Raw genomic sequence first — 54790 nt, 5'->3', positions numbered from 1 at the left:
TGATCAGAACTTCAGGCTCGCGCGCACGCCATAACGGCGGCGGTCGCCCGTGATGCCAAGGTCGGAGGCGGGCAGCCCCGCGAGCGCCAGCGTCGTCTTTTCGATGTAGCTTTCGAAATATTCGGTGTTGAAGATATTGTTCGCGAACAGCGCGACCTCGACCGGACCGGTGCGATAGGCGATCGACGCATTGGTCAGCCAATAGCTGTCGAGGAAGGTCGGCGTCGTCGGGTTGAGCGTCGCGGCGAGGCGCTTGCCCTTGCCGACCAGCCCCGCGCTCAGCGTCACGTCGCTGTCGCCGCCGGTTTCGATGCGATAGTCGCTCGAGAAACTCGCGGTCCAGTCGGGCTGGAAGGTCAGCCGGTCGGACGAGAGCGTCCGCCCCGTGACGGTGCGATAGGCGCTGTCGTCGGTGATCCGCGCATGCATCCAGGTAAAGGCGCCGCGCAGCGTCCACGCCTGCACCGGCCGCACCATCGCTTCGAGTTCGACGCCATAGCTTTCGACGTCGCCGGTGTTGAGGTCGACGGTGACCAGCCCGCCGCCAACCGCCGGGGCGATCGAGTTGAGGCCGATATAGTCCTTGTAATCGCTATAGAAAATCGAGCCCGACAGGCTGAGGCCCGGCGTCGCATATTTGACCCCGCCCTCATAGGTCCAGGCCGAGTCTCCGTTGTACACGCGCACCGCGGCGGGCGCAGTCGGGGCGTTGAAGCCGCCGCCACGATAGCCGCGCGCGACCGAGACATAGGTCATCAGGTCGGGGGTCCATTTGCGCGTGATGCTGAGCTTGGGTTGCCACTCGTCCGAGCTGAGCTTCGCGCTGGTCAGCCCGCCGTTGACCGAGCCGCGCGAGGTGCGATCTTCATGATCGTAGCGCAGCCCCAGAGCGACTTCCCAGTCGAGATTGGGCTTCCAGAAGACCGTGCCGAATGCCGCATAAGTGTCGCCGACATTCTTCGCGGCGGTGTTGCGGACGATGCTGATCGGCCCCAGCACCGGATGAACGATGTTGATCGTGTCCTGCCCACGCGCGCGAACCATTTCGTTGCTGTAAAAGACGCCGAACAGCGTCGAGAACTGGTCCGACCATTCACTGTCGAGACGCGATTCGAGCGTCAGCGTGCGTAGGCTGTCGCGCGCGATCGTGCGCACCGTGTCGGTCGGACCGAAATCGCCCTCGCCGTCGGGGGTGAAGCCGTTGCGCATGTCATAGGCGCCGATCACGCTGAGCCGCGATCCGCCGCCCAGGTCGGCCTCGGCGCGCGCATTGACGCCGCGATATTTGAAACGCACCTCGTTCAGCGTGTTGAACTGGACGTCGCGGCGATAATCGGTCGGTCCGCTGACGCGCGAATAGGGCACGTTCACGCCGTCGACGCTGTCATAATAGCCCTTGATCGTCAGCGCGAAGCCGTCCGACGGGGTGACGCGCAGCGTCGCGTTGATGCTGTCGGTGTTGAGCGGGTTGGCGTCGCCGCCGATGACCGTGTTGGTCAGGAACCCGTCCTGCTGGCGGTGCGACGCCGCGACGCGCAGCGCGACCTTGTCGGTGACGATCGGCCCCGACACCGACCCCGCGACCATCCAGCTATTGTCGGGACCGGCGTAGCTCGCATTGGCGCGCGCTTCGAAATCATTGCCCGGCTGGCGCGTGATGACGTTGATCGCGCCGCCCATCGTGTTCTTGCCATAGAGCGTGCCCTGCGGCCCGCGCAGCACCTCGATCCGCTCGACGTCGTTCAGCGGATTGTTGAGATAGGCGGTGTTCGGCTGGTAGATGCCGTCGATGAACAGGCCGACGCCGGGCTGGACCGACTGGACCAGGGTCACGCCGACGCCGCGGATCGAGACGAAAGCGCGCCCCGTTCCGTCGCTGTTGATGTTGAGGCCGGGCGACAGCACCGCGGCCTCGCGCACCGAATTGAAGCCGCGCGAAACCAGCGTGTCGCCGGTGATCGCGGTGACCGCGATCGGCACGTCGCTCAGCGTCTCGTCGCGCTTGCGCGCGGTGACGACGATGATGCCGTCATCCTCGCCCTCGGCGGTCGCCGCGGCGGGCGTATCCTGCGCATGGACGGGCGCCGCGGCCAGCATGGTGGCGAGCGCGAGCGACGAGGCAATGGCGAAACGGAACTTTGTCATCAGGCACCTTCCCAAAAGAGGCGGTCAGCGCCGCCCTGCGGGAACCTATCTGACAGCTTTCGGACCTATATGAAAGGTCGGCGACTATGCCGATCGGCAGAGCGATTTTGCCGGGAGCAAAACCTCCGTCATTGCGAGGAGCCGAAGGCGACGCGGCAATCCAGAGCCTGCGGTAACCGCCCTGGATTGCTTCGCTTCGCCCGCAATGACGCGGCTATTGGCTACCAACAACTATACCCGCCATCGGCCAGCACGATGCTCCCCGTCATCAAACTCGCCATGTCCGACGCGAGGAAAAGGATCACCGCCGCCACTTCCTCGGGCTCGCCGAGCCGCGCCTGCGGGGTGCCGTCGATCCAGCGCTTGTACATCTCGCCCTCTTTGTCGGCGAAGGCGTTGAGCGGCGTCGCGATATAGGTCGGCGCGACCGCGTTGACCCGCACCCCCCGGTCCGCCCATTCGGCGGCGAGGCTTCGGGTCAGCTGGTGAACCGCGGCTTTCGACGCATTATAATAGCTTTGCGGCTGCGGGCGGTTGACGATGAAGCCCGACATCGACCCGACATTGACGATGCTCCCCTGCCCCGCCGCGAGCATATGCCGCCCGAAGGCGCGCGCGCACCAGAAGCTGCCGTTGAGATTGACGTCGAGCACGTTCAGCCAATGCTCGTCGGCGACATCCTCGGCCGCCGTCTCGCTGCGCGCGATGCCGGCATTGTTGACGAGGATGTCGATGCGACCCTCGCGCGCCAGCATCGCATCGGCGGCGGCGGTGACCGCCGCGCTGTCGGTGACGTCGAGTTGCTCGGCCTGCACCGCATAGCCCTTCGCGCCGAGATCGGTCACCCCGCGCTCGAGTGCCGCCGCATCGCGGTCGGCGATCGTCACCCTGGCGCCCGCTTCGGCAAGCGCCTCGGCGGCGCAATAACCGATCCCCTGCGCCCCGCCCGTGACGAAGGCGGTGCGCCCGTCGAGGCGCAATTTGTCGAGATACATAACGCTTACTCCGGAACGAACGCGGCGGCGGGCATCACCGGCTCATGCACCGCCTCGCCGCGCTCGAGCTTATACACCTGCCGGTCGGCACCGAACTCGGCCCAGGGCAGCGATCCATCGCGCGCGAACCCGACCCAGATATCATGCACCCGCTCGGCCAGATCCTGCGGCGGCGCCTCGCCGGCCAAGCCCTTGGGGCCGGTCGCGGTCGCCAGCGTCTTGAACACGAAGGGCAGCTCGATGCCGTGGCACGCGCCAAGCTCGCCGTCGCATGCGGGCGAGCGCCAGTCGAACTCGTACATCCACGTCTTGCCTTGGTGCGCGGCGGCATATTGGCGCGCCGGCCAGCGGAAGACGAGATCGTTCATCGCGTCGGTCAGCGCCTGCCCCGGCCGCACGCCCTTCTGCTTATAGCCGTATGCGAGCAGCGCGCCTCTGGCGTCGGGCATCGAACGGCCGAGCAGCCAGCGTGCGAACAGCCCGCCGATCTTCGCCTTCACGCCCGTCGGCACGAAATAAAGGTTCATCTCCTCGGCGTTGCTGCCGATCAGCACCTCGACCTCGCGCCCGGCGCCTCGGCGCAGCGCATCATGCGGTTTTTCGGGCAAAATATCGTCGCCATAGACGGGGATGAAGCGGCTGATCCCGTAGACCGGCTCGCGCCCGCCCGCATCGCGCAGGTCGATCGCCCAAGGCTTGCCAAGCTTCGCGATCGCCTTCTCGGCCATCTCGTTGGAAAGGCTGCGAAATCCGTCCGCATCGGGCACGATACGCGACACCTTCGCCAACTTCCGCACCAACCGCTGCGCCACCGCAATGTCGCGCACCATCGCCCCATGCCCGCTCTCGACGATCGCCCTTCGGAACAGCCCCTTCGCCGCGGGCGAGGTGACGAGGCTCGCGATCGCCATCGCCCCCGCGCTCTCGCCGAAGACGGTGACATTCGCCGGATCGCCGCCGAACGCCGCGATATTGCGCTGGACCCACGCCAGCGCGAACAGCATGTCGCGCAATCCCAAATTGGTCGGCACCCCCGGCACCGGCAGGAAGCCGTCGATCCCCAGCCGATAGTTGATCGCGACGCACACCACGCCCGACCGCGCGAACTCGGCCCCGTCGCTAACCGGTGCATCCTTGCTGCCCACCACGAAGCCGCCGCCGTGGATGAAGACCATCACCGGCGCGCGCCTCGCGTCTTTCGGCGCCCAGACATTGGCGCGCAGATAATCGCCGTCGCCGCCATCCGATTCGCTGCCGACCAGCGGCGCGATGTCGATCGCCGGAAAATCGCGGATCGCATGCGGCGCGGTCGGCCCCGGATCGATCGCGTCGCGCACGCCCTCCCACGGCTCCACCGGCTGCGGCAGCTCGAACCGCTGCGGCGGCGCGGCATAAGGGATGCCGAGATAGCGGACGATATCGCCATCAGCGGCGCCGCGCAGCCGGCCCGCCTCGGTGGCGACGATCGGATCGGTCGGAGTCTCTTCGGTCATGCCGTCAGGCTAGCATGCGCGCGCGGCGCCGCACCGCCCGATGCTGTGCCTTCCCCCGCTATGACTATGCCCGCGCGCTAGGCGCTCGCCGGCATTGCCGCCGCCGCGCTCGCGACCTCGCGCTCGGCCTGGGTGAAGCCATAGGCGGGAACGATCGCACCCTCGCTCGCGGTTACGCGCGGCAGGTCGGCGACCAGCCGCTGGCCGGCATCGGCTCCTGCGCCGATATACAGACCCGGCGACAGCGTCACCTCGGCGGCGGCAAAATGCCCTGCTCCGGCGCAGAGGGTCGTGCGCGTCGGGGCATCCCCGGCGACGAGCGGCAGCAGCGCCGGGCTGACCAGCGCCGGGTCGAGCGCGGCGAGGCTTTCGTCCGCCAGCACGCCTTCGGTCATCTGCGTCGCGGCGGTCGGCGCCAGCGCGTTGACGCGGATGCCATATTTCTCGCCCTCGATCGCCAGCGTCTGCATCAGCCCGACGAGCGCCATCTTCGCCGCGCCATAATTGGCCTGGCCGAAATTGCCCCACAGCCCCGACGAGGAGGTGGTCATGACGATGCGGCCATAGCGCTGCGCGCGCATCGCCTCCCACACCGCCTTGCAACAGATCGCCGCGCCGATCAGATGGACGTCGACCACCAGCCGGAAATCGTCGAGGCTCATCTTGGCGAAGCTCTTGTCACGCAGGATACCGGCATTGTTGACGAGGATGTCGATGCGGCCCCATTGGTCGACGACATGGCGCACCATCGCCTCGACCGCGGTTTCGTCGGTGACCGAGGCCGCAACCGCGATCGCAGTACCACCCGCCGCCTCGATCTCGCGCACCACCGCCTCGGCGGGTTCGAACGCGAGGTCGTTGACGACGACCGACGCGCCCTGACCAGCGAGGTAGAGCGCATGGGCACGACCGAGCCCACCGCCCGCGCCGGTCACAATCGCCACGCGACCGCCGAGCGGGTTTTCCGATCCCGATGTCGTCATGCTCGAAACTCCTTTATTCACTCTCTGACTAGTTAATGTATTGAGCAAACCGGAAACGGACGGAGGCGAAGCCCAGCCCGGCCTAGGCCGGCTTGCAGATCTGCAGAAAGCCCGCCGCCATGAACGAGGCCATACGCGCCTTGATCGCCTCGAAATCCTCGGATTTGCACACCCCGCCCGACAATTTGTCGATACGCCCGGTGCGCGCGAGGGTGACCATCAGCGCGCCGGTGACGAAATGATAGCCCCAGAAGATATCGCGCTCGGCGCAGTCGGGCAGCGCCTTTTTGAGTAGGTCGATCAGCCGCAGCACGACGGGATCGAAATGGCTGTCCATCAGGTCGGCGCCCCATTCGGGGGTGTTGGCGACGAGCGCGCCGAGCGCGCCGTAATTCTTCCATCCCTCACCGCCGTGGATATAGAGGTCGAGGTCGGTGTCGAGAAAGGCGTGGAGCGCACCCTCGACCGTCGGCTTGCCGGCCGCCGCCTTCTCGTAATCGTCGAGCGCCTGCATCCGCCGCTCGCTCGTCACCACCGCGCGCCGGGCGAATACCGCGTCGAACAGGCTCTTCTTGTCCTCGAAATAATAGTTGAGCAACGTGTGGTGGACGCCGACGCGCTTGGCGACATCCTTCAGCGTGACGCCGTGCAGACCATGCTTCGAGAACAGATATTCCGCCTCGTCGAGCATCTGCTCGATCGTCTCGGCGCGCTGTTCGGCCTTGGTCGACCGCCGACGCGTTTTAGGCTCGTCTGCCACTGCTACCACCGATCCCTGTTCCGCAGCGCCCCGCGCCGACGCCCGCTCAACCCGCTCCATGCTCGGTCCGCAAGCGAATCTTATCGATTTTTCCGGTCGGCGCCAGCGGCATGGCGGCGAGCCGCACCACCGCATCCGGAATCCACCAAGGCGCGACACGCCCCGCGAGCGGCGCAAGCAGCGCCGCATCGTCGATCTCCTCGCCGCCGCGCATCTCGACCAGCAGCACCGGGCGCTCGCCCCATTTGGCGTCCTGCCGGCCGATGACGGCGGCGAGCGACACCTGCGGCAGCGCGCCGACCACCGCCTCGATCTCGGCAGGGTTGATCCATTCGCCGCCCGACTTGATCAGGTCCTTGGCGCGGCCGGTGATGATGAGATTGCCCTTGGTGTCGATGCGCGCGAGGTCGCCGGTCGGGAACCAGCCCTCGGCATCGGTCGCGGGCGCCTCCTCGCCGAAATAGCGATCGACCACCGACGCGCCGCGCACATACAGATGCCCCTCGCCGCCGCGCTGTTCGGCGAGCGGCGTGCCGGCCGCGTCGGTGAGCCGCAGGTCGACGCCGATCGCCGGCCGCCCCGACACCGCCGCGCTCCGCAACGGATCGTCGGGCGGCGCGATGACGCCGAGCGGCGACAATTCGGTCATGCCCCAGCTCGTCTGCACCGCAACGCCGAGCCGCTTCTCGAGCCGTTCCATCAGCGCCGGCGCCATCGGCGCGCCGCCGACGATCAGGCGTTTGAGCGACGGCAATTCGCCGCCCGCGGCCTCGAGATGTTCGACGAGCCCGAGCCATACCGTCGGCACCCCGACCCCGATCGTCACGCCTTCCGCCGCGATCAGCCGCGCGAGGCTCGCGCCGTCGGCCTGCCGCCCCGGCAACACGAGCTTGCCGCCGACTGCGGGCAAAGCGAAGGGCAGGCCCCAGGCATTGGCATGGAACATCGGCACGACCGCGAGCACCGCGTCGCGGCTGGTAAAGGCCATGACGTCGGCCTGCAGGCTACGCATCGTGTGGAGAAAACTGCCGCGGTGCGTGTAGGTCACGCCCTTGGGTGCGCCGGTGGTGCCCGACGTGAAGCAGAGCCCGGCGGGAGCGGTCTCGGCGAAATCGCCCCAGACCGCGCCGCCGGGTGCGTCGGCGATAAGGCTTTCCAGCTCCACCACCGGCACGCCGCCGCCCTCGCTTGCCGCACCGTCGATCAGCAATATCCGCTCGATCGCCGGCGCACGCTCGGCGATCAGCTTGGCGAGCGGCAGCAGGTCGGCGCTCGCAACCAATAGCTTCGCGCCCGACTGCACCGCCATCGACGCGAGCTGCGGCCCGGTGAGGCGCGGGTTGAGCGTATGGCACACGGCGCCCATGCCCATCACCGCATACCACAGCTCGACATGCGCGGCGCTGTTCCACGCCAGCGTCGCGACGCGGTCGCCCTGCCCGATGCCGAAGCCGCCGAGCAGCGACGAGATCGCGAGGCTGCGCGTCCGCAGCGCCGTGTAGTTGACGCGCGCCACTCTGCCGTCGTCGCGCGCACTCACCACCTCGGCCTCGCCATGCCAGCGCGCGGCATGGTCGAGGAAGCGGTTCAGGGTCAGCGGATAATCCTGCATGCTGCCGTCGATCATGGACAATCGGCGCCCTTCGCGAGCACCGGCGAGAGGATGCCGGTGTTCCAGTTCCAGGCGACATTGCCCGCGGCGCGGCGGCGGCACATCGCTGCCTCGTGCAGCTTGTACATGCCCGGCATCAGCCGCGCGCCCGGGCGCGGCATATCGGCAAAGGCCAGAAAGGCAGCACCCTCGCCATAGGGTTTCCACGCCGCCTGCCCCGCCGCCTCGGGCTTGCCGGTCTTAGCAAAGGACACCCAATAATCGCCCATCGCGGTCGCGAAGCGCTTTTCGGCCACGGTGTCGGGGATTTTCGGCCAGTAAGGCGGCGTGTCGGTCGCGGTGCCGAACACATAAGGGATTTCGGCCGCATGAAAGCCGTGCAGCCCCGCCTCGCTCGCGGCCGGATAGCCATGGTCGAACAGGTAGAGATAGGCGTTCTGCCCGAGCCCCGTCTGCTTCACCGCCAGCCGCTCCGAGGTCCAGCCGTAGAGCGCATCGCGCGTCGTCGCGATCACCGCCTCGTTCAGGTCTTTCGCGGGATAGAGCTTGAGCCAGGCATCGGCGAGATCGCCATAGCGTTCGCGGATCGCGGCTTCATAGCCCCCCGCATTGGCAGGCGCGGGCGGCGCGAGCATGCGCAGCGAGCGGATTTCGCCGATATTGAAGCCCGCGATCATCGGCACGGGTGCCTGCTCGCCGCGGTCGAAACTGTCGACCAGCTGGCGCGGCAATATCTGGCCGTCGACGGTACCCCAGGGAAAATAGCCCGCCTTGAGCGCGCCGTCGTTGAGCGCGGCGGCATCCATCGCGCGCAGCGCCGCGAGATCGGCGGCGCCCAGCGCGGCGGCGACCTTCATGCCCATCGTCTCGGCGGGAACCTCACCATGCCGCGCCTCGCGCAGCGACGGGGTCGAGATCATATAGGCGCTCTGCGCGATCGCCTTGTGAAACAGTCCGCGCGCCTTGGGCGCGGTCATCAGATACATGACGCTCAATGCCCCTGCGGACTCGCCCGCGATGGTGACATTGCCGGCATCGCCGCCGAAGGCGCCGATATTGGCCTTCACCCACTCAAGCGCCGCAATCTGGTCGAGCAGCCCGTAATTGCCCGACACGCCGTCGGGCGATTCCTTGCTGAGTTCGGGATGCGCCAGATAGCCGAGCGCGCCGAGCCGGTAATTGATCGACACGATCACCGCCCCGCGCGCGGCGAGCTTCGCGCCATCGTACATGCCCTCATGGCTGTACCCGTTGGTCAGCGCGCCGCCATGGATCCACACGATCACCGGCGCGTCCTTGGCCGCCTCGGGCGCCCAGATGTTGAGCGTCAGACAATCCTCCGAAACCTTGGCAGGCGGGTTGGTATAGATGCCGATCGCGGTCGGCCGCGGCTGGATGCACGCGACGCCGAAGCTTTGCGCCTTGCGCACGCCCGGCCAGGCGGGGAGCGCCACCGGCGGCTTCCAGCGCAGCGGACCCACCGGTGCCTCGGCATAGGGAATGCCCTTGAACACGCGCAGTTTGCCGACGCTCTTGCCCTCGACCGTGCCCGCAGGCGCCTCGACCGTCGGCGCGGCCAATGCAGGCGTCGCCATGACCATCCCGGCCGCCAGTAGCGCGCTACCCATCGCCTTCATGCCAAAGCCTCCTGCCGGCGGAGCCGCGCCGCGAGCCACAGGAACAGCCCGATCGCGACGACGTAGAAAGGCGTCAGCGTGTAGAGCGCCGACTGCAGCCCATGCGCCGCGCCCTGCGCAGTGAACCAGTCGCTCGCGAAGCCGACCCATGTCGGCCCCAGCCCCAGCCCGATGAAATTCATGATCAGCAGCAGCAGCGCCCCCGCCAGGACGCGCTGGTTGGGCTTCACTTCCTCCTGCACCAGCGCGACCGACGCAGAGAGATAGAAATAGTTGAACACCATCACGACGGTCAGCAGCGCGAGCGCGAGCGGCCAGCCGGGTGCCCAGACGAAACCAATGTAGAAAGGCATCGCGACGACCAGCGACAGCGCCGGGGCGATCGCATAACCGGCGCGGGATTTGCGAACCATCTTGTCGATCACGCGCCCCGACACGATCATCCCGCCGCCCATGCCGATCAGCAGAACCAGCGCGTACCAGATCGCGACATCGCCCAGTTCCATACCCTTTTCGCGCATCAGGAACAGCACCGCGAAATTGCCGAGGCCGTATGTAACGAACTGCGTTGCGCCGCTGCCCAATGCCGCGAGCATCAGCACCGGATGCGACAGGAACATGCGCACCGTCTGCCAGAAATCGGCCTTTTCCACTGCCACCGGTCCCGCGACATCGGTCGCGCCGCGCGCCGGCTCGCGCACCGTCAGCCACACGATCAGCGCCGTGACGACGCCAATCAGGCCGACCGCGATAAAGGGGATGCGCCAGCCGAAATGCTCGGCGATCGCCGCTCCGAACGCGACCCCCGCCGCCGCGCCGATCGCCGGCCCTAGGTTGAAGATGCCGAGCGCCGCGGCGCGTTTGCCCGGCGGATAGGTGTCGGTGATGATCGCATAGGAGGGCGGTACGCCCCCCGCCTCGCCGAAGCCGACGACCATGCGCGCGATCGCGAGCTGGGTGTAATTGGCGGCCATGCCGCACGCCACCGTCGCACCGCTCCACACCGCGCAGGCGACCGACAGCACCCCGACGCGGCTCGTCCGGTCGGCGAACCAGCCGACCGGGATCGCGATGAAGCAATAGAACATCGCGAAATAGAGCCCGCTGATAAGCCCGAGCTGGCCGTCGCTGATCTGCAGCGCGTCCTGGATCGGCTTGGCCAGGATCGACAGCAGCTGCCGGTCGAGGAAGTTCAGCACATAGACGAAGCAGAGCATCCCGAGCACGAAGCCGGGCCGCGTGGCCGGCTGCGTGGCGGGAGGCGAGAGCGTGTCGGTCGCCACGGCTTAGAGGCTGTAGCCGAGGCGGATGCCGAAGGTGCGCGGCCGCATCGTGCCGAAGCGGCTCACCAGGAAGGCCTCCGGATGGATATAGGTGATCGAATGATCGTCGAAGAGATTTTCGACGTAAAGCTGCGCCGAGATATCGCCCTTCTTGAGCCCCAGGCTCATGTTGACGTTGCTGTACGCGTCGGTCTCGCCGAAGGTCGAGAGCGGCTGGTTCGGCCGTCCCGGCGTGTTCGGGAAACTGCTGTTATACCCGCCGATATGCTGCGCGTTGACCGCCAGCATCGCATCGACGTCGGACCCGATCTTGAAATTATAGCTCATATAGGCCGACCCCTGGATCCGCGGCGCCGACAGCCGGTGCCCGAGCACCGCGCCCGAAATCGCCGCCTCGGCGGCCGACAGCTTGGTGATCTTGCTGTCGTTATACGCGCCGTTGAAGCCGATCGTCACGCCCGTCGCGGGGATCACGCTGACCTCGAACTCGAAGCCCTTGCTGCGCGCCGCGCCGATATTGGTCGCGAACTGCACCGAGTCCGACACGCGGTTCGCCTGCGCCTGGATATTGCTCCAGTCGATCAGGTAGAAGGCGGTGTTGATCGACACGCGCCCGCCAAGCCAGCGACCCTTCGCACCGATCTCATAGCTCTTCAGGCTGTCCGACGTCGCGCCGAACGGAATGATGATGTCGTTCGGATCGACCAGGCTCGCGGCGCCGGCGCGCGCATTGACGATCGGCGCGCGGAAACCGGTCGAGAAGGTGGCGTAAGTGGTCAGGCTGTCGCTCGGCTTGAAGGTCGCGCTCGCCTTCCACGACGGCTTCGATCCCTTCGCCTTGATGCCCTCGACTGCGGCATAAGGGGTGAAAGTGTTGAAGTTCACCGGGATGCCGAGCAGCGCAAAATCATAATAGTTGAACCCGAACGCCGTCGCGAGATAACCCCCGGCCTCGGTGAAACTCTGCGCCGATGTCTCGCCGTAGCGCATCCCGCCGGTCAGCCAGAACTTGTCCGAAAAGCGATAGGTCAGCTCGCCGAACCCGGCGATCTCGTCGCTTTTCGAATGGGTGAAGATCTTTTGGAAATATTTGTCGGGCAGCCCCGTCAATCCCCGCGCCGCGAGGAAGGCGAGGTTCGAGCGATAGAAGAAATCGACGTCGCGGCGGCGGTTGAGGTAAAAGCCGCCGAGCACGAATTCGAACGGCCCGTCGAGCGTCGAGGCGAGGCGCGTTTCCTGCACGAACACCTTGTCATAGCCGTCGGCGTCGAGCCCGAAGGCGATCGGCGCACCCGGGAAGGAGCCCGGCGCAAACGTGCCCGCAAGGTCGACATAGAAGCGCTGGTCGAAATCCGAATAGGTCGAGGAACTGGTGAGCTTGGCGAAATCGAACTCATAATCGATCGTCGCATTGGCGATCGCCTGTTTGCCGGTGAAGCGGTCGGGCTCGTCCGAAACGCGCTTGTTGCGGCCCAGCGACGGAAGGGTCAGCGAGCTGTCCTTGGGATTGCTATACTCATAGCTGCCGAGCAGCTTGACCGACAACCGGTCGGTCGGTTTCCACATCAGGATCAGGCGGCCGCCATAATCGATCAGCGTGTTCGAATTCTTGATCCCAGTTCCGACATTGTCGAGATAGCCTTCCTCGTCGCGGTAGAAACCGACCGCGCGCACCGCCAGCCGGTCCTCGACCAGCGGGACGTTGACCATCGCATTATAGCGCTGGCGAAAGCTGTCCGATCCGGTCAGCCCGAAATCGACGAGCGCCGCGGTGTCGAAATCGTTGAGGTCGGGGCTCTTCTGCAAGATGCGCATCGCGCCCGACAGCGAGCCCGATCCGAAGAGCGTGCCCTGCGGCCCGCGCAGGAATTCGACGCGCTCGACGTCGAACAGGTTCGGATCGACCACGGTGGTATTACCGATCGTCGAGACCGGCAGCTCGTCGATATAGATGGCGACCGAGCTTTGCAGGTTGGCGTTGTAACCGTTGGTCGCGATGCCGCGCGCGGTGAAATTGTTGAAATTCGCGGTCGGCTTGTTGAGCACGACGCCCGGCGTCTCGCGCCCGATACCCTCGTAACCGACGATGCCCTTCTCGGTCAGCTCTTCCTGCGAATAGGCCGAGATGCTGAGCGGCACGTCCTGGATGCGCTCGGCGCGGCGCGTCGCGGTGACGATGATCGACCCGTCGTCGTCGGTTTCTTCGGCCTGCGGTGCGGTGGTTTCCGTTTCCTGCGCAGTCGCCGCAGCCGGAATGGTGAACAGCGCGCCCGCACAAACGGACGCCAAGAACATTGCCCTCATCACGCTCTCCCATATCGCGCCGATCGGATGTCGGCATCTGGGAGGTTTATGCCGGGGGTTCGCAAGCGAGTCAATATTCACTCTCACGAGTGTGAATATTATTCCGAAAACGCGTTTTCAGTGTGAAGTTAGGCAGAAATTGGGGGCGAAACGGGGTTACCGCGGCCGCGGCTCAGCGCCGCCCTGCTAGGCCGGGTGCCAAAATCGCAGCGATGATTCGGCGTCTAGTGGTCCGAAGCCCCCGCCGCGCCGATGCCGGTTTCGGCGCGGACGCGCTGCGCCGGATAGCCCGCCCGGTCGACCGTCGCCCTCCCGCTCTTGTCGGCAAACGACACCAGCCAGATCGTCAGGAAGGCCGCGGTCATCGAGAAGATCGTCGGCGAGCTGTACGGGAAGATTGGCTCGGCATGGCCCAGCACCGCGACCCAGATCGCCGGCGACAATATCGTCAGCACCAGCGCCAGCACCACCCCGACGAAACCGCCGACCACCACGCCGCGCGTCGTGCAGCCATCCCACAAAAGCGACATCACCAGCACCGGGAAATTGCCCGATGCGGCAAGCGCGAAAGCGAGGCTGACCATGAAGGCGACATTCTGTTTCTCGAAGGCGATGCCGAGCAGGATCGCGAGGATCGCGAGCACCGGCACGGTGTAGCGCGAGACCTTGAGTTCGTCGGCCGAATTGGCCGCGCCCTTCTTGACCACCGAAGCGTAAATGTCGTGCGACACCGCCGAGGCGCCCGACAGCGTCAGCCCCGCGACCACCGCGAGGATCGTCGCGAAAGCGACCGCGCTGACGATGCCGAGGAAGATGTCGCCGCCGATCGCCGAGGCGAGATGGATCGCGGCCATATTGCCCCCGCCCTTCAGCGTGCCATCGGGCATCAGATAATCGGGGTTCGATGCGACGAAAGTGATCGCACCGAAGCCGATGATGAAGGTCAGGATATAGAAATAGCCTATCCAGCCGGTCGCCCACAGCACCGACTTGCGCGCTTCCTTCGCGTCGGGGACGGTGAAGAAGCGCATCAATATGTGCGGCAGGCCCGCGGTCCCGAACATCAGCGCCATGCCGAAACTGATCGCCGACAGCGGGTCCTTGATGAAGCCGCCCGGCCCCATGATCGACAGGCCTTTGGCGGCCGCTTCTTCGGGCGCCGCGCCGCCCGCCGCCGCGATCCCGGTCTTGATCTCGACCGCCTTGGCGAACAGCGCCTCGGGCGAGAAGCCGAAGTTCCATAGCACCGCAAACGCCATAAAGCTGGCGCAGCCGAGCAGCATCACCGCCTTGATGATCTGGACCCAGGTCGTCGCGATCATCCCGCCGAACAGCACATAGCAGGTCATCAGCGCGCCGACGATCAGCACCGCATAGGTATAGGGCAGCCCGAACAGCAATTTGATCAGCTGCCCGGCGCCGACCATCTGCGCGATCAGATAGAAAAGTACCACCGCGAGCGTGCTGAACGCCGCGAACAGCCGCACCGGGGTCTGCGCAAAACGGAAGCTTGCGACATCGGCGAAGGTATAGCGGCCGAGGTTGCGCAGCCGCTCGGCGAGCAGGAAGAGCAGGATCGGCCAGCCGACGAGGAAGCCGGTCGAATAGATCAGCCCGTCATAGCCATCGGCGAAAATCTGCGCCGAAATGCCCAGGAAGGACGCCGCCGACATATAGTCGCCGGCGATCGCGAGACCGTTCTGGAAGCCGGTAATGCCGCCGCCCGCGGTGTAGAAATCGGACGCGCTGCGCACGCGCCCCGCCGCCCAGCGCGTGATGCCGAGCGTCGCGAGCACGAAGGCCGAGAACATCAGGATCGCGGGCCAGTTCGCCGCCTGCTGCTCGGTCTGGCCGGTGAGCGCATCGGCGGCAGCCACGGCGGGCCAGCCGAGCGCGGCAAGGATGAGCGCGGTGCGCGTGACCGGAAAGCGGCTCATGCGCCATAATCCCTGCGCAGCGCATCGAGGTCGCGGTCGAAGACCTTGTTCGCGCGGCGGACATAGATTGCGGTGAGCGCGATGCCGGCGAGGATCACCCCCAGCCCCAGCGGGATACCGAGCGAGGTCACGCCGTCGCCCAGCTGCCGCGCGAGGATGTGCGGCTCGAACGCGATCAGCAGGATATAGCCGAAATAGATCACCAGCATCAGGATCGTCAGCCGCCAGCCGAAGCGCGACCGCGTCGTCACCAGCCGCCGGTAGCGTTCGTCCTGTTCGATATCGTGCGTCCCGGCGGGGGCTTCTGCCTCCTGCCCTTCTCCCGGTCGTTCCAAAGCATGTCTCCCGCTTGCTCAGCCAGCTATGCGGTTAGGCGCCGAAAAACCCAAGACCTAATCGGGGGTCCATTCGGAGGGGAGCAAGCCGTTCGGGCCGAATAATGACAGTCTCGGGCCGGGGCCCGCCGCGGCCGTGCGCAACCGGTCGGCGAGCGGGTCGTCGATGGGGTGCCTGCCGTCCTGCAGGAAAGCGATCCACGCGTCGATCGCGGCTTCCAGCGACGGGCAGCGCCGCCCGCGCCGCTGGTGCCAGGCGAGCGTTTCGAGCCAGCGCTGCGGGATCTTCTGGCTGCCGTCCATCGCGATCTGGATGAGCCGGTGATGGAGCGCCGGATTGGCGAAGCGTTCGAGCAGCGCATCGGCATAAGCGGTCAGGTCCTGCCCCGGCGCCGCGTCGATCGTCGGCGCGGCCTCGCAGCGCATCAGCGTCTCGATCACCGGCCGGATCGCGGGATCGGCGATCGCCTGATGGACAAACTCGTGCCCCGCCCCGAGCCCGATATAGGCGAGCGCCGAATGCGCGCCGTTGAGCATACGCAGCTTCGCGGTCTCATAGGGCGCGACATCGGCCACCAGTTCGGCGCCGACCGCTTCCCAGCGCGGGCGCGGCCCGGCGAAATCATCCTCGATCACCCACTGGCTGAAGCCCTCGGTGACCACCGCGCCCTCGTCGCGCACGCCGAGTTCGGCCTCGATCGCGGCGCGGTCGGTCTCGGTCGTCGCGGGAACGATGCGGTCGATCATCGTCGCGGGACAGCGGCACGCGGCGTCGAACCAGCGGGTGAGATCGGGGTGCTCGGACGCCAGATATTCGCGCATCAACCGGCGCAACACCGCACCATTGTTCGCCAGATTGTCGCAGCTGAGCAGCGTCAGCCCGGACAATCCCGCTGTATACCGCGTCGCGAGCGCCGCGCCGACGAAGCGATAGAGGCTCGACGGCCCCTTGGCAGCATCCAGATCGAGCGAACCGTCGGCGGCGCGCAAATAGCCCTTCTCGGTGACGGTGAAGCTGACGATATGCGTCGCCGGCGCCGCGATGGCATCGACCACCGCCTGCGGGTCTTCGGACGCCACGAGCACCTGCTGCACCGCACCGATCACCCGCGAACTGCTGCCCGCCACGCTGCGCGTCGCAACTGTGTAGAGCCCGCCCTGCGGGTTCAATTGCGCTGCGACATCGCCAGAGCGCAGCGACACCCCGACGATGCCCCAGTCGCGGTCGCCCGCGCCCATCGCATCGTCGGTATAGGCCGCCTGATGCGCACGGTGGAAGGCGCCGATGCCGATATGCACGATGCCCACGGCCGGCGCGGAACGAGCATAGGTCGGGCGCCCTACCGATGCGGGCAGGACGGTTTCAGGCGACAGTCTCACAGCTTGTACGCGGCCTTGGCGAGATTGTAGCTAAGGTCGGTCGCGAGTTCGGCGGCCTCCCATTCCTCCATCCGGTGCTCGGCGACCAGCTGCGCGAGGAAGCCGCAATCGATGCGCCGCGCGACGTCGTGCCGCGCGGGGATCGACAGGAAGGCGCGCGTGTCGTCATTGAAGCCGACCGTGTTGTAGAAGCCCGCGGTCTCGGTGACCTGACCCCGGAACCGCCGCATCCCCTCGGGGCTGTCGTGAAACCACCAGGCCGGGCCGAGCTTCAGCGCCGGATAATGGCCCGCGAGCGGCGCGAGTTCGCGTGCATAGCTGGTCTCGTCGAGCGTGAAGAGAATGATCGTCAGCCCCGCCTCATTGCCATATTTGCCGAGCAGCGGGCGCAGCGCGTGGACATAGTCGGTCGAGGTCGGAATATCGGCGCCCTTGTCGCGCCCATAATGGTCGAACAGCCAAGGGTTATGGTTGCGCAAGGCGCCGGGGTGGATCTGCATCACCAGCCCGTCGTCGACGCTCATCCCCGCCATGACGGTCAGCATATGCGCGCGGAACAGCTCGGCGTCGGCGGTGCTGACTTCGGCGCGCGTTACCCGCGCGAACAGCGCCTCGGCCTCGGTGCGCGACAGGGCGGCGGTCGCGGCGGTCGGATGGCCATGGTCGGTCGAGGTCGCGCCCATCTCGGCAAAAAAGGCGCGGCGCCTGCGATGCGCGGCGAGATAGCCCGCATAGCTATAGGCATCCTCGCCGCTCAATTCGGAGAAGCGCGCGAGATTGGCGTAAAAGCCTTCGAACTCGGGGTCGATCACCGGATCGGGCCGATAGGCGGTGATCACCCTGCCCGCCCATTCGCCGCTTGTGTTCGCGGCGCGGATCACGCCGTGATGTTCGAGCGTGTCGAGCGGGCTTTCGGTGGTCGCGATCACCTCGATCCGGTAGCGGTCGAAGAGCGCGCGCGGGCGGAAGGCGTCGGTCGCGAGCGCCTCGGTGATGCGGTCATAATAGAGGTCCGACGTCGCGCCCTCGAACTGCACCTCGATGCCGAACGCCTCGGCGAACACCCAGTCCATCCACATCCGCGACGGCGTGCCGCGAAACAGGTGATAATGTTCGGCGAACAGCCGCCAGCTCTCGCGCGGATCGGCGTCGGGGTTGCGAATACCCAGCGCGTCGAGCGACACGCCCTGCGAATAGAGCATCCGGAACACATAATGATCGGGATGCAGCAGCAGTTCGGCGGCGTTGCCGAAGGACGCGTCGCCTGCGAACCAGCGCGGGTCGGTGTGGCCGTGCGGACTGATGATCGGCAGCCCGGCGACTTCGGCATAGAGCCGCCGCGCGATATCGCGCTGCCCCGGATCCGACGGAAAGAGGCGATCGGGGTTCAGGGTCAGCGGACGGGTCATACGGCGGCGGCTTTGCTTTCGACGGTGACGGGAGCAAGACGCGGGCTGAGCAGGTGGATCGCCAGCACCGCGAGGAAATAGACGGTGGTGCAGGCCGCGAAGATCACCGTGTAATTGCCGTTCGTCGCGTCGAGCACGAGCCCCGTGGACTTGGCCATGATCATGCCGCCGACGCCGCCCGCGAAACCGCCAAGGCCGATCACCGACCCGACCGCGCGTTTCGGGAACATGTCGGGCGGGATCGACAGGATCGTCGACGAAAAGGCCTGATGCCCGGCGAGCGCGATGCCGATCAGCACCACCGCGAGCCACATATTGTCGAGCCCGGTGACGAACAGCAGCGGGAGCACGCAGCAGCCGGCACCGAGCATCGTGACCTTGCGCGCAAAATTTACGCTGCGCCCGCGCTGGATCAGCTTCGAGGACACCCAGCCGCCGAGGATGCTGCCGACGTCGGACAAGAGGTACATGATGATCATCGGCAGCAGCACGACCTTCAGGTCGACATCATAGGTGGCGATGAAATAGCTGGGCAGCCAGAAGAGCATCAGGAACCACACCGGGTCGGTCAGGAACTTGCCGATCGCATAGGCCCAGGCTTCGCGCTTGGTGACGATCGCGCTCCAGCCGAGACGCTCGATCTGTTCGGGCGGATCATGTTCGATCCACGCGAGTTCGGCCTCGCTGACCTTCCCGCTCTCGCGCGGGTTGCTGTAGAGCCACAGCCAGAGCAGCAGCAGGACGATGCCGAAGGCGCCGGTGTAGATGAAGGTCTGACGCCAGTCGAAGCCCATCCAGACCATGAACAACCAGATCGTCGGCGCGGTCAGGATCACCCCGATCGTCGTCGCACTGTTGACCCAGCCGATGGCGTAAGAGCGTTCCTTTTGCGGGAACCATTCGCTCGACGCGCGGACGACCGACGGAAAATGCCCCGCCTCGCCGACCCCGAGGACGATGCGCGCCATCATGAAGGAGGCGACCGACGAGGCGAAACCATGTGCGACATGGCCGATCGTCCAGATGCTGATCGCGATCGCATAGCCGACCTTGGGACCGAAGCGATCGATCAGCCAGCCCATGACGAGGAAACCGAGCGCATAGGCGGCCTGGAAGGCGGTGACGATGTTGCCATAGTCATTCTCGCTCCACCCGAATTCGCCGGTGAGGTCCGTCTTGAGCAGGCCAAGCATGGTGCGGTCGATATAATTGACCGTGGTCGCGGCGAAGAGCACCGCGACGATCAGCCAGCGATACCGTCCCGCCCGGGGCACCGGCGACGCCGTACCTCCGTCCGCGATTGCCTGTGCCATCTATCTCTCCCGTTATCGGCTCTTGTTAGCCTGTGATTGTGCAGCCGACGCGAATTTTTCCGTCGAACAGCGCCTCGGCACTCTGGCCGGGTCGAATTTCATGCACCCCCGTGATCGCACCCGCCGAAACCCAGGTCCCGGGCGGGATGGCGATGCCGCGCGCGCGCAGGGCGCGGATCAGGAACAGCGCCGACCCGAACGGGCCGTCGAGCATCGTTTCCATCGTCGCCGCGCCGATCCGTTCGCCATCGATGCGGAATTCGACCGGCATCGTAATCAGGTCGACGTCGCGCCAGCCGGCGATCGGCAGGCCTAGGACCAGTCCCTTGTTGTTGCCATAGTCCGACGCGGTGACCGCGGGGCCGTGCTGGTTGATCCCGGGAAAAGGCGAACTCGCGATCTCGATCCCGGTGCGCACCTCGGTGATCGCGTCGCGGATCGAGACGATGTCATAGTCGCGCGTTCCGACATCGCCGAAACGCAGCAGCACCTCGGCCTCGGCAGCGGCGAAACCTTCCCCATAAACGGGCATGGCGGGTGCTGCGCCGTCGGCGGCGTCGACGATCTCGTCGGTGAAGATCGGTCCGGCGATGCGGTTGCCGCCGTAACGCGCGACGAGGTCGTCGGCGATGCGCCCGACCTTCCAGCCGCCGATCGCGCGCCCGTCGAGCGCAATCGCGCTATCCTGAATCGCATAGGCCTCGTCCAGCCCCTGCGGCATGGCACCGGGATAGTCGGTAAGCGGTGTCTTTGCGGCGCGTGCAGCCAGAAACGCTTGGGCTATGGCCTGTTGTTCGCTCGTTGCCAGCATCTTTGTCATTTCCCTCATCCGAAAATTCCTGTAAGAGACACCGGTGTCAAAAGCAAGCGAATAGCCATCACCGCAGTTGATTTTATGCGGGGCAGCGCTCACTAGGAAACAGGCGTGCCGGACCAACCGGGCATGCACAGGAAAAGTGAAACGTCCATGGCGCCACGCACGCGGGAAAAAAGCGGCAAGCAACCGACGATCAACGATGTCGCAGCGCTCGCCGGCGTCTCGAAAAAGACGGTCAGCCGGGTCATCAACCGGTCCGAATTCATTACCGACAAGACGCGGCAGGCGGTCGAGCAGGCGATCAAGATGCTCGGCTTTGTTCCCAACCCGCAGGCGCGCGCGCTGGCCTTTCGCCGCAACTTCCTGATCGCGCTGCTCCACGACAATCCGAACGCGCAAACCGTGCTCAATTTCCAGCAGGGCGTGCTCGACGCGATCAAGGACAGCGACCTCGCACTGCTCGTCCGCCCGGTGGATCGCGGATCGGACCGGATGCTCGACGATGTGCGCGTGTTCCTCGAAAAGCAGCGCCCGATCGGCGCGATGCTGTTGCCGCCGATTTCGGAGAATGACGAACTCGCCGCGCTCTGCGAGGATTTGGGTGTCCGCTATGTGCGCGTCGGCTCGGCGCAACTCGACGACGCGAAACATTGCGTTTCCTCGAACGACCGCGAAGTCGTCGCCGAGGCAGTCGGCAAGCTCGTCGAACTCGGCCATCGCCGCATCGGCTTCGTGCGCGGCCCGGTCGGCTTCCGCTCGGCCGCCGAGCGCGAAAGTGGATTCCACGAGGCGCTGTCGAACGCCGGGCTGACGCTCCCCGCCGAATATTCGGCGCCGGGCAATTACCGCTACACCGCGGGGATCGAGGCGGGCGAAGCGCTGCTATCGCTAGCCGCGCCGCCGACCGCGATCTTCTGCTCCAACGACGAAATGGCCGCGGGCGTGATGAGCGTCGCGCATGGCAAGGGCATCGCGGTGCCGACCGACCTGTCGATCATCGGCTTCGACGACAGCCCGACCGCGACGCATATCTGGCCCGCGCTGAGCACCGTGCGCTGGCCGATCCGCGAAATGGGGGTACGCGCCGCGCGCATCCTGGTGCCCGACTTCCTCGATATCATCTCCAGACCCGCCGACGAGCCGAATGTCATGGCCTCGACCTTCGTCGAGCGGCAATCGGTCGCCGGGCCGAAGCGCTGACACCATGGTCGCCCCCCTCCCTGCTGCAGCGTTGACACCGGTAACCGCGCTGCGCGTCCATCCCGCCGACAGCGTTGCGACCTGCTTGTCCGACGGCGCAGCGGGTGAACGGGTGCACGTCGAGGGGCAAGCGATCGCGCTGATCGGCGCAATCCCGCGCGGCCATAAATTCGCCCTCGCCCCGATCGCGCGCGGCGCGGCGGTGATCAAATACGGCTTTCCGATCGGCGTCGCGACGACCGACATCGCCGCGGGCGCGCATGTCCATAGCCACAATCTCGCGACTGCGTTGAGCAGCGACGATTCCTATAACTACGACGCCCCTGCGACGACCGCCTCGCCTACCCCGGAGCTTGGCGAACGCCGCTTCGCGGGATATCGCCGCGCCGACGGCCGCGTCGGCACGCGCAACGAAATCTGGATTCTGCCGACAGTCGGCTGCGTCGGTAATCTCGCTGCACGCGCCGCGAGGATCGCGGGCGAGCGCCACGCCGGGCGCATCGACGGCGTCCACGCCTTCAAGCATCCGTTCGGCTGCTCGCAGCTCGGCGACGACCTCGGCCATACCCGCGCGCTGCTCGCCGCGCTGGCGCAGCATCCTAATGCCGGCGGGGTGCTGATCGTCGGGCTCGGCTGCGAGAGCAACCAAATCGATGCGCTGCTCGAAACCATCCCCGCCGAACGCCGCGCGTCGATCCGCACGCTGTCGGCGCAGGCGGTCGAGGACGATCTCGAAGCTGCACTCACCCTCATCGACGAACTGGCCGAGCTCGCCGCCACCACGATACGCAGCGACGTCCCCCTCTCCGCGCTCACCCTCGGGGTCAAATGCGGCGGGTCGGACGGGCTGTCGGGGCTCACCGCCAACCCGCTCGTCGGGCGCATGGCCGACGCCGTCGCAAACGCGGGCGGCAAGGTGATCCTCACCGAAATCCCCGAGATTTTTGGCGCCGAACAGATGCTGATGGACCGCGCGGTGTCGTACGACGTCTTCGACCGGACCGCCGATCTCGTGCGCGACTTCAAGCAATATTTCATCCGCCACGGCGAGCCGGTGAGCGAGAATCCCTCGCCCGGCAATATCGCCGGCGGCATTACCACGCTCGAGGAAAAGTCGCTCGGCGCGGTGCAAAAGGGCGGCCAGGTGCCGCTCGTCGACGTCCGGCCCTACGGCGGCGAGGCGACGCTCCCCGGCCTCACCCTGCTCGAGGCGCCGGGTAACGACGCCGTATCGTCGACCGCGCTGACCGCTGCCGGCGCGACCATGATCCTCTTCACCACCGGTCGCGGCACCCCGCTCGGCTTCCCCGCCCCGACGCTCAAGATCGCGTCGAACAGCGTGCTAGCGCAGCGCAAGGCGGGCTGGATCGATTATGACGCCGGGCAGGTGCTCACCGACGGGTTCGACGCGGCATCGGATGCATTGCTCGACCTGATCGTCGCTACCGCCTCGGGCGCCGCGACGCGCGCCGAGGCCAACGAGGAACGCGACATAGCGATCTGGAAATCGGGCGTGACGCTCTAATCGAGCGCCTCGAAGCGAAAGTAGCGAAACTTCGCCGCTCCACCCCCCGCCGAATAGAGCCCGGGGCGCAGCATCAGGAAACCGCCGCGCACATTATGGTGGTACCCCGACACCTCCATGCCGCGGTCGAACCTGACCCAGGTCTTCCCGCCATCGCCACTGGTGTCATAGGTGACGATATGGCGGTCGTTGGTCACGCGCATCCGCATGGCGCGGCCATGCGGATTGACCGGCCGACCGCGCTCGATGCCATATTGGTGCGTGACGAACTTCTCGCCGTCGAAGCCGAGCCCGCAATAGAGCTTTTCGTCGTAAAAGAGGATCAGCCCGGCAACCCCGCCCGGCGCGATCTCGATATCGCATTCAAACCGGTATGCCTGGTCGCCCGCGATCAGCAGCAGCGGCGAGGAATCCGACGGTGCCTTGCCGTGCGCCGCGAGCACCAGCGCGCCGTCCGCGACGCGCGCGCGGTCGCGCTCGCCGGGACCTGGCTTGAAGAAATTCCATTTCGCGCCGAGCGCCAGCGTCTTGAAATCGTCCGACAGCGCCATGCCGTGCGGCCCCGCGACCGTTCCGCCCTTTGGCTTGGTGATCGGCAGCGAAAGATCGCCGCCGGTCATCCGGAACCAGCCGTCGTCGGTCCATTCGACCGGATCGAGCAACGCCTGCCGCCCGAGCGTCCAATAGCCATTCTCGAAACCGTGATAGACGCTCCACCAGTCGCCCGCCGGCCCCTCGACCAAGGTCGCATGTCCGCGCGACCACCATTTCTCGCCCGCCGATTTGGTGTGGACGAGCGGGTTCGCCGGGCAATTTTCCCACGGCCCGTGGATCGACTTCGACCGCGCCGCGATCACCATATGCCCGGTCGGCGGGCCGGCGGTACCGCCGACCGCGGTGACCATGTAATAATAGTCGCCATGGCGCGTGATCTTCGGCCCCTCGGGCGCGAAACCCTCGACCACCCAGTCCGACGGATAGCGCCACGGATCATAGACATGCTCGGGCTCGCCGATCCGCGACAGGCCGTCTTCGGAGAGCCGCACCCGGTCGCCGCCCGACAGGAAAAGCCAGCGCGACCCGTCCTCGCCCACCGCATGACCGGGGTCGATATGGTTGGGCAGGCCGAGGTCGACGGGGTCGCTCCACGGTCCCTCGATCCGGTCGGCCCAGATAACCCAGCTCGTGTTCGGTCCCTTGGTCGGGATGTAGAGATAATAGCGGCCCTTGTGCTTCACGAGTTCGGGCGCCCACACCGACCCGATGTTCCGGTGCAGCGCCGGCCCGATCGGCCGCCAGTTCACCAGGTCGCGCGAATGCCAGATGACCAGCCCCGGATAGGAGTCAAAGGTCGAGAAGGTCATATAATAATCGGCGCCGTCCTTGAGGATCGACGGATCGGGATGGTCGCCGGCCATGATCGGGTTCAGAAAGCGCCCGTCGCCGAGGTCGGCCTTGCGCTGGCCGTCGAAGCCCTTCGTCCATGCCGGGGCGACGCCGTCCGGACGCGGGGACGATTGCGCGAGCGCAGCCGATGCGCCCAGTCCCGAAAGGCTCGCGCCGAGCAGTCCCGTCCCGGCCAGCTTCAACATCTCGCGGCGATCGGTCACGTCTCTTCCCTTCCGAAAAACAAAGGCCCGGCCCCCGCAAGCGAAGACCGGGCCTTTCCGGGACTAAGTTCTCACATCAGATCTTGACGCGCGCACCGAACAGGAAGGTGCGGCCGAAATGATTATTCTCGTAATTGCGATCGGCATCGATGTCGGTGAAGCGATAGCGATATTCGTCGGTCAGGTTGATGCCCTCGACCGAGATTTCGATATTCTCGGTGATCGCATAGCGGATCGACGCATCGACGTTGATCGTCGAGCCATAGCCTTCGAAAACGTTGCCGGTGCCGCTGTTGGCATCGGCATAGCGGCTGCGATAGCTGACCGAGGCACGCGCGCTCAGCTTGCCGTCGTCATAATAGAGCGTGCCGTTATAGGCGCGCTTCGACAGGTTGAAGAGCGTGCCGTTGCGAACCGCCGAAACATTGGCGCCGCCCGGGACCACCGACGGGCCCGCCACCGTATAATCGGCGTCGGAGTCGACGAAGGTCGCGTTGGCGATGCCGCCGAAGTTCGACAGGAAGCCCGGCAGGAATTTGAACGGTGCCTGCAGCGAGATTTCGACGCCCTTGAGCTTCGCGCCTTCGCCATTGCCGATCGAGGTAATCGTCCACAGCTGGCCTTCGGGGTTGATCGACGCCGGGCTGCTCGGCGGGATTACCGACAGCGGCAGGCCGGTCGACGCGAAGGTCCCACTGGTGGTCGTAGCGACCGGGAAGCTTGCGATATCCTTCTTGAACAGCGCGACCGAGAAGATCGACTGCGGCGCGAAATACCATTCGAACGCGAGGTCGTAGGCCGTCGCACGGAACGGATCGAGGAACGGGTTGCCATAGTTGATGCGATAGTTGAACCCGTCGACCGAACCGCCCGGGGTCAAATTGCCGAGCGTCGGGCGCGTCATCACGTCGGCGACAGCAGCGCGGATGATGATGTCGTCATGCGGGAAGAGTGCAAGGTTCACCGAAGGCAGCCAGTCTTCATAGCTGCGCTTCAGCGTGACAAGCGCACCGCTGGTCAGCCCGCTCGACGTCTGGTCGGTGTGGACGTAGCGCACGCCGGCGTTGAGCGCGTAGCGCAGCCCGCCGATCTCGCCCTTGGTGTCGAACTGCAGGTAGCCGCCGGTCACCTCTTCGCGCACCGCACGGTTGTTGCCGGCGTCGAGCACCGGCGTGCGGCCATAGAGATTGGTGAAGGCGGTCGTCGCGTCGAGGTTGGCGACGAGCCATTCGGTCGTCGTGCCTGCCGGCTGGCCGGCATTGCGCAGCGTGAACATCTCCGACAGCGCCGGCGTGACCGCAAAGCCATAGACCGCGGCCGGACCGAAAGCCGAGCTCGGCGAGCAGGTCAGCGTGCCGAGCACACGGTCGACGCCGCCGTTGCCGCACACCACCGTGTCGCGGGTGAAGGCGATGCTGGAGAAGTCGAAACGGCGATAGACGCCGCCCGCTTTGACCGTCAGCCCGTCGGTCACATCCCATTCGGTGCGGAGCTGCGCGGTGCGGAACTTGTTCACCACCTCCGACGGACGGTCGCGAATTTCGGCGAGCTGGAAGTTCGACGGAGTGGTCACGCTGGTCCCGAAGGTCAGCAGCGGCTTCGCCATATCGCTATAATCATAGCGATAATCCTGCGCGTCGCGGTCGTCGAAGACGATCGTCGTTTCGAGCGGGATCGAAGCGGTCGATTTCGACATACCGCCGAGCAGGGTGAAGCGGAAGCTGTCGCTGACATCCTGGTCCCAGGTCGCGCCGACCTGGTAGAATTCGGTCTTCGCCTTGCGCAGATAATGCTCGGTACGCACCCAGGCGTCGTCGAGTGTCGCCGAGATCAGATTGTTGTCGTCGTCGATTTCATAATCGCTGACGTTGATCGAGCGCTCGTTGCTGCGCAGCAGCACTTCGGCCCAGCGCTCGCGGCGCTGGTGCTTGAAGCTCGAATAAAGACCATCGAGCGAGATCTTGGTCGCATCGGTCGGCGCAAACTGGATCGACCCGGTGATGCCGAGGCGCTTCTTGTCGTGGCTGATTTCGCCGTAGCGCGGGATGCGCGGGTGAAAGGCCAGCGACACCGCGTCGCACGCCGCACTTGGGATATAGGTGCCGCCCGAATTAGCGGTCGTCCAGCAGGGCGTGCCGTCGACCGAGTCGAAACGCGCCTGCGCCCAGCGGACGCTGTTGTTGCCCATTTCGAGCGTTTTCTGGTCCGAATAGGCGGCCGACACCGCAAAGCCGAGCGTGCCCGCGTCGTTGACCCAGCTGAGCAGGCCGGCGACGCGCGGGCCGGTCTTGTCCGACAGGTCGTTATAGCTTGCCTGCGCCGAGAGCGCGGCGGTGAAGCCGCTCTTGCCCGCGAGCGGGTTGCCGGTGTTGAGGTCGACCACGGCGCCGAGCGAGCCTTCGTCGAGTTCGGCCGATGCGGTCTTGTGCACCACGATCGAGCTGAACAGTTCGGACGCGAAGACGTTGAAGTCGAAGGCACGGTCGCGGTTCGCCGACGCACCGTCGGTCGAGGTCGCGACGGTTTCCATGCCGTTGACGCGGACGCGGGTGAATTGCGAACCGAGCCCGCGCACCGTGATGCCGCGGCCTTCGCCGCCATCGCGCTGGATGGTGATGCCCGGGATGCGCTGCAGCGATTCGGCCAGGTTCTGGTCGGGGAATTTGGCGATATCTTCGGCGACGATCGCATCGACCGCAGCGACCGAGTCGCGCTTGACGTCGAGCGCCTTGTCGAGCGAAGCGCGGAAACCCGTGACGACGATTTCGTCCTCGGTCGACACTTCGTCCGCCGGCGCGGCGGCATCGGTTGCGGTATCCTGCGCATAGGCCGGCGACACCGCCAGCACGGCGAGCGATACGCCGCACGCCAACCTGCTCAAATTGCGGACGCCCTGCATTGCGTGAATAGCCATCATGTTCCTCCCTTTTACCAGTCCATCCGCCACCTCAGGCCAAATGACACCGGTTACTTTGCGTGACAAAGTTGATCGCCCCGATCCTTTGTCCAGAAATTAAAGAGAGTGAAGCAATGCCGTCGCGATTTCGCGACGGGCCATTCATTGCCCTCTCCCCAACAATATTTTCTCGTTGACCGGTTGGGGTAACCGGTGTCAGGAAGATTGAAGGAATGTGACACCTGTGTCAATACCCCAATGAAAAGGAGAGGCAGGATGCTGAAAAAGCTGTGGCTTGCAGCGCTTTTGCTGACGCCCGCGATCGTCGCCACCCCCGTACTCGCCGCCGATTCGGCGCCGCTCGCCTTCCCCGGCGCGGTGGGGCCGGCCGCGCAGACGACCGGCGGTCGCGGCGGCAAAATCCTGCGCGTGACCACCCTCGCCCCCGACGGCCCAGGATCGCTCAAGGAAGCGATCGAGACCCCCGGACCGCGCATCATCGTGTTCGAAGTCGGGGGCGTGATCGACATGGGCCGCACGACGATCGACATCGTCCACCCCTTCCTGACCATCGCGGGACAGACCGCGCCGGGCCCAGGCATCACGCTGATTCGCACCGGCTTCGACGTGAAGACGCATGACGTGATCCTTCGCCACTTGCGCGTCTACACCGGGGTCGATGGCCAACCGAAGCGCAGCGGGTGGGAGGCCGACGCCTTTTCGACCGTCGGCGCCGCCAATGTGATCATCGACCATTGCACCTTCCTGTGGGCGATCGACGAGAATATGTCGGCGTCGGGGCCGCGCTTCACCGGCAACAGCGTCGCGGAGTGGCGTCGGGGCACCAGCCACAACATCACCTTCTCGAACAATCTTGCTGCGGAGGGCCTCGCCGACGCGAGCCATCCCAAGGGCGAGCATAGCAAGGGATCGCTGATCCACGACAATGCGACGGGCATCGTCTTCTACCGCAACGTCTGGGCGCATAATGTCGAGCGCAACCCGCTGATCAAGGGCGGTGCGCAGGCGCTGATGATCAACAATCTGATCTACAACCCGCAGCATCGCGCGGTGCACTACAACCTGATGAACCTCGAATGGGTCGGCCACGACTATGTTACCGGCCAGATCACCGCGGTCGGCAATGTGATGCGCGGCGGCAACGACACCGATCGCGACCTGCCCTTCCTGATGCTCGGCGGCGACAGCGACCTCGAATATTATGGCAAGGACAATCTGGCGGTCGATCGCCATGGCGTGGCGCTCCCCGAAGTCGGCCGTTATGGCGAAACGCGCGCGCAGCTGATCCGCGCCAAGGCGCCGCTGGCCCCGATCGCCGGGTACAGGATCCTGCCGGTGCGCGACGTCGAAACCTCGGTGCTCGCGACCGCGGGCGCGCGGCCCTGGGCGCGCGATGCCGAGGAAATCCGCATCCTCTTCTTCGTCGCCGAAGGGCGCGGCGAAGTGATCGACGACGAAAAGGAAGTGAGCGGCTATCCCAAGGTGAAGCCCGCGGTAAAGGCGCCCTTTGTCGAGGGCGATTGGGACCTGGCGACGATGGAGCCCAAGTCGGGTCTCTACCCCGCCCAGACCGCGCCGATGCCGCAGGAAATATTATCGCCGCGCGATCGTGCGTCGAGGGCGGCCCAATGAGCATGTTTCTCACCGCGCTGCTCGCCGCAGCCGCCCCCGCGATGGTCGTGATCGACGAGGCCGAGACGGTGCGCGAGGAAGCCCCGCCGCACGGCGCGATCGGCATGTCGACCGCCTGGCGGATCAGCGACCAGGCCCCCGCGCCGCGCAGCTTCGAATTTCGCAAGCGCGCGCTGCACGTCGGCGCCGCGATCGGCGTGCATCCGATCGACCATGACGAGATTTATTACGTCCTGTCGGGTACCGGCATCGTCCATTCGGACGGCGAGGAAAAGGAACTCAAGGCCGGCACCGCGGCCTGGCTCTACAAGGGTGCCAAGGTCGGCATCCGCCAGACCGGCGACGAACCGCTGGTGCTGATCATCGCCTATCCCAACAGAGCGGCCGAATAGGATGCGCTTCGGGCGTCGCCTCCTGCTCGCCGCCGGACTGACCCTGCCGCTGGTCGCGGCGGGCAGTGCGCGCGCCAGGACCGGCTGGACGCGCCCCGCCGGACTCGTCCCCGACGCCAGCATCGCGCTGTGGCCCGAAGGTCATCTGGCGGTGCCGCCGGGCCTCGTCGAAAGCATGGTCCAGCGCAGCGACGACCCGAACGCCAGCGACCGCATGCTGCAGGGCATCACTCGCCCGCGTCTCGACATCTTCCGCCCCGAAAAACCGAATGGTGCTGCGGTGATCCTCGCCCCCGGCGGCGGCTATCGCTACGTCGTCGTCGACAAGGAAGGCTATGAGCTCGCGCGCTGGCTGCGCGATCGCGGCGTCACCGTCTATGTCCTCTTCTACCGCCTGCCCGGCGACGGCTGGGCCGACCGATCGAACGTCCCGCTCGTCGATGCCCAGCGCGCGGCGCGACTGGTGCGCAGCCGCACCAAGACCGACGGCATCGATCCGGCGCGCGTCGCCTTCGGCGGCTTTTCGGCGGGCGGTCATGTCGCGACGAGCCTGCTGACGCGCTTCGATGCACCGGTCTACGCTCCCGTCGACGCCGCCGATACCCTCTCTGCACGCCCCGATACGCTCGCGGCTTTCTATCCGGTGGTATCGATGGATCCGGCGATCGCGCACGCGGTCAGCCGCGAGAAACTGCTCGGCCCCGCCCCCGACGCCGCGCGGCAGGCGCTCTATTCGCCCGAGCAGCAACTCCGCGCCGACATGCCGCCGCTCTTCCTGCTCCATGCCGAGAACGACGATGTCGTGAAGGTCGATAACAGCCTGCGCCTCCACACCGCCGCGCGGACGTTCGGCGTCGCTTGCGAAGCGCATTATTTTGCCGAGGGCGGTCATGGCTTCGGGCTGATGAAGACCGCGGGACTTCCCGTCGCGACCTGGCCCGAGCTTTACTGGAACTGGCTCGCGGCGCGAAAGATCGTCTAGCTGCCCGGCTGGATATAGGGCACGCGCGCGAACAGCTCGCGTTCCCACGCGCGCGGATTGTCTTCTACGCGCGCGTAGGCGTCGAAGATCATCGTCCGCCGCTTCTTGAGGTCATAGGCCGCCCAGCCCGGATTGCCCGTTTTCGCGAAGCGCGTGAAGGCCGCCATCATCGCCGCACTCACCTGGTTCTTGCACGTCGACTGGTCGGGTCCGGTGCCGAAGACGAGCGCGATATCGTCGGCGTGCTTCGCGTCCATATAGTCGAGCTGGTAGACGAAGGCCGGCGCCCCGGCGCGCGCGCGCGCCTCGGCCTCCTCGACCTGTCCGCGCCAGCTGCGCGCTGCGGTGACGATGCGGTGGAACAGCTCGAGTGGCTGCGCGCCCGGGTAGCGTGTGCGAAACTGCGCGACGACCCAGACCGGATCGATATCGACGCGCATCTCGGGCCCGATCCGCGCGGCGAGATTATCATAGCTGAGGCCCGACAGCTGCTTGCCGTCGGCGGCGAAGAAGGCGCGCGTTTCCATCACCGTATTGCCGAGCATCATCGGTATGCCGAGCGACTGCGGCGCGGGATCGGGCCAGAAGGGATGGCGCGTCAGATGCTTCATGTCGAGCACCGGCCCCATATAGACCCCGCCGCCGATGATCGGGTCGGTCGCCGACAGCGCCGCCACGAGCCGTTCGACCGGCGCGGTTGCGGGATCGACACCCGCCCCCAATTTGTCGAGGAACGCCGCCGCGCGCCTGCTCGCGTTGAGCGGACCCGAGGCGGTGACCTGTTGCCCGCTCATCGTGATCGCCTTGTGGAACAGCCCCGCCGCCTCGGGCATCGCCATCAGCGTCGCGATCTTGGCGCCGCCGCCCGACTGCCCGAAGACGGTAACATTGGCCGGATTGCCGCCGAAAGCCGCGATATTGCGCTTCACCCATTGGAGCGCGACGATCAGGTCGAGCTGCCCCGCATTGCCGCTGTCGGGAAAGCGATCGGGCAGATAGAGATAGCCGAAAGCATTCAGCCGGTGGTTGACCGTCACGACGACGACGTCGCCCTGCGCTGCCAGCCTCGCGCCGTCGTTGAGCGGATCGGTGACGCTGCCCGAAGAATAGGCGCCGCCATGGAAATAGACCATCACCGCGCGCGGCTTCTTCGCAGGTGTGGCTGGCGTCCAGACGTTGAGGAACAGGCAATCCTCGGACTGCGGCTGGTAGCGGTCGCCCGCCTGCGGACAGGCGGGGCCGAACTCCCCTTGCTCCGTAAAGGGCTGTTCGGCCGCCAGCACCGGCACCGGGGCGCGAAAGCGTTCGGCGCGTGCATAGCGAATGCCGAGGTAGGCGGCGGCCCATAGCGGCTCATTGTCCTTGCGCGGCTTGCTGTGATAGGTGCCGTCGGCTGCGGCGATCGTCGCATTGACGGCCTGCGCCCATGACGGCGCGGCGTATGACAGCAAAACCAACCCTGCCGCCCCGCCGAGCAGCTTGCGACGACCAATCGGCTCAGCGCCGGACATCGAGCCCTCCCCCGTGAAATGCGTCGATATCCGCTTGGCTAAAGCGGCTCGCATCTCCGGGCAAGCTATGTTTGAGGCAGGTGAGCGCGAGGCCGCTGTCGGCCATCGCACGGGCGTCGCCCCCGTCCAGCCAGGCATGCAGCACCCCGGCGGCAAAGGCGTCGCCCGCGCCGATGCGGTCGACGATGCCGGTGACGTCGATCTCGTCGGTCTGGTGTGCGCTGTCCCGCAGGTCGACCCGCGCCGCAATGCGGTGGTGGTCGGCCGACATCGTGTGCCGCGCGGTCGAGGCGATCAGCTTGAGGTCGGGGAAAGCGGCAAAGCCCGCATCGGCCGCCTCGCGCCGCCGATCCTCGCCCTCGCCCGAAAATTCGCGGCCGAGCACCAGCGACAGGTCGCGGTGGTTGCCGAAGAGGATATCGGCAAGTCCGATGAGTTCGGACAGGATCGCGCGCGGATTGCTGTCCCACGCCTCCCAGAGCATCGCGCGATAATTGCCATCGAAGCTGACCGGCACGCCAAGCCTTTTCGCCGCGCGCGCCGCCGCGAGCGTCGCCTCGGCCGAGCGCGGCCCGAGCGCAGGTGTGATACCCGACAGGTGGAGCAGTTTCGCGCCGCGCAGCAACGCGTCGAAATCATAATCCGCGGGCCCGGTCGCGGCGAAGCTCGACCCCGCACGATCATAGACGATCTCGGACGCGCGCAGCCCCGCACCGACGCTCAGGAAATAGAGCCCCATCCGCCCCGGCGATAGCGTGACGGCGGTGCAATCGACGCCCGCGCCGCGCACCGCCGCCACCGCTCCGCGACCCAGAGCGTTGGGAGGAATCTTGCCCACCATCGCGCAGTCATGGCCGAGATGCGCGAGCCCGATCGCGACATTCGCCTCGGCGCCGCCGACGTGGAGCGACAGCGCAGGCGATTGCATCAGCAATTCGTTGCCCGGCGCGGTGAGGCGGATCAGCAATTCGCCGAAAAAGACGAGTTTACCCTCTGCCATCCCCACTCCATTCGCCGCCTGACGCGGTCCTTGTTCGATGCTAGCGCGCGAGCCAGCCGCCGTCGACCGCGAGGATATGGCCCTGGACATAGTCCGACGCGCTCGACGCGAGGAAAACGGCGGCGCCGCCGATATCCTTGGGATCACCCCAGCGCCCCGCCGGGATGCGCTCCATGATCTGGCGGTTGCGCGTCTCGTCGCCCTGCAGCGCGGCGGTGTTGTTCGTGGCGATATAGCCCGGCGCGATCGCGTTGACCTGAACGCCCTCCGCCGCCCATTCGTTGGCAAGCAGCTTGGTCAGCCCACCGACGCCCGATTTCGATGCAGTATAGCTCGGCACGCGGATGCCGCCCTGAAAGGTCAGCATCGACGCGATGTTGACGATCTTGCCTGAACCGCGCGCGATCATGTGACGACCGACGCTCTGGCACAGGAAGAAGAGCGTCTTGAGATTGGTGTCCATCACCGCATCCCAATCTTCCTCGGTGAAATCGACCGCGTCGGCGCGGCGGATGATGCCGGCGTTGTTCACCAGCACGTCGATCCGCCCGAATTCGCCGAGCACCGCATCGACGAGCGGCTGCACCGCCGCGACGCTCGACAGGTCGGCCCTGAAATTCTCCGCCTTGCGGCCAAGCGCCTGCACCTTGTCGACCGTCTCGGTCGCGGCCGAGCGTCCGGCAGCGGCGATGTCGGCGCCCGCCTCGGCGAGCGCGAGCGCGATGCCCTGCCCGATGCCGGTGTTGGCGCCAGTGACCAGCGCGACCTTGCCCGAAAGATCGAACAGGCCGGGCATCAGGACAGCTGGCAGATGTCGAGGACGTTCATGTCGGTATAGTCCTGGTTCTCGCCCGCCATCGCCCAGATGAAGGCATAGGATTTGGTACCTGCGCCCATGTGGATCGACCAGGGCGGCGAAATCACCGCTTCCTCATTCTGCATCACGATGTGACGCGTGGCTTCGCCCTCGCCCATGAAATGCATCACGCGGTCGGTATCGACATTGTCGAGTTCGAAATAGAAATAAATCTCGCTGCGGCGCTCGTGGATATGCGGCGGCATCGTGTTCCAGACGCTGCCTTCCTTGAGCACGGTCAGCCCCATGACGAGCTGCGCGCTGTCGCAAACACCCGGGATCACGAGCTGGTAGATGGTGCGCTCGTTCGACTCGGCGAGGCTGCCGCGGTCGAGCGCATTGGCGTCGGCGATGCCGAGCTTGCGCGTCGTGAACGCCTTGTGCGCCGGGCACGACGCCAGATAATAGCGCGCGCCCTCGCCCGCGAAGGTCACATCGGTCGCACCCATCGTCACATAGAGGCAATCCTTATTGCCGAGCGTGAAGCTCTCGCCATCGACCGTCACGGTACCTTCGACCGACGAGACGTTGACGATCGCCATCTCGCGACGTTCGAGGAACGGGTGGCCAGCCGCCGACGGCGGCTCGGTCTGCGCCGGCAGCTTCACCGGCGCCGAACCGACGGCAACCCCGCCGATCACGAAGCGGTCGGCGTGCGTGTAGTTGAGGACGCATTCACCGGTGCGGAACAAGTCCTGGATCAGGTAGCGATCGCGCAGTTCGGCGTTCGACACCTCCTCCATCATCACGGGATGGGTGGCGTAAAAGGTCTTGGCGAACATGGGGGCGTCCTCGCGATATATGTTGGTGATTGCTCGCCTAGCTACGGCGCAAGGTAACCGGTGTCAAGATCAAGATCGCCAGAGCGGCGAACGGAAATGGCTGACAGCGGATCGGAGCCGAAATCGCCCTCCCCCGATCTTTCCACCGGAAAGCCGGCGCTCAGGCGGCGACGGGCTCGGAGATGCAGTGGATCGCGTCGAGGTCGCGCCGGCTGCCCGCGGATGCGTGGACCGCCTGCATATTGGCGAACAGCACGACCTGCTGCGCCATGATTTCCAGCTGCGACGCGGTGCTGCGGTCGTTGACCCGCCCCTCTTCGCAGAAAACGGGTTGTCCCGAATTGACCGTCACCGCCATCGGGGTCGGCCATCCGCGCAGCGCGTGGGTGATCGAGCGCAAGGTCGCGAGCGTCGAACCCGTCGCCTGCCAGCCGCCCGCCACCGCAATCAACCCGACCGCGCGGCCGTCGAAATAGGGAGCCTCGTCGCCCGCCATGTCCTGCACATAGTCGAGGGCGTTCTTGACCAGCCCCGACACGGTGCCGTGATAGCCAGGCGAGGCGATGATGATGCCGTCGGCTCCGCGCAGCGCCGCAATCAGCGCCTGCGCCTTGGCGTCGCGCTCGCTGCGGTGCGGCGCATACATCGGCAGGTCGATCGCCGGCCCGGCGAAAAGCATCGTTTCCGCGCCCTCGGCGGCGCAGCGCGCGAGCGCGTGGCGCAGCAGGCCTTCGGCCGACCCGCCGGGGGTGGCGTTGCCGCCGAGGCCGACGATGCGCGGACGCGCGGAGGTGACGGGCCGTTCGATCATCGCGGGACTCCTCAGTTGAAGGTGACCTGGTTGCCGCCGCGCAGGAAGGCGATCGCGTTGCGGCGCAGATGGTTGGTGCCCGGGTTCAGGATCGGTTCGGGCGAATATTGGGCGAGATAGACGCGGCGCATGTTCGGCGTGGTGTTCGATCCGGTCGCGTGGAGCGCGAGGCTGGAGAAGGCGACGATGCTGCCCGCCGGAACCTCGAGCGTCACACCCTCGGCTTCGCCGCTGTAACCGACGAGGTCGTTGCTGCCCGGCTGGCGGACGTGCGGGACGATGCCGTTCCGCGTATCGGGTACCTGCGAGAAGGGCAGGATGCGCACGGTGCCGTTGGCAACCGTCGTGTCGTCGAGCGTGCACCAGCAAGTCAGGTACGGCTTGTGATCGGCGGGGCCGCCGTTGCCGACGACATAACCCGAATCCTGGTGCCAGCTGAACGGCATGCCTTCGCTGGCGCCCTTCACGACATATTGGTCGTAGAAGAAATAGGCGTCGTCGCCGAGCGTCGCGCGGCAGACGTCGGCCATGGTGTCGCTGAACAGCATCGTGCGCAGGTCGGGTTGCTGGCGCTGGCATTCGCCGGCGAAATAGCGCTTGCCCTTGTGGCTGATGCCGTCGACCTCGACGCCAAGACCGTCGAGGCGCGCATCTTCGCGGTCGATGACGCGGCCGCATTCGGCGCGCAGCAGGTCGAGCAGCGGGCCTTCGAGGATGCGTTCGAAGACCGCATAGCCTTCGTTGGCGAACTGCTCGCGCTGGGCCGTGTAATCCATCTTCTCTCTCCCGATGTTTGCTAAGGTGCCACGTAGCGCAACATCATCCATCGTATCCAATCGAATTGCATCGGCCGATCATACGTCTATACTATGACCTATGCGAATGAGACAGGTCGAGGCGTTTCGCGCCGTCATGATGAGCGGGGGCATCACCGCCGCGGCGTCGATGCTCAACATCAGCCAGCCGTCGGTGAGCCGGCTGATCGCCGACCTCGAGCGCGCGGTCGGTTTCCGGCTGTTCGACCGGCGCGGCGCGCGCATCCACCCGACCGCGCAGGCGCAGGCGCTGTATGAAGCGGTGCGGCGCAGCTACGCCGGGCTCGACCTGCTCGACCAGGCGGCGCGGCGCATCCGCGCGCATCCGGTGGGCACGGTGCGGATCGCAGCGCTGGCCGCGATCGCGATGGCGATATTGCCGGCGGTGATCGCGCGCTTTCGCATCCTCTATCCCGACATCAAGATCATCGTCGAATCGCTCGGCCAGCGCGCGATCGAGGAACGGGTGTTTCTCGGGCAGGCGGACCTGGGCGTCGGCGTCGACATGCAGGGGCGCGAAGGCGTCCGGTCGACCCCGCTCGCGCGCGCCGAATATGTCTGCATCCTGCCCGCGAACCATCCGCTCGCCGCGCGCAGGAAGCTGGCAATATCCGACCTGGCAGGCGAGGAATTCGTCGGCCCGATGCACGAAGCCGACGCGCTGTGGACCGGGATCGATACGGCGCTGGAGGAATCGGGGATCAGCGTATCGCGGCGGCTGGAGACACAGCATTCGCAGATCTTATATGCTTTCGTCGAAGCCGGGCTGGGCGTGACGATCGCCGAGCCGTTCAGCGCCCCGCGCTTTCACCGGCTGGGCGTCGCGGTCCGCCCGATCGCCCCGCCCGTCTATCTGGATTTCGCGCTGCTCGAGCCCGACATCGGGCCGACGCCCGAGATCGTCGGCTGGCTCAACGCCGATATCGCGCGCGAGACCGAGGCGTGCCTCGCGCATGTGAAGCGGGTGGTGGCGTCGAAATAAACGGTTTTGCGGATATCCGCAGCGGGGCGGATTTCGTGACGACGGGTTTCGAATGACCGACAGTCGATGGCGGACGTTCGATCGACAGAAGCCATGGCGGCGATGCGCCCGATTTCGGTCACAGCAGGCCGCGTGACGGGTGCCTGAAAGCTGACGCTCAGACGTAGGGGGCAGAAGTGTCGCGGCCGTGACGGAAAAACAGACCCTAGCTTGACGCAGGGCAGCTGATTAATCCAAAGCGCGAAGATAGAGGGAGCGTTCATGGACGAAGCACAGGTTAAAGCCGCGACCTTGAACTATGTTCGCAAGATGAACGGTCGGCGTAGAAAGCCCGTCGTGACGGCAGAATTCTCGCTGGGGAGTAGCGGCGTACGCGCCGATCTGGTCGTGTTTGCGGACACGGTTATCGGGTTCGAAATAAAAACTGCGCGGGATTCGCTTCGCCGCCTTCCGTCGCAGATGCATGCTTACGCGCGCTATTTCGACCATGCTGTGGCGATCGTAGCACCGTCGCATCTGAAAAATCTCAAGTTTGATGACCTGCAGGGCGCTTCATTGTGGACATATGACAAGCGCGGAGATGTCACCGTGCTTCACGTCGGAAATCAAAATAACGTGGGTCCCGACGCTTTGCTCGACGTCTTGACTCAATCGGAGCGGCGTAAACGGCATTATGCCGAAGCAATGATCGCGCGGTACGGCCCGACCAGCCGACAGTTCTGGGACACAGTCGGGCGCCGTGCGATCTGCGCGGAGGATTTGCCGCTGCTCAGTCGTTTTTCAGAGAGCCGTGACCAGGCCAAGCGGTGGGCATCGCACCGAAAAGACCGCTGGTCGCATTGGCTCGCCGCACAAGACGCGCTCGTCGCCGCCTCAGCCTGACCAATCTTCATCGGTGTCTTCTGCCGAACCGGGATCATAGTAGAAGGCTTGTCGTTGCAAGTGAAGGTTGATCCTTGCCGCCGTCGCTTTCTGAGGGCTGCCAATCGCAGACATGTCGCCGGCGGCAGTTCGTTCGATCATCTGCGTTCCCCAGACCCTCAGCCGGGGATTCCACACGCCCTCGGCCTCGGTCGCAATGAGCCGTTCGGCTTGAATCCTGTAACCCGGAAAACCCGTGATGGTGTCGGACCGATAAAAATTCCAAGCGTCGAACATCGGATAATCGATCCGCGGCGCAGGCAAACCACCGCCGCCGCTTTGGCGCTCGACGCGCGCACTACCGCGATCGCCATAGATGAGATTGCCGAGCGCCGGCATCGTATCGAACAGGCGGCGCTCATAAATCGGCTGATCAGAAAGCCCGACAAAATTATCCGGAAATGAGGATGCGGATAGCGATACAAATGCTGCCGCGGCGCTGGCCCTTATCGTGTTGATGTAGCCCGTTGCACGCGCGGCGACTTCCAGATGGTCCCGGCCCGCGAAACCGAAGTCGAGGACGAAACAGACGCCTTGCCCTCCTTCCGTCCTGGCGCCCACACGAGCCGCGATCACGCCGATCGCTGGAAATGCCGGCGGCTCGATGATCACGACGAGCCCGCGATCAAGAGCGTAGAGTTCTGCGATTTGCGCCTCTTCGTCCGCGATGGAGGGAGAATATTGTATGGCGGGGATGTAATTTTCGTGGGCGCGAAAAAATTCGCACCAAGCTCTGAAGCCGAATGCCGGTCCGCGCAACTCCTCGAGCTGGGCATGGACGGGCCGCTCATTTGGGGGCTCGCGTTCACCCATCGCGACTATAACGGGCCTTTCCCCATAAGCCTCACGTATCCGGTCGGTCGCATTCTCCAGTCGGTGAGCTCCGACCCACGGGCGTAGTTGGACAATTGGGAGCAGGCGATCCTTTGTCAGGTTCGGCAATTCTTCGAGCGCACGCATTTCCGCTGGTCGCAGCGATAGCATCGGGAGGTAGGGGATCTGATTCCATTCACGCAGTGCCACTCTGTTATTCCCCCTTTAGCGCTCGACCTTGATCCGCATAGCTGCCTCAGATACGCCAAAAATCTCGGCGAGATGCAGTACGACATCTCCAACACCGATTTCTTCGGCCTCCTCCCTGGCTTCCCCCACGAGAACATCCGGCATCAATATATCGGCAGCCAACCGGTTGGCCTGATGCTCGCGCCGATCGGAAAGGTTCGAGCGATACAGAACGTCATCCTCAATGCCCGCACCGATTTCGTCGCGGTGAAGCAGAAAATGCGCGAGCTCGTGCGCGACGGTGAAGCGCTGCCGCTTGGGAGGATCATGGCGATTGATGCGAATGACGAACCCGTTGCCTCCTTCAGCCGGACGGATCTCGCCGGAAATTCCGGGCGCCAAGGTCGCTGCTTTCACGGATACACCGAGAGCGCGCGCCAAATCGGGTAGCCGGATGGGGGGCACGTCCTGGAACTCTTGAATACGGGCGCGAACCTCCGGCGGTAGAAGGTTCCACTCGGGACTCATTACTCATCTCCTTCCTCTTCGAGCAGCCGATCAGCATCCGGTCGGCCAAATGCCACCGCGTCCACTCGATTTTTGATCCGCTGGTCCATCCGCTCAGACTTGAATTCTTCATCCGCGAGACGGCCAACTTCCGCAGCTATATAGTCCTTGATAGTTCCGTTCTCAATCTGTTCCCTAATTTCAGTTGATCCTGCGACCTCGGCCGCCGCCACGGCGTCTCTTTTGAGTTGATTAAAGCCCCAGATCGCTGCGAGCGCGAGCACGCCAGCGAAGATGGCCACGATTACGCCGACGGCCGTCAGTAGAATTGCCGCCAAGTCCGCATAGTCCATGCCCTCGGGCGTAATGCGAAATGATCCCGCCTGTCCGAACCACACGATCACTCCGCCCATGGACGCGCCGACAAAGGCCGCGGCGCTAACCTCAAACGGCCCCGCGCGCCTGTTGGCGGCGGCACCACTTTTCCTGCTCATCCGTCCCCTCCCGGCTTATCTTATGCCAAAGCCGCCAATCAGCATGTCTGCCCGGAAAAGCGAAGCATTTATTCATCCGATTAGCGAGTGATCGCCGAACTGAGACATGAGCGGCAACCGGCCAGCGTTGGTCGATTGCGCCGCATCCGCAAGATGGCCTATGGCCCCGGCAGCGAACGAAAAGGGGAAACAATGACCGCTTCATTTTCAGCGGACGAGCGACGCGAGCATTTTGCCTATTGCATCCAACTATTTGGCGGCACCACGGCCTTCTCGCGGCGACTTGGCATAGACGAGCGGGCCATCCGCCGTTTCGTCAATGGCGAGCGGCCTCTTGGTGACGGACTGTTGGCAGACACCGCCAAGGCGTTGCGCCTGCTCGTCGAAGAAGCAACCGCGGCCGAAGCACAGATCGCCGCCGCACTGCGCTTTCCGCCGACCGATCCGTCCTAGCTGAAATTGGTCGATTGCGGTCGTAGCGGGCCGATCGGCGCTCCCGCATCCGTCATTCGCGACTCGCATCGACAAGCGGTCGGTCCGAAATCGACCAGTTCTGGCAAATAGATCAACGCCAGCTCTTTAGTGATCCAACTGAACGACCGAAATCGGTCGATGATACCGCGCATCCGGAACAATGGTTTTCCATCCATTCGGACGTCGTGCGGACCGCCCAGGCGCGTCGACTTCGGTCAGTAGCAGCCAGCGACCAAGTCATAGCATTTGGACATAACAACCCGACATTTCTCGATTAGACTGCAATGAATTTGACGCGCATCCCGTGCAGGACTGACCGGCAATGGCGCCGGCCGGTCGATTCGTGGCCGCACGCGACTTGAAGTGCGCGGCCTGATGTCGAAGCGGACGAGCGATCCGCCACGACGAGGGAAGGATTGCCGATGACAAGGTCGACACGCGAGCCAGAGCGCCGAACCTGCCGCTCCGACTGTCCTGCAAGCCATAGCATTCGGACATGACATCGCGACATTTCTCTATTGGACCACAAAAATAATTGCGCGCATTGGGTCGGCTCATGATTGTCAATTGAATTGATTGACATATGGGACGACAGCGCATCTAGGGAGGATCTGAACATGGTTTCGTCGAAAGCCAAAGCGTATCTGACATTCACCACCGCATTGGGGCTGGCACTGATCGCCGCGCCCGCCGCGGCGCAGGACGCCGCACCGCAGGAAGCGCAGGCCGACGACAGCGCCTTTGGCGGCACCGAGATCATCGTCACCGCGCAGAAGCGCGCCCAGAACCTGCAGGACGTGCCGGTCGCGATCACCGTGGTGTCGGGCGACCAGCTCGAACGCGCCAATGTCAATTCGGCCGAGCAGCTGTTCCAGCGCGTCCCCACCCTGACCTTCCGCAAGGGCAACACCAACAAGGATTCGGCGCTGTCGATCCGCGGCGTCGGCACGATCAGCTTCTCGTCGGGGGTCGAACCCTCGGTGTCGACCGTCATCGACGGCGTCGTCTATGCGCGCACCGGCCAGCAGACCTCCGACTTCCTCGACGTCGAGCGCATCGAAGTGCTGCGCGGGCCGCAGGGCAGCCTGTTCGGCAAGAATGCCAGCGCCGGCGTCATCAACATCGTCACCCGCGAGCCCGACGACGCCTTCGGCGGCTATGTCGATGCGGCCTGGTACGAAGGCAATGAATATCGCATCCGCGGCAGCCTGGGCGGCGCGCTGAGCGACGGGCTGAAGGCCTCGCTCACCGGTTTCTGGTCGCAATATGCCGGCAATGCGATCAACGTGTTCAACGGCAACCGCGTCAACGGCTATGAGCATTGGGGCGTGCGCGGGAAATTGATCGCCGAACCGACCGACGCGGTGAAGGTCACGCTGATCGCCGATTATTCGAAGAACAGCGACGACGGCTTTGCCGACAGCATCGGCACCGTCTTTTCCTCGGCGTTCAACAATGCGGTGTTCATTCCCAGCCTCGCGCCGCTGACGCTCGACGGCAAGAACCAGGACATCGACAACGACCTCGACCCCTATACCAAGGACAAGAACAGCGGTGTGTCCGCGCAGGTCGACATCGACCTGGGCGCGGCGTCGATCACCTCGATCACCGCCTATCGTCACTGGTATAATTACCAGCAGCGCGACGGCGATTTCCGTTCCGATGCGCCGACCTATGTCAACACCGGCACCGCGTCGGGTGACGTCCGCTCGCACGACCGCGGCGACCTGAAGTTCGACCAGTTCACGCAGGAACTGCGCCTTGCGTCGACCGGCCCGCAGTTCCTGGAATATGTCGCGGGCCTGTATTTCTACAAGACGAAGGAGGTCGACTTCTTCAACCGCACCGTGACCGCCTGCACCGCATCGACGCTGCCGACGGTGAACGGGCTGACGCCGTGCGCGGCGGGGTCGTCGACCTATGTCACCAACCAGGGCAATGCCGATTTCACCACCAAGCTGACCAGCTATTCGGCGTTCGGCCAGCTCACCGCGAACATCAGCGACGATTTCCGCGCGATCGCCGGGCTGCGCCACACCAACGACAAGGTCAGCTATGACTTCATCCGCGTCTCGACCTCGGCGGCCGCCTTTCCGGGCGTGAACCCGGGCTTCACCTCTTCGGGGTCGATCAAGGACAGCGGCTGGTCGGGCAATGCCGGCCTGCAGTACGACCTCAGCGACGATATCATGGCGTACAGCATGTACACCCGCGGCTATAAGGGCCCGGCGCTCAACGTCTTTTTCAACATGCAGGCGCGCGACACCGGCCGCATCGATCCCGAAACGTCGAACGCCTATGAAGTCGGCCTGAAGACCCGGCTGTTCGACCGCCGCCTGACGGTCAACATCGCGGGCTTCTATGCCAAATACGACAATTACCAGGCGAACTTCCTCGACCTGGTCGCCGGGCAGGTCGTCACCCGCCTGACCAACGCGGGCACCGTGTCGACGCGCGGCATCGAGATGGACTTCAACGCGTCGCTGACCGACAATTTCTCGCTGTCGGGCGGCCTCAACTATACCGACGCGCATATCAACCAGTTCATCTGCCCGCCGGGCGCCGCGGTGACCTGCGCCGCCGCGATCAACGGCAAGCCCTTGCCCTTTGCCCCCAAGTACAAGGGCACGGTGACGATGGACTGGCGCCTGCCGCTGAACATCGACGGGTTCAACGTCGACCTGAACAGCTCGCTGGCGTACCAGAGCCGCACCCAGTTCGACATCAACCAGAACCCCAACGCCTTTCAGGGCGCCTATGCGATCTGGGACGCCGGGATCACGGTGCGTACCGACGACGACAAATACAGCCTGTCGTTCCTGGTCAAGAACCTGACCGACAAGCATTTCGTCATCCAGCGCATCCCGAACGGCACCAGCTTCATGCGCCAGATCACCCCGCGCGACGCCGAACGCTATGTCGGCGTCACCGGCCGCGTGAATTTCTGACCCACCCCCTGCCCCCGCCGCGCACGTCGCGGCGGGGGCTCCTCTTTCCTCCCTGTGGCGAAGCCATGGGGAGGTAGCAGCGGCGCTAGCCGCCGACGGAGGGGCGATTGAGCAACGTCGCGGCCCCTCCACCACGCCCTATGGGCGCGCGGTCCCCCTCCCCATCGCTTCGCGACAGGGAGGATATTATGAAGGCTTGGAAAGGATCCTCCCCCATGGCGCTTGACGCGCTCGACACCGGCTTTGCGCTCCGCCTCGGCGGGCAGGCGATCCTGACGCACAGCGAGGGCGCCCCCTGTTTCTCGGTCGGGCGCGGGGTGCCGCATGTCCATTCGAAGCTCGGCCATTTCGATGTCGCGCAGGAGGTGATCGAGCGGATCGCCCTGCGGCACGTCGAGCGTGACGGCGATGTGCTGCGCTTCGCCGAGGCCGCGGGGTCGGCGTGGTTGCTCGAAGCGACGGTGTCGGGCGATGGCGACGATGCGGCGATCGCGCTGACGGCGCTCGACGCGACGCTCAACCGACTGTGGCTGCGCGTGCCCGCCGGGGCGGGCGAGCATGTGTGGGGCGGCGGCGAGCAATTCTCCTATTTCGACCTGCGCGGGCGGCATTTCCCCTTGTGGTCGAGCGAGCCCGGCGTGGGCCGCGATCCCTCGTCCGAGCTATTCCGGCAGGTCGAGGCGCATCGCAAGGGCGGCGGCGGCAGTTATGCCCACACCAATTATCCGCAGCCGACCTATGTGAGTTCGCGGCGTTACGCGCTGCATGTCGACAGCTTTGCCTACTCCGCGTTCGATTTCCGCGACGAGGATTATCACGAGGTCGAGGTCTGGGAAATTCCCGCGAAGATCGAACTGTGGGCGCGGCCGCGTTTCACCGAGCTCGTCACCGCGCTGTCGGAGCGCTTCGGGCGCCAGCCGCCGCTGCCCGAATGGTTGCTGAAGGGTGCTGTGATCGGCCTGAAGGACGGCGACAACAGTTTTGCGCGGCTGAAAGCCTATGAAGATGCTGGTGTCGCGGTGTCGGGGCTGTGGTGCGAGGATTGGGTGGGCTTGCGCATCACCAGCTTCGGCAATCGGCTGTTCTGGGACTGGCAGTGGAACGCCGAACGCTACCCCGAGCTGCCCGCACGGATCGCGGAACTGCGCGAACGCGGCATTCGCTTCCTCGGCTATGTGAACCCCTATCTGGCGGTCGACGGCCCGCTCTATGCCGAGGCCGCGGCGCAGGGCTTCATGGTAATGCGTCCAGACAAGGACGAGCCCTATATCATTGACTTTGGCGAGTTCGATTGCGGGCATGTCGACTTCACCAATCCGGCGGCCGCAGCGTGGTTCGCCGACACGATCATCGGCGAGAAGATGATCGACTTCGGGCTGTCGGGCTGGATGGCCGACTTCGGCGAGTATCTGCCCGTCGATGTGCGGCTGGCGAATGGCGAGAGCGGGATGACCGCGCATAATCGCTGGCCGGCGCTGTGGGGCGGAGTGAACGCCAAGGGCATCGCCGGGCGCGGCCAGACGGGCGAGATGATGGTGTTCATGCGATCGGGTGCGACCGGCGTTCAGGGGCATTGCCCGATGCTGTGGGCGGGCGATCAGGCGGTCGATTTTTCGCGCCACGACGGGATCGGCACGGTGATCTGCGCCGCGCTGTCGGCGGGGATGCTGGGCAACGCGCATCATCACAGCGATTGCGGCGGCTATACCAGCCTGTTCGACACGACGCGCGATGCCGAACTCGCGATGCGCTGGGCCGAAATGTCGGCGTTCACGTCGATGATCCGCACGCATGAGGGCAATAGGCCGCGGCAGAATGTGCAATATGACGACGATCCCGAATTGCTCGCCCATTTTGCGAAGATGACGCGGATCTATGCGCATCTGGCGCCCTATTTGCGGAAGCTGTCGAAGGAGGCGTCGGAAAACGGGCTGCCGGTGCAGCGCCCGCTGTTCCTGCATTTCGAGGACGATCCCGAAACCTATGCGATCCAGACGAGCTACCTGCTCGGCCCCGACCTGCTCGTCGCGCCGGTAATCGCGGCGGGCAAGCGCGAGTGGACGACCTATCTGCCCGCCGGGGCCGATTGGGTGCATGTCTGGTCGGGCGTCCATTACAGCGGCGGACAGGATGTCACCGTCTCGGCGCCGTTCGGCGAGCCGCCGGTCTTCTATCGCGCGGGATCGGCCGATGCGGCGCTGTTCACCGGAATCCCCTCGGCCTGAGCCACCGCCTTCAGCACCGCAACGAACGCGGCGACGAGCGCGCTGCGGCTGCGGTTGCGGAGGAGATGGATGGCGTCGCGGGTGACTTCGGAGGACGGGAGCGCGATCATCGCGAGGCCGCTGCGGATCGCAAGGCGCTGCGGAACGACGGTGATCGCGCGGCCGCTCGCCGCCATGTCGAGGCAGGCGGCGGTGGAATCGAGCTCGTAATCGGGGAACTGCCCCGCGGCGAAGCGGGTACGGAGCGCTCGCGGGAAATTGCTGCCCGGTGCCGGACGCGGGAGTGCCCAAGGGAAATCGGCGCTGTCGCCCTGCCCCCGTGCGAGCGGATGGTCGGATGCGCAGACGAGCATCAAGGGCTCGGGCGGGAGCGGGATGCAAAGCACTTCGTCGGCATGGCCCGACGAGGCGAATTTGGCGCGGTTGCACACGACGAGGTCGAGGCGGCGGTCGACGAGGGTTTCGAGAAGCTGTTCGGACGGGCCGCCGGTGACCGTGACACGCACGCCGGGGTGGCTTGCGGCAAAGCGCGCGATCGCATCGGTGAGCAAGGGTTGCAACGGATAGGGGCCGCTGCCGACCGCGACGGTTCCGCCGCTCGGCTGGCCGAGCCCGCGCGCTTCCTGTTCGAGGTTCGCCGAGGCGGCGATGACGTCGCGCGCCGAGCGGATCAGCCGGTCGGCGTCGCTCGTCGGGCGGACATAATGGGTGGTGCGGTCGAAGAGCGTGGCGCCAAGTTCCTCCTCGAGCTTCTGGATCGAGCGGGTGAGCGCCGACTGCGTCAGCCCGAGTTCGTCGGCGGCGCGCGCGTAGCTCGCGAGGCGATATAGTGTGTCGAAATGGCGGAGGCGGCGGAGGTTCATGCCGCGCACCATATCATTCCTGTTTTGCAATACCAATGCCGCCGTGATGCGCATAGCGTGAAGCGATGAGCAGCACCCAACTCGACGCGCGGCGCCGCCGCCAGGTCTTTGCCGAGCTGGAATCGCGGACGTTCGATCTTGCGGTGATCGGCGGCGGGATCACCGGCGCGGGGATCGCGCGCGACGCCGCGATGCGCGGGCTGTCGGTCGCGCTGGTCGAGGCGCGCGACTATGCGAGCGGGACGAGCAGCCGCAGTTCGAAGATGATCCATGGCGGCCTTCGCTATCTGGCGCAGGGCGATATCGCGCTGGTCAAGGAAGCGGCGTCGGAGCGGCAGATCTTGCGGCGGATCGCGCCGCACCTGACGCGGCTGTCGCCCTTCCTGATCCCGACGACGAACATGGCGATGACCGCGAAATTGCGGACGGGGCTGTGGACCTTCGAGAAACTGGGCGGGGTGCCCGAGGCCGAGAAGCATGAGGTGATTTCGCTCGCCGAATTGCAGGCGCGCGAGCCGCTGATGCGCACCGACCGGCTGAATGGGGCGGTGCTCTATCCCGAATTCCTGACCGACGATGCGCGGCTGGTGCTCGCGAATATCCGCAGCGCGCAGGGCGCGGGCGCGGTGGTCGTCAATCATGCGGCGGCATCGGAACTGACGGGCGACGGGCTGGTCGCGACATCGACGCTGGACGATGGGCTGGGCGCGCGGATCAAGGCAAAGCTGGTCGTCAACGCGGCGGGCGCGTGGGTCGACGCGGTGCGCGGACTGGAAGCGGGCGAAGGCGACGCACGCATGTCGCTGAGCCGCGGCATCCATCTGGTGCTGCCGCGCGCGCGGTTGCCGATCCATTCGACGATCATCATTCGCGCCCCCGACAAGCGGAGCATCTTCGCGGTGCCGCGCGGGGCGTTCACGTACATCGGCACGACTGACGTGTTCCACGACGGCAGTGATTACTGGCCCGCGCCGACACGCGATGACATCGACTATCTGCTGCGCGCGACCGAGGCGGCGTTGAACGTCGATCCGATCCGCGATGGCGAGATTGTGTCGCTGTGGTCGGGGGTGCGGCCGCTGATCGCGCAGCCGGGGAAAAAGGCCAACGAAGTATCGCGCAAGGACGAAATCTGGACCTCGCCCGGCGGGCTGGTGTCGATCGCGGGGGGCAAGCTCAGCGCCTATCGCGCGATGGCCGAGCGCGTCGTCGATCTGGTGGTCGAGCGGTTGGGAACGACCGCGCGGCCCTGTTCGACCGCCGAGATGCCGTTGCCCGGCGGGTCGCGCGAATTGCGGCTGGCCGGACTCGATCCGCTGGCGGCCGAGCGGCTCGCAGGTCTCTATGGCGACGAGGCGAACGAGATCGTGATCGCGGGCGGCGATATCGCCGCCGAGGCGGCGCGCGCGGTGACGCATGAGGGTGCGTCGACGCTGGAGGATTATTGGGTGCGCCGGAGCGCGCGTGCCTGGTTCGACGACGGAGCGGGCCTCGCGGCGCTTGCACCCGCGGCCGATGTGATGGGTGCGCTGCTCGGCTGGGATGACGCCACGAAGGCGGGCCAGATCGCACGATGCCGACAGATCAACGAGGAAAGCCGCAGGCTTTTGGGAGAGTGAAATGCGTTCGATAACCGAAGCCCTTGCCAGCGCCGTCGGCGCCGACCGCGTCGCAAGCGATGCCGACGCGCTGAATGCGCGGCGTTACGACCAATGGGCGGTCAAGCATCTGCGCGACTGGCGCGGCGAAGCGGTGGCAGCACCGGGGTGCGTTGTGCGGCCGCAGTCGGTCGAGGATGTGCAGAAAATTGTGAGGCTCGCCGCCGAGAAGCGCGTGCCGCTGATCCCCTATGGCCTCGGCAGCGGAGTGTGCGGCGGGATCGAACCGACGCCCGATGCCATCCTGCTCGACATGAGTTCGATGAACCGCGTGCGGTATATCGACAGCGACGATCTGCTCGCGAGCTTCGATGCGGGGTTCAACGGCATGGAGGCCGAGGAAGCGGTCGCGGCGCACGGGCTGACGATCGGGCACTGGCCGCAGTCGATCGCGATCAGCAGCGTCGGCGGCTGGGTCGCAACGCGCGCGTCGGGGCAGTTCTCGACCGCTTACGGCAATATCGAGAACATCATCCATTCGATCGAGGCGGTGCTGCCGAACGGCGAACTGGTGACGCTGGGCAAGGCGGTGCGCGCGGCAGCTGGCCCGGATCTGCGCCATTTGTTGATGGGCGCCGAGGGCACGATGGGCGTCATAACCGGCGTGACCTTTTCGCTGCGCGCGAAGGCGCCGCACCGCGATTACAGCATCTTCTATGCGAACGACATGCGCGCGGGCTTCGAGGCGCAGCGACAGATCGTCCGCGCCGACTGGCGCCCGCCGGTGATGCGGCAGTATGATGGGCGCGAGGTACGGCGGCTGTTCCGCGACTATGAACGCGATGGCAAGGCGATGCTGCTGATGGTCCATGAAGGGCCTAAGGCGCGCGTCGATGCCGAACTGGCGGCGATGCACGAGATTTGCGGCGCGGCGGGCCTCGAAGCTGGCGATCCGATGGCGGCGAAGCAGTGGATCGAAAAGCGCAACCATGTGCCGAGCTGGCGCGACATGTTCGAGCGCGGCTATGTCGCCGACACGGTCGAGATTTCGGGGCGCTGGAGCGAGATCGGCGCGATCTATGACGACAGCATCGCGGCGCTCAACGCGATCCCCGGCGTGATCAACGCGTCGGCGCACAGCAGCCATGTCTATCGGTCGGGTATCAACCTCTATTTCAGCTTCGCCGCGACTTTCGAGGACAGCGCGAAGATGGAACCCGCCTATTTCGCGAGCTGGCGCGCGATCATGGAGGCGACAGCAAAACATGGCGGCGGGGTCGCGCACCACCATGGCGCGGGGCGGCTGCGCAAGCCGTATCTGCACCATGACCTCGGCGAGAGCGGCGTTGCGTTGCTCCGGCAATTGAAGAATTGTCTCGATCCGGAGGGGATCATGAACCCGGGCAATCTGATACCCGATGCCTGAGCTTCTGCTCGCACTCGATGCGGGCACGACGGGCGCGCGCGCGATGCTGGTCGATCCGGCGGGCATAGTGCTGGGCGTCGACAAGAGGCCGATCGCAAGCCGCTTCCCCCGCCCTGGGATGGTCGAGCAGGATGCCGCCGAGGTCTGGACGATCTGCCGAGCGGTCATCGACGGCGCGCTGGCGGCGGCGAGGCGTAGCATCGCCGATGTTGCGGCGATCGGGGTGACGACGCAGCGCGCGAGCATCGTGCTGTGGGATCGCGCCACCGGCGAGCCCGTCGCGCCGATGCTGGTATGGAGCGATCTGCGCGGAATCGACGAATATAAGAAGCTGCGCGCGGCGGGGTTCACCGGCTGGCCGCAGGTGCCGTCGGCGAAGCTGCCTGCCGCGATTGCGCTGTCGGGGTGCGATCCAGCCGGGCTGCAATGGGGGACGCTCGATAGCTGGCTGACCTATAAGCTCAGCGGTGCGCATGTCACCGATGCGTCGGCGGCGTGGCTGACGGGCTATTATGATTATGCGACCGGCGCGGGCTGGAATGCGGCATTGCTGACGCACCAGCGCCTGCCCGCGACTATGTTTCCGGCGCAGGTCGAAAGCTGGGGCGCGATTGCGACAAGCGATCCCGCCGTGCTTGGAGCGCGCGTTCCGATCACCGCGCTGATCGCCGATCAGGAGGCCGCGATGGTCGCGCATGGTGCGCTGGAGCGCGGCGACTGGAAGGCGACCTATGGCACGTCGGGGGTGCTGATGGCGGGGACCGGCGAGGTGCCCGAAACGATCCACAGCAGCATGCCCGCCGAGGCGCTGGCATTCGCGGGCGGCAAGCCGCGTTTTTGCGTCGAGGGCATGGTGATCACGACCGGGTCGATGATCGAGTGGCTGTGCGGCGGGCTTGGCCTATTCGCGTCGCCCGCGGCGATGGAAGCGGCGGCGGCTTCGGTGCCCGATGCGGGCAATGTCGTGGTGCGCCCGTCGCTGGCCGGCATGGGCGCGCCGCATGGGCAGTTCGAGGCGCGCGGGCTGATCGCGGGGCTGAGCTTTGCCGACGGGCCGGGACAGGTCGCACGCGCGGCGTTGCAGGGGATCGCGTTCCGCTTTCGCGAGATTGCCGAGGTGATCGCCGCGGCACTGCCGGTGCCCGAGGCGCTGCCGGTCGCGGGCGGATTGTCGGCGAGCGATACGCTGATGCAGTTGCAGGCCGATGCGCTGCAGCGGCCGGTGCAGCGGCATGCGGTGCGCGAGGCAAGCGCCTATGGCGCCGCGCTGGCGGCGGGCATGGGCGCAGGGCTGTTCGGCGAGAGCGACCTGAAGCGGCTCGCGCGGTACGATGCCGAGTTTCTGCCGAAGGTGTCGCGCGATGCGGCCGATGCGGCGTTTTCGCGCTGGCGGGATGCGGTCGCGCCGTGATGGGCTCAGGCGCTGCCGGCGACCTCGCGCCACAGCCCGCGCACGATATCGCGCATGCGCTGCGCCTCGTCCCAGCGGTTCGTGAGTTCGCGGCCGTCGGGCGCGGTGATCGCATAGGGCGGCGGCCCGAGCTCGCACATGAAGGTCAGCGCGTCGCCCGCGCGCGCCTGTTCGAGCCACAGCTCGAAACCGCGGCGCCACCAGGCGATGTGCTGGTCGAGCCAAGCCTGATGCTGCGGCGCATCGAGCGCGACCTGCACCTGATGCGTCGTCGAAACGCGGCCGTGGAAATTGTGGCTGCCCTGGAGGATCGTCTCGATCGCGGCGAGCTGGTCGTCGCGGAGCGGCAGCTCCATCTCGCCCGCGACGGGATAGTGCGACAGGTCGGCGGTGAGCGGAAAGCCGGGACGCTCCTCGAGCAATTCGAGCGTGAAGAGCAGGTCGTTGGTGAGGCGGCCTCGATGGGTTTCGAACCAGACGGGGAGCGGCGCATCCTTCGCGGCGGCGGCGAGGCTGTCGATCAGGCGGAGCGCGGCGCGGAAGTCGGCGGTCGGGCCGGCGATCTGAACGTTGAGGTGATGCGCGCCGAGGCGGTGGGCTTCGCCGATCCAATGCGTGAGCTGGCCCGCGTCATGGACGAGCACCTGCCCTTCCCATGCGAGCCCGAGCGGGTTCATGGCGCGCGCGACGCCGTCGGTGCGCGCGGTGCGGGCAAGGTTGACCCCGACGCCGTCGAAGCCCGCGTCGATGACTTGGGCAAGCGCTTCGTCGAGGCGATTTTCGATGTCGAAACCGGGGCATTTATCGAGGCCCCAAACCGACTGGAGGACGAGCAATTCGGGCAAGGTCTTTCCCTTCAGACAACGCTGTCATATCGTGTCAGGAGAGGGAGTCAATCGGCCTTGGCCAATGGAGAAAGGGATTCGCGCAGATACACGGGGGCGCAGAGATTTGGTTCACGCGGAGACGCGGAGGCGCGGAGAAAAGAGACAGAAAATGGCGGCTTCGCCGCCTATTTTTTCCTCTGCGTACTCTGCGGCTCTGCGCGAAAAATTCTTCTCCGCGTCTCCGCGTCTCCGCGTGAACTATAAAGACATAGTCGAGAGGATGAGATGACCACCGAAGCCCCCACCCTGCCCGTCGTTCCGCCGGTGTCGCCCGCATATCGCCGCTATGCGCTGACGGTGCTGCTGATCATCTACATTCTCAATTTCCTCGACCGGCAGATCGTCTCGATCCTCGCCGAGCCGATCAAGAATGAGCTGCATCTGGCCGACTGGCAGCTCGGCGTCATGACGGGGCTCGCCTTTGCGCTCTTCTATACGGTGCTCGGCATCCCGATCGCGCGCTTTGCCGAGACCGGCGACCGGCCGCGGATCATCGCGGTGGCGGCGGGGCTGTGGAGCGTGTTCACCGTCGCGTGCGGCTTTGCGCAGAATTTCGTGCAGCTCGTACTGTGCAGGATTGGGGTGGGGATTGGCGAGGCGGGGTGCACGCCGCCGGCGCATTCGCTGATCACCGATTATACGCCGAAGGAGAAGCGCGCCTCGGCGCTCGCCTTCTATTCGCTCGGCATCCCCTTGGGCGGGCTGCTCGGGCTGGCGATGGGCGGGCTGATTGCCGACGCGTACGGCTGGCGAACGGCGTTCCTCGTCGCGGGCGCGCCCGGCGTACTGATGGCGATCATCGCCTGGGCGACGCTGAAGGAACCGCGGCGGCAGCAGATGGATGCCGACCTTTCCGCGCTGAAGGCCTCGCGGCCTGATTTCAGGACCGCGATGGCCGAGATCCGCGGCAAGCGGACCTTCTGGCTGATCGCCTTCGCCGCCGCGATCAAGGCGTTCATCGGCTATGGCGCCGCGGCCTTCCTTGCGCCCTTCTTCTTTCGCAACCATGCCGCGGAGCTGACGGTGATCGCGGGCGATTTCGGGCTGGGGCTGACGGGGTTTCTCGGCGTCGCGCTCGGCATCGTACTCGGGCTGACCGGCGCGCTCGGGACGTGGATGGGCGGGCAGCTCGCCGACAAATATGGCGCACGCGATCTGCGCGCTTATGTCGCCATCCCCGCGGTTTCGACCTTCCTCGGCATCCCCTTTTACATCGCCGGGCTGCTCACGGATTCAGCGGTATTCGCCCTCATCATGTTCGCCTTTCCGCCGGTGCTCAACACTTTGTGGTACGGGCCGGGTTTTGCCGCGGTGCAGGGGCTGGTCCGGCCGCAGACGCGCGCGACCGCGGTCGCGGTGCTGCTGTTCATCATCAACCTGCTCGGGCTCGGGCTCGGCCCGCTCGGCGTCGGCGCGGTCAGCGATTTCCTCTCGGGCCCGATGGGGCTAGGGTCGGCGGAGGGCGTGCGCTGGTCGCTGATGATCTTCATCCTGTTCGGCGCACTCGCCTCTGCGCTGTTCTGGATGGCGCGCCAAACGATCCGTGAGGAGATGGTCAGTTGAGTATCGCCAGCATCGCCCTGCCCCGCATCTTCCGCATCGGCGGCGGGGCGTCGAAGCAATTGCCCGAGGTGCTGGCGTCGCTGGGGCTAGCGCGGCCGCTGGTCGTGACGGACGGGTATCTGGCGAGCAGCGGGCGCGTCGCCGAACTGGTCGATAGGCTAGCGGCGGCGGGGATTGCGGCGCGGGTGTTTGCCGAGACGGTGCCCGACCCGACGGTGGCGTCGGTCGATGCGGGGGTCGCCTATCTGAAGGAGGGCGACCACGACTGCGTCGTCGGCTTCGGCGGCGGCAGCCCGCTCGACAGTGCGAAGGCGATTGCCTTGCTCGGCCGGTTCGGCGGGGCGATGGCGGACTATAAAGCGCCGCATGTGCAGGACGCGCCGGGGCTGCCGGTGATCGCGATCCCGACGACCGCAGGCACGGGGTCGGAGGCGACGCGCTTCACGATCATCACCGACGAGACGACCGACGAGAAGATGCTGTGCCCGGGGCTGGCCTATCTGCCGATCGCGGCGCTGGTCGATTATGAGCTGACCTTCACCAAGCCGAAAAGGCTGACCGCCGACACCGGCATCGACTCGCTGGTCCATGCGATCGAAGCCTATGTGTCGAAGCGCGCGAACCCGTTCAGCGACGGTATGGCCTTGCTGGCGATGCGCGCGCTGGCGCCGAATTTGCGCCGCGTGTGCAGCGACCCGATGGACGCGGCAGCGCGCGAGGCGATGATGCTCGGCGCGACGCAGGCGGGGATCGCCTTCTCGAACAGCTCGGTCGCGCTCGTCCACGGGATGAGCCGCCCGATCGGGGCGCATTTCCACGTCCCGCACGGCCTGTCGAACGCGATGCTGCTGCCCGCGGTGACGGCGTGGTCGGCACCCGCGGCGCTGCATCGCTATGGCGACTGCGCACGCGCGATGGGCGTTGCCGACGAGGCCGAGGGCGATCAGGCAGCGGTGGCGCGGCTGCTCGACGAACTGGCGGCACTCAACCGCGAACTCGAGGTGCCGGGGCCGGCGGCATGGGGCATCGACGCGGCGCGCTGGGACGCGCTGG

The 54790-nt window shown here is 65.8% G+C and carries 43 protein-coding genes; 15 read left to right on the top strand and 28 right to left on the bottom strand.

The features are described 5' to 3' along the window. Positions 1-3: 3 nt before the first annotated feature. From B1A78_RS02815 to B1A78_RS02745, 15 genes are all read right to left on the bottom strand, one after another. Entirely contained in the window at positions 4-2145 is a 2142-nt protein-coding gene (locus tag B1A78_RS02815; protein WP_144037655.1) for a TonB-dependent receptor, read from the bottom strand. Between the two features lie 221 nt (positions 2146-2366). Further along, a complete protein-coding gene (locus tag B1A78_RS02810) occupies positions 2367-3140 on the bottom strand; it encodes an SDR family NAD(P)-dependent oxidoreductase (RefSeq protein WP_077145491.1) in 774 nt (257 codons plus the stop codon). A gap of 5 nt (positions 3141-3145) precedes the next feature. Further along, positions 3146-4633 (bottom strand): carboxylesterase/lipase family protein, encoded by a 1488-nt coding sequence (locus B1A78_RS02805; RefSeq protein WP_077145490.1) that lies wholly within the window; start codon positions 4631-4633, stop codon positions 3146-3148. A gap of 77 nt (positions 4634-4710) precedes the next feature. Then, positions 4711-5616: an SDR family NAD(P)-dependent oxidoreductase gene (locus B1A78_RS02800; protein WP_077145489.1), complete on the bottom strand. Its 906-nt coding sequence runs from the start codon at positions 5614-5616 to the stop codon at positions 4711-4713. A gap of 82 nt (positions 5617-5698) precedes the next feature. Beyond that, positions 5699-6376 (bottom strand): TetR/AcrR family transcriptional regulator, encoded by a 678-nt coding sequence (locus tag B1A78_RS02795; RefSeq protein WP_077145488.1) that lies wholly within the window; start codon positions 6374-6376, stop codon positions 5699-5701. 46 nt (positions 6377-6422) lie between these two features. Continuing rightward, positions 6423-8003 carry an AMP-binding protein gene (locus tag B1A78_RS02790; RefSeq protein WP_077145487.1) on the bottom strand — a complete coding sequence of 527 codons (1581 nt, stop codon included), beginning with the start codon at positions 8001-8003 and terminating at the stop codon, positions 6423-6425. After that, positions 8000-9625, bottom strand: a complete 1626-nt coding sequence (locus B1A78_RS02785; protein WP_077145486.1) for a carboxylesterase/lipase family protein — start codon at positions 9623-9625, stop codon at positions 8000-8002. Before B1A78_RS02785 ends, B1A78_RS02790 begins: the two co-directional genes overlap by 4 nt. After that, on the bottom strand, positions 9622-10908 hold the full coding sequence (locus tag B1A78_RS02780) for an MFS transporter (RefSeq protein WP_077145485.1): 1287 nt from the start codon (positions 10906-10908) through the stop codon (positions 9622-9624). The genes B1A78_RS02785 and B1A78_RS02780 overlap by 4 nt, the downstream gene beginning before the upstream one ends. Positions 10909-10911: 3 nt before the next feature. Further along, entirely contained in the window at positions 10912-13212 is a 2301-nt protein-coding gene (locus B1A78_RS02775) for a TonB-dependent receptor (protein ID WP_077145484.1), read from the bottom strand. A gap of 224 nt (positions 13213-13436) precedes the next feature. Then, positions 13437-15149, bottom strand: coding sequence for a cation acetate symporter (locus B1A78_RS02770; RefSeq protein ID WP_077145483.1), 1713 nt, complete (start codon positions 15147-15149; stop codon positions 13437-13439). Next, positions 15146-15484, bottom strand: a complete 339-nt coding sequence (locus tag B1A78_RS02765; protein ID WP_256837434.1) for a DUF485 domain-containing protein — start codon at positions 15482-15484, stop codon at positions 15146-15148. The genes B1A78_RS02770 and B1A78_RS02765 overlap by 4 nt, the downstream gene beginning before the upstream one ends. A 57-nt stretch (positions 15485-15541) precedes the next feature. Further along, a complete protein-coding gene (locus tag B1A78_RS02760) occupies positions 15542-16792 on the bottom strand; it encodes a mannitol dehydrogenase family protein (RefSeq protein WP_256837432.1) in 1251 nt (416 codons plus the stop codon). Positions 16793-16860: 68 nt separating this feature from the next. After that, positions 16861-18273, bottom strand: coding sequence for a glucuronate isomerase (gene uxaC, locus B1A78_RS02755; protein WP_077145482.1), 1413 nt, complete (start codon positions 18271-18273; stop codon positions 16861-16863). Next, positions 18270-19586 (bottom strand): MFS transporter, encoded by a 1317-nt coding sequence (locus tag B1A78_RS02750; RefSeq protein ID WP_077145481.1) that lies wholly within the window; start codon positions 19584-19586, stop codon positions 18270-18272. The genes uxaC and B1A78_RS02750 overlap by 4 nt, the downstream gene beginning before the upstream one ends. 25 nt (positions 19587-19611) lie before the next feature. Further along, entirely contained in the window at positions 19612-20406 is a 795-nt protein-coding gene (locus tag B1A78_RS02745; RefSeq protein WP_306171640.1) for a 2-keto-4-pentenoate hydratase, read from the bottom strand. Between the two features lie 147 nt (positions 20407-20553). Between B1A78_RS02745 and B1A78_RS02740 the strand changes: the two genes are divergently transcribed. Together B1A78_RS02740 and B1A78_RS02735 are read left to right on the top strand one after the other, a co-directional pair. Then, complete coding sequence (locus B1A78_RS02740) at positions 20554-21603, top strand: LacI family DNA-binding transcriptional regulator (RefSeq protein WP_077145480.1); 1050 nt, start codon at positions 20554-20556, stop codon at positions 21601-21603. 4 nt (positions 21604-21607) lie between these two features. Beyond that, entirely contained in the window at positions 21608-23128 is a 1521-nt protein-coding gene (locus tag B1A78_RS02735) for a UxaA family hydrolase (protein WP_077145479.1), read from the top strand. On the opposite strand, the gene B1A78_RS02730 is transcribed toward B1A78_RS02735, so the two are convergent. Both B1A78_RS02730 and B1A78_RS02725 read right to left on the bottom strand, forming a co-directional pair. Continuing rightward, a complete protein-coding gene (locus B1A78_RS02730) occupies positions 23125-24720 on the bottom strand; it encodes a family 43 glycosylhydrolase (RefSeq protein ID WP_077145494.1) in 1596 nt (531 codons plus the stop codon). The two genes, B1A78_RS02735 and B1A78_RS02730, sit on opposite strands and share 4 nt — an antisense overlap. 94 nt (positions 24721-24814) lie before the next feature. Further along, the gene (locus B1A78_RS02725) at positions 24815-27652 is read right to left on the bottom strand and encodes a TonB-dependent receptor (RefSeq protein ID WP_077145478.1); all 2838 of its coding nucleotides are present in this window, start codon (positions 27650-27652) and stop codon (positions 24815-24817) included. Positions 27653-27910: 258 nt separating this feature from the next. On the opposite strand from B1A78_RS02725, the gene B1A78_RS02720 reads away from it, so the two are divergent. The 3 genes from B1A78_RS02720 to B1A78_RS02710 are packed head-to-tail and all read left to right on the top strand — an operon-like array spanning position 27911 to position 30661. Next, on the top strand, positions 27911-29287 hold the full coding sequence (locus tag B1A78_RS02720) for a pectate lyase (protein ID WP_144037654.1): 1377 nt from the start codon (positions 27911-27913) through the stop codon (positions 29285-29287). Beyond that, positions 29284-29679 carry a cupin domain-containing protein gene (locus B1A78_RS02715; RefSeq protein ID WP_077145476.1) on the top strand — a complete coding sequence of 132 codons (396 nt, stop codon included), beginning with the start codon at positions 29284-29286 and terminating at the stop codon, positions 29677-29679. Before B1A78_RS02720 ends, B1A78_RS02715 begins: the two co-directional genes overlap by 4 nt. Position 29680: 1 nt before the next feature. Continuing rightward, positions 29681-30661 carry an alpha/beta hydrolase gene (locus B1A78_RS02710; protein ID WP_077145475.1) on the top strand — a complete coding sequence of 327 codons (981 nt, stop codon included), beginning with the start codon at positions 29681-29683 and terminating at the stop codon, positions 30659-30661. On the opposite strand, the gene B1A78_RS02705 is transcribed toward B1A78_RS02710, so the two are convergent. The 6 genes from B1A78_RS02705 to B1A78_RS02680 all read right to left on the bottom strand — a co-directional run bounded on the left by B1A78_RS02705 (position 30658) and on the right by B1A78_RS02680 (position 36397). Continuing rightward, complete coding sequence (locus tag B1A78_RS02705; RefSeq protein WP_077145474.1) at positions 30658-32172, bottom strand: carboxylesterase/lipase family protein; 1515 nt, start codon at positions 32170-32172, stop codon at positions 30658-30660. The two genes, B1A78_RS02710 and B1A78_RS02705, sit on opposite strands and share 4 nt — an antisense overlap. After that, on the bottom strand, positions 32159-33172 hold the full coding sequence (locus B1A78_RS02700; RefSeq protein ID WP_077145473.1) for a sugar kinase: 1014 nt from the start codon (positions 33170-33172) through the stop codon (positions 32159-32161). The genes B1A78_RS02705 and B1A78_RS02700 overlap by 14 nt, the downstream gene beginning before the upstream one ends. Positions 33173-33212: 40 nt before the next feature. Further along, positions 33213-33968: a 2-dehydro-3-deoxy-D-gluconate 5-dehydrogenase KduD gene (gene kduD, locus B1A78_RS02695; RefSeq protein WP_077145472.1), complete on the bottom strand. Its 756-nt coding sequence runs from the start codon at positions 33966-33968 to the stop codon at positions 33213-33215. Then, a complete protein-coding gene (gene kduI / locus B1A78_RS02690) occupies positions 33968-34810 on the bottom strand; it encodes a 5-dehydro-4-deoxy-D-glucuronate isomerase (RefSeq protein ID WP_077145471.1) in 843 nt (280 codons plus the stop codon). The genes kduD and kduI overlap by 1 nt, the downstream gene beginning before the upstream one ends. 160 nt (positions 34811-34970) lie before the next feature. After that, positions 34971-35621: an NADPH-dependent FMN reductase gene (locus tag B1A78_RS02685; RefSeq protein WP_083733760.1), complete on the bottom strand. Its 651-nt coding sequence runs from the start codon at positions 35619-35621 to the stop codon at positions 34971-34973. An 11-nt stretch (positions 35622-35632) separates the two neighbouring features. Beyond that, positions 35633-36397 carry a phytanoyl-CoA dioxygenase family protein gene (locus tag B1A78_RS02680; protein ID WP_077145470.1) on the bottom strand — a complete coding sequence of 255 codons (765 nt, stop codon included), beginning with the start codon at positions 36395-36397 and terminating at the stop codon, positions 35633-35635. A gap of 100 nt (positions 36398-36497) precedes the next feature. Between B1A78_RS02680 and B1A78_RS02675 the strand changes: the two genes are divergently transcribed. Next, positions 36498-37418, top strand: coding sequence for a LysR substrate-binding domain-containing protein (locus B1A78_RS02675; RefSeq protein ID WP_083733758.1), 921 nt, complete (start codon positions 36498-36500; stop codon positions 37416-37418). Positions 37419-37679: 261 nt separating this feature from the next. Continuing rightward, the gene (locus tag B1A78_RS02670) at positions 37680-38300 is read left to right on the top strand and encodes a sce7726 family protein (protein WP_077145468.1); all 621 of its coding nucleotides are present in this window, start codon (positions 37680-37682) and stop codon (positions 38298-38300) included. Here B1A78_RS02670 and B1A78_RS02665 read toward each other — a convergent pair. The 3 genes from B1A78_RS02665 to B1A78_RS02655 are packed head-to-tail and all read right to left on the bottom strand — an operon-like array spanning position 38292 to position 40342. Beyond that, positions 38292-39362, bottom strand: a complete 1071-nt coding sequence (locus B1A78_RS02665; RefSeq protein ID WP_144037653.1) for a hypothetical protein — start codon at positions 39360-39362, stop codon at positions 38292-38294. The two genes, B1A78_RS02670 and B1A78_RS02665, sit on opposite strands and share 9 nt — an antisense overlap. 15 nt (positions 39363-39377) lie before the next feature. Continuing rightward, positions 39378-39869, bottom strand: coding sequence for an ImmA/IrrE family metallo-endopeptidase (locus B1A78_RS02660; RefSeq protein ID WP_077145466.1), 492 nt, complete (start codon positions 39867-39869; stop codon positions 39378-39380). Further along, a complete protein-coding gene (locus B1A78_RS02655; RefSeq protein ID WP_077145465.1) occupies positions 39869-40342 on the bottom strand; it encodes a hypothetical protein in 474 nt (157 codons plus the stop codon). Before B1A78_RS02655 ends, B1A78_RS02660 begins: the two co-directional genes overlap by 1 nt. 87 nt (positions 40343-40429) lie before the next feature. On the opposite strand from B1A78_RS02655, the gene B1A78_RS02650 reads away from it, so the two are divergent. The 3 genes from B1A78_RS02650 (at position 40430) to B1A78_RS02640 (ending at position 45989) form a co-directional block, all read left to right on the top strand. Beyond that, entirely contained in the window at positions 40430-40795 is a 366-nt protein-coding gene (locus B1A78_RS02650) for a hypothetical protein (RefSeq protein WP_256837431.1), read from the top strand. Between the two features lie 638 nt (positions 40796-41433). Beyond that, complete coding sequence (locus tag B1A78_RS02645; RefSeq protein ID WP_077145464.1) at positions 41434-43764, top strand: TonB-dependent receptor; 2331 nt, start codon at positions 41434-41436, stop codon at positions 43762-43764. 215 nt (positions 43765-43979) lie between these two features. Then, complete coding sequence (locus tag B1A78_RS02640) at positions 43980-45989, top strand: alpha-glucosidase (protein WP_077145463.1); 2010 nt, start codon at positions 43980-43982, stop codon at positions 45987-45989. On the opposite strand, the gene B1A78_RS02635 is transcribed toward B1A78_RS02640, so the two are convergent. Continuing rightward, positions 45935-46852: a LysR family transcriptional regulator gene (locus B1A78_RS02635; RefSeq protein WP_179101957.1), complete on the bottom strand. Its 918-nt coding sequence runs from the start codon at positions 46850-46852 to the stop codon at positions 45935-45937. The two genes, B1A78_RS02640 and B1A78_RS02635, sit on opposite strands and share 55 nt — an antisense overlap. A 65-nt stretch (positions 46853-46917) precedes the next feature. Between B1A78_RS02635 and B1A78_RS02630 the strand changes: the two genes are divergently transcribed. From B1A78_RS02630 to B1A78_RS02620, 3 genes are read left to right on the top strand one after another with little or no spacing between them, the layout of a single operon-like run. After that, positions 46918-48471, top strand: a complete 1554-nt coding sequence (locus B1A78_RS02630; protein ID WP_077145461.1) for a glycerol-3-phosphate dehydrogenase/oxidase — start codon at positions 46918-46920, stop codon at positions 48469-48471. 1 nt (position 48472) lies between these two features. Further along, positions 48473-49876, top strand: a complete 1404-nt coding sequence (locus tag B1A78_RS02625; protein ID WP_077145460.1) for an FAD-binding oxidoreductase — start codon at positions 48473-48475, stop codon at positions 49874-49876. Beyond that, positions 49869-51287: an FGGY family carbohydrate kinase gene (locus tag B1A78_RS02620; RefSeq protein ID WP_077145459.1), complete on the top strand. Its 1419-nt coding sequence runs from the start codon at positions 49869-49871 to the stop codon at positions 51285-51287. Before B1A78_RS02625 ends, B1A78_RS02620 begins: the two co-directional genes overlap by 8 nt. Positions 51288-51292: 5 nt before the next feature. Here B1A78_RS02620 and B1A78_RS02615 read toward each other — a convergent pair whose 3' ends face one another. Further along, positions 51293-52132 carry a hypothetical protein gene (locus B1A78_RS02615; RefSeq protein ID WP_077145458.1) on the bottom strand — a complete coding sequence of 280 codons (840 nt, stop codon included), beginning with the start codon at positions 52130-52132 and terminating at the stop codon, positions 51293-51295. Between the two features lie 267 nt (positions 52133-52399). On the opposite strand from B1A78_RS02615, the gene B1A78_RS02610 reads away from it, so the two are divergent. Together B1A78_RS02610 and B1A78_RS02605 are read left to right on the top strand one after the other, a co-directional pair. Further along, on the top strand, positions 52400-53737 hold the full coding sequence (locus B1A78_RS02610) for an MFS transporter (protein WP_077145457.1): 1338 nt from the start codon (positions 52400-52402) through the stop codon (positions 53735-53737). After that, a partial coding sequence (locus B1A78_RS02605; RefSeq protein WP_077145456.1) for an iron-containing alcohol dehydrogenase occupies positions 53734-54790 on the top strand: 1057 nt, incomplete at its 3' end. The genes B1A78_RS02610 and B1A78_RS02605, both read left to right, overlap by 4 nt.

The organism is Sphingopyxis sp. KK2, from assembly GCF_001990265.1.
In the GTDB taxonomy this organism is placed as follows: domain Bacteria; phylum Pseudomonadota; class Alphaproteobacteria; order Sphingomonadales; family Sphingomonadaceae; genus Sphingopyxis.
This window is presented reverse-complemented; position numbering and strand designations above follow the sequence as displayed.

Bases quoted from the DNA above. Each gene is read 5' to 3' on its own strand.
- B1A78_RS02710 (WP_077145475.1), top strand. From the start codon at position 29,681: ATGCGCTTCGGGCGTCGCCTCCTGCTCGCCGCCGGACTGACCCTGCCG.
- B1A78_RS02705 (WP_077145474.1), bottom strand. From the start codon at position 32,172: ATGTCCGGCGCTGAGCCGATTGGTCGTCGCAAGCTGCTCGGCGGGGCG.
- B1A78_RS02725 (WP_077145478.1), bottom strand. From the start codon at position 27,652: ATGGCTATTCACGCAATGCAGGGCGTCCGCAATTTGAGCAGGTTGGCG.
- B1A78_RS02630 (WP_077145461.1), top strand. From the start codon at position 46,918: ATGAGCAGCACCCAACTCGACGCGCGGCGCCGCCGCCAGGTCTTTGCC.
- B1A78_RS02810 (WP_077145491.1), bottom strand. From the start codon at position 3,140: ATGTATCTCGACAAATTGCGCCTCGACGGGCGCACCGCCTTCGTCACG.
- B1A78_RS02640 (WP_077145463.1), top strand. From the start codon at position 43,980: ATGGCGCTTGACGCGCTCGACACCGGCTTTGCGCTCCGCCTCGGCGGG.
- B1A78_RS02770 (WP_077145483.1), bottom strand. From the start codon at position 15,149: ATGAGCCGCTTTCCGGTCACGCGCACCGCGCTCATCCTTGCCGCGCTC.
- B1A78_RS02670 (WP_077145468.1), top strand. From the start codon at position 37,680: ATGGACGAAGCACAGGTTAAAGCCGCGACCTTGAACTATGTTCGCAAG.
- B1A78_RS02685 (WP_083733760.1), bottom strand. From the start codon at position 35,621: ATGATCGAACGGCCCGTCACCTCCGCGCGTCCGCGCATCGTCGGCCTC.
- B1A78_RS02715 (WP_077145476.1), top strand. From the start codon at position 29,284: ATGAGCATGTTTCTCACCGCGCTGCTCGCCGCAGCCGCCCCCGCGATG.
- B1A78_RS02720 (WP_144037654.1), top strand. From the start codon at position 27,911: ATGCTGAAAAAGCTGTGGCTTGCAGCGCTTTTGCTGACGCCCGCGATC.
- kduD (WP_077145472.1), bottom strand. From the start codon at position 33,968: ATGCCCGGCCTGTTCGATCTTTCGGGCAAGGTCGCGCTGGTCACTGGC.
- B1A78_RS02790 (WP_077145487.1), bottom strand. From the start codon at position 8,003: ATGATCGACGGCAGCATGCAGGATTATCCGCTGACCCTGAACCGCTTC.
- B1A78_RS02700 (WP_077145473.1), bottom strand. From the start codon at position 33,172: ATGGCAGAGGGTAAACTCGTCTTTTTCGGCGAATTGCTGATCCGCCTC.
- B1A78_RS02735 (WP_077145479.1), top strand. From the start codon at position 21,608: ATGGTCGCCCCCCTCCCTGCTGCAGCGTTGACACCGGTAACCGCGCTG.
- B1A78_RS02625 (WP_077145460.1), top strand. From the start codon at position 48,473: ATGCGTTCGATAACCGAAGCCCTTGCCAGCGCCGTCGGCGCCGACCGC.
- B1A78_RS02620 (WP_077145459.1), top strand. From the start codon at position 49,869: ATGCCTGAGCTTCTGCTCGCACTCGATGCGGGCACGACGGGCGCGCGC.
- B1A78_RS02785 (WP_077145486.1), bottom strand. From the start codon at position 9,625: ATGAAGGCGATGGGTAGCGCGCTACTGGCGGCCGGGATGGTCATGGCG.
- B1A78_RS02675 (WP_083733758.1), top strand. From the start codon at position 36,498: ATGCGAATGAGACAGGTCGAGGCGTTTCGCGCCGTCATGATGAGCGGG.
- B1A78_RS02815 (WP_144037655.1), bottom strand. From the start codon at position 2,145: ATGACAAAGTTCCGTTTCGCCATTGCCTCGTCGCTCGCGCTCGCCACC.
- B1A78_RS02805 (WP_077145490.1), bottom strand. From the start codon at position 4,633: ATGACCGAAGAGACTCCGACCGATCCGATCGTCGCCACCGAGGCGGGC.
- B1A78_RS02750 (WP_077145481.1), bottom strand. From the start codon at position 19,586: ATGGCACAGGCAATCGCGGACGGAGGTACGGCGTCGCCGGTGCCCCGG.
- B1A78_RS02680 (WP_077145470.1), bottom strand. From the start codon at position 36,397: ATGGATTACACGGCCCAGCGCGAGCAGTTCGCCAACGAAGGCTATGCG.
- B1A78_RS02660 (WP_077145466.1), bottom strand. From the start codon at position 39,869: ATGAGTCCCGAGTGGAACCTTCTACCGCCGGAGGTTCGCGCCCGTATT.
- B1A78_RS02800 (WP_077145489.1), bottom strand. From the start codon at position 5,616: ATGACGACATCGGGATCGGAAAACCCGCTCGGCGGTCGCGTGGCGATT.
- B1A78_RS02655 (WP_077145465.1), bottom strand. From the start codon at position 40,342: ATGAGCAGGAAAAGTGGTGCCGCCGCCAACAGGCGCGCGGGGCCGTTT.
- B1A78_RS02610 (WP_077145457.1), top strand. From the start codon at position 52,400: ATGACCACCGAAGCCCCCACCCTGCCCGTCGTTCCGCCGGTGTCGCCC.
- kduI (WP_077145471.1), bottom strand. From the start codon at position 34,810: ATGTTCGCCAAGACCTTTTACGCCACCCATCCCGTGATGATGGAGGAG.
- B1A78_RS02730 (WP_077145494.1), bottom strand. From the start codon at position 24,720: ATGTTGAAGCTGGCCGGGACGGGACTGCTCGGCGCGAGCCTTTCGGGA.
- B1A78_RS02740 (WP_077145480.1), top strand. From the start codon at position 20,554: ATGGCGCCACGCACGCGGGAAAAAAGCGGCAAGCAACCGACGATCAAC.
- B1A78_RS02745 (WP_306171640.1), bottom strand. From the start codon at position 20,406: ATGACAAAGATGCTGGCAACGAGCGAACAACAGGCCATAGCCCAAGCG.
- B1A78_RS02645 (WP_077145464.1), top strand. From the start codon at position 41,434: ATGGTTTCGTCGAAAGCCAAAGCGTATCTGACATTCACCACCGCATTG.
- B1A78_RS02775 (WP_077145484.1), bottom strand. From the start codon at position 13,212: ATGAGGGCAATGTTCTTGGCGTCCGTTTGTGCGGGCGCGCTGTTCACC.
- B1A78_RS02635 (WP_179101957.1), bottom strand. From the start codon at position 46,852: ATGAACCTCCGCCGCCTCCGCCATTTCGACACACTATATCGCCTCGCG.
- uxaC (WP_077145482.1), bottom strand. From the start codon at position 18,273: ATGACCCGTCCGCTGACCCTGAACCCCGATCGCCTCTTTCCGTCGGAT.